47 protein-coding genes, 2 tRNA genes and 2 pseudogenes are annotated in these 50,981 nt (G+C 44.7%); 10 read left to right on the forward strand and 41 right to left on the reverse strand.

From position 1 onward, the window contains the following. Positions 1 to 29: 29 nt before the first annotated feature. The 17 genes from bamB to trmJ all read right to left on the reverse strand — a co-directional run bounded on the left by bamB (position 30) and on the right by trmJ (position 15,679). Positions 30 to 1,190 (reverse strand): outer membrane protein assembly factor BamB, encoded by a 1,161-nt coding sequence (gene bamB / locus R7Q46_RS22375; protein ID WP_005381696.1) that lies wholly within the window; start codon positions 1,188 to 1,190, stop codon positions 30 to 32. A 12-nt stretch (positions 1,191 to 1,202) separates the two neighbouring features. Then, on the reverse strand, positions 1,203 to 1,817 hold the full coding sequence (locus R7Q46_RS22380) for a YfgM family protein (RefSeq protein WP_005381697.1): 615 nt from the start codon (positions 1,815 to 1,817) through the stop codon (positions 1,203 to 1,205). 126 nt (positions 1,818 to 1,943) lie between these two features. Further along, the gene (gene hisS / locus R7Q46_RS22385; RefSeq protein ID WP_005381698.1) at positions 1,944 to 3,212 is read right to left on the reverse strand and encodes a histidine--tRNA ligase; all 1,269 of its coding nucleotides are present in this window, start codon (positions 3,210 to 3,212) and stop codon (positions 1,944 to 1,946) included. A 26-nt stretch (positions 3,213 to 3,238) separates the two neighbouring features. Then, complete coding sequence (gene ispG / locus R7Q46_RS22390; RefSeq protein ID WP_005383709.1) at positions 3,239 to 4,357, reverse strand: flavodoxin-dependent (E)-4-hydroxy-3-methylbut-2-enyl-diphosphate synthase; 1,119 nt, start codon at positions 4,355 to 4,357, stop codon at positions 3,239 to 3,241. Between the two features lie 6 nt (positions 4,358 to 4,363). Next, positions 4,364 to 5,314 carry a cytoskeleton protein RodZ gene (rodZ, locus tag R7Q46_RS22395; protein WP_005383707.1) on the reverse strand — a complete coding sequence of 317 codons (951 nt, stop codon included), beginning with the start codon at positions 5,312 to 5,314 and terminating at the stop codon, positions 4,364 to 4,366. A 435-nt stretch (positions 5,315 to 5,749) separates the two neighbouring features. Next, the gene (locus tag R7Q46_RS22400) at positions 5,750 to 6,877 is read right to left on the reverse strand and encodes a bifunctional tRNA (adenosine(37)-C2)-methyltransferase TrmG/ribosomal RNA large subunit methyltransferase RlmN (RefSeq protein ID WP_017633913.1); all 1,128 of its coding nucleotides are present in this window, start codon (positions 6,875 to 6,877) and stop codon (positions 5,750 to 5,752) included. Positions 6,878 to 7,250: 373 nt separating this feature from the next. Beyond that, a complete protein-coding gene (gene ndk, locus R7Q46_RS22405; RefSeq protein WP_005381702.1) occupies positions 7,251 to 7,676 on the reverse strand; it encodes a nucleoside-diphosphate kinase in 426 nt (141 codons plus the stop codon). A gap of 95 nt (positions 7,677 to 7,771) precedes the next feature. Beyond that, positions 7,772 to 9,070, reverse strand: a complete 1,299-nt coding sequence (pepB, locus tag R7Q46_RS22410) for an aminopeptidase PepB (protein WP_017633915.1) — start codon at positions 9,068 to 9,070, stop codon at positions 7,772 to 7,774. Between the two features lie 161 nt (positions 9,071 to 9,231). Next, complete coding sequence (gene iscX / locus R7Q46_RS22415) at positions 9,232 to 9,426, reverse strand: Fe-S cluster assembly protein IscX (RefSeq protein WP_005381711.1); 195 nt, start codon at positions 9,424 to 9,426, stop codon at positions 9,232 to 9,234. Between the two features lie 44 nt (positions 9,427 to 9,470). Then, positions 9,471 to 9,809 carry an ISC system 2Fe-2S type ferredoxin gene (gene fdx / locus R7Q46_RS22420; protein ID WP_005381713.1) on the reverse strand — a complete coding sequence of 113 codons (339 nt, stop codon included), beginning with the start codon at positions 9,807 to 9,809 and terminating at the stop codon, positions 9,471 to 9,473. 13 nt (positions 9,810 to 9,822) lie between these two features. After that, positions 9,823 to 11,676, reverse strand: a complete 1,854-nt coding sequence (hscA, locus tag R7Q46_RS22425; RefSeq protein WP_053302969.1) for a Fe-S protein assembly chaperone HscA — start codon at positions 11,674 to 11,676, stop codon at positions 9,823 to 9,825. A 21-nt stretch (positions 11,677 to 11,697) separates the two neighbouring features. Further along, positions 11,698 to 12,213: a co-chaperone HscB gene (gene hscB, locus R7Q46_RS22430; RefSeq protein WP_017820566.1), complete on the reverse strand. Its 516-nt coding sequence runs from the start codon at positions 12,211 to 12,213 to the stop codon at positions 11,698 to 11,700. A gap of 55 nt (positions 12,214 to 12,268) precedes the next feature. After that, positions 12,269 to 12,592 carry an iron-sulfur cluster assembly protein IscA gene (iscA, locus tag R7Q46_RS22435; RefSeq protein ID WP_005381717.1) on the reverse strand — a complete coding sequence of 108 codons (324 nt, stop codon included), beginning with the start codon at positions 12,590 to 12,592 and terminating at the stop codon, positions 12,269 to 12,271. A gap of 70 nt (positions 12,593 to 12,662) precedes the next feature. Further along, positions 12,663 to 13,046 carry a Fe-S cluster assembly scaffold IscU gene (iscU, locus tag R7Q46_RS22440; protein WP_005381718.1) on the reverse strand — a complete coding sequence of 128 codons (384 nt, stop codon included), beginning with the start codon at positions 13,044 to 13,046 and terminating at the stop codon, positions 12,663 to 12,665. 38 nt (positions 13,047 to 13,084) lie between these two features. Continuing rightward, positions 13,085 to 14,299, reverse strand: a complete 1,215-nt coding sequence (locus tag R7Q46_RS22445; RefSeq protein WP_005381719.1) for an IscS subfamily cysteine desulfurase — start codon at positions 14,297 to 14,299, stop codon at positions 13,085 to 13,087. 28 nt (positions 14,300 to 14,327) lie between these two features. Further along, positions 14,328 to 14,834: a Fe-S cluster assembly transcriptional regulator IscR gene (gene iscR, locus R7Q46_RS22450; protein WP_005381720.1), complete on the reverse strand. Its 507-nt coding sequence runs from the start codon at positions 14,832 to 14,834 to the stop codon at positions 14,328 to 14,330. Between the two features lie 125 nt (positions 14,835 to 14,959). Further along, positions 14,960 to 15,679 carry a tRNA (cytosine(32)/uridine(32)-2'-O)-methyltransferase TrmJ gene (gene trmJ / locus R7Q46_RS22455; RefSeq protein ID WP_017633919.1) on the reverse strand — a complete coding sequence of 240 codons (720 nt, stop codon included), beginning with the start codon at positions 15,677 to 15,679 and terminating at the stop codon, positions 14,960 to 14,962. 231 nt (positions 15,680 to 15,910) lie between these two features. Here trmJ and suhB point away from each other — a divergent pair, with 231 nt between their 5' ends. Continuing rightward, complete coding sequence (gene suhB / locus R7Q46_RS22460) at positions 15,911 to 16,714, forward strand: inositol-1-monophosphatase (RefSeq protein ID WP_005381722.1); 804 nt, start codon at positions 15,911 to 15,913, stop codon at positions 16,712 to 16,714. Positions 16,715 to 16,784: 70 nt separating this feature from the next. On the opposite strand, the gene R7Q46_RS22465 is transcribed toward suhB, so the two are convergent. The 8 genes from R7Q46_RS22465 to R7Q46_RS22500 all read right to left on the reverse strand — a co-directional run bounded on the left by R7Q46_RS22465 (position 16,785) and on the right by R7Q46_RS22500 (position 24,937). Next, the gene (locus R7Q46_RS22465) at positions 16,785 to 17,096 is read right to left on the reverse strand and encodes a hypothetical protein (protein WP_213871966.1); all 312 of its coding nucleotides are present in this window, start codon (positions 17,094 to 17,096) and stop codon (positions 16,785 to 16,787) included. Between the two features lie 141 nt (positions 17,097 to 17,237). Next, positions 17,238 to 17,654, reverse strand: coding sequence for a hypothetical protein (locus R7Q46_RS22470; protein WP_213871965.1), 417 nt, complete (start codon positions 17,652 to 17,654; stop codon positions 17,238 to 17,240). A gap of 164 nt (positions 17,655 to 17,818) precedes the next feature. Then, entirely contained in the window at positions 17,819 to 18,766 is a 948-nt protein-coding gene (secF, locus tag R7Q46_RS22475; protein WP_005383689.1) for a protein translocase subunit SecF, read from the reverse strand. Positions 18,767 to 18,780: 14 nt separating this feature from the next. After that, positions 18,781 to 20,637 (reverse strand): protein translocase subunit SecD, encoded by a 1,857-nt coding sequence (gene secD / locus R7Q46_RS22480; RefSeq protein WP_005381724.1) that lies wholly within the window; start codon positions 20,635 to 20,637, stop codon positions 18,781 to 18,783. Between the two features lie 21 nt (positions 20,638 to 20,658). Further along, positions 20,659 to 20,988, reverse strand: coding sequence for a preprotein translocase subunit YajC (gene yajC / locus R7Q46_RS22485; protein ID WP_005381725.1), 330 nt, complete (start codon positions 20,986 to 20,988; stop codon positions 20,659 to 20,661). A gap of 177 nt (positions 20,989 to 21,165) precedes the next feature. Then, positions 21,166 to 22,302 carry a tRNA guanosine(34) transglycosylase Tgt gene (gene tgt / locus R7Q46_RS22490; RefSeq protein WP_005381727.1) on the reverse strand — a complete coding sequence of 379 codons (1,137 nt, stop codon included), beginning with the start codon at positions 22,300 to 22,302 and terminating at the stop codon, positions 21,166 to 21,168. A gap of 147 nt (positions 22,303 to 22,449) precedes the next feature. Further along, positions 22,450 to 23,502 carry a tRNA preQ1(34) S-adenosylmethionine ribosyltransferase-isomerase QueA gene (queA, locus tag R7Q46_RS22495; protein WP_005381728.1) on the reverse strand — a complete coding sequence of 351 codons (1,053 nt, stop codon included), beginning with the start codon at positions 23,500 to 23,502 and terminating at the stop codon, positions 22,450 to 22,452. Between the two features lie 268 nt (positions 23,503 to 23,770). Next, entirely contained in the window at positions 23,771 to 24,937 is a 1,167-nt protein-coding gene (locus R7Q46_RS22500) for a trypsin-like serine protease (protein WP_213868841.1), read from the reverse strand. A gap of 312 nt (positions 24,938 to 25,249) precedes the next feature. Here R7Q46_RS22500 and R7Q46_RS22505 point away from each other — a divergent pair, with 312 nt between their 5' ends. Continuing rightward, on the forward strand, positions 25,250 to 25,699 hold the full coding sequence (locus R7Q46_RS22505) for a CBS domain-containing protein (RefSeq protein WP_017820562.1): 450 nt from the start codon (positions 25,250 to 25,252) through the stop codon (positions 25,697 to 25,699). A 123-nt stretch (positions 25,700 to 25,822) separates the two neighbouring features. Here R7Q46_RS22505 and aceA read toward each other — a convergent pair whose 3' ends face one another. The 3 genes from aceA to R7Q46_RS22520 form a co-directional block, all read right to left on the reverse strand. Continuing rightward, positions 25,823 to 27,136 carry an isocitrate lyase gene (aceA, locus tag R7Q46_RS22510; protein WP_005381733.1) on the reverse strand — a complete coding sequence of 438 codons (1,314 nt, stop codon included), beginning with the start codon at positions 27,134 to 27,136 and terminating at the stop codon, positions 25,823 to 25,825. A 120-nt stretch (positions 27,137 to 27,256) separates the two neighbouring features. Then, positions 27,257 to 28,885, reverse strand: coding sequence for a malate synthase A (aceB, locus tag R7Q46_RS22515; RefSeq protein WP_017820561.1), 1,629 nt, complete (start codon positions 28,883 to 28,885; stop codon positions 27,257 to 27,259). A 606-nt stretch (positions 28,886 to 29,491) separates the two neighbouring features. Beyond that, the gene (locus R7Q46_RS22520) at positions 29,492 to 30,397 is read right to left on the reverse strand and encodes a hydrogen peroxide-inducible genes activator (RefSeq protein WP_005383681.1); all 906 of its coding nucleotides are present in this window, start codon (positions 30,395 to 30,397) and stop codon (positions 29,492 to 29,494) included. A gap of 199 nt (positions 30,398 to 30,596) precedes the next feature. Between R7Q46_RS22520 and R7Q46_RS22525 the strand changes: the two genes are divergently transcribed. The 3 genes from R7Q46_RS22525 (at position 30,597) to ppk2 (ending at position 33,082) form a co-directional block, all read left to right on the forward strand. Then, positions 30,597 to 31,208, forward strand: coding sequence for a peroxiredoxin C (locus R7Q46_RS22525; RefSeq protein ID WP_005381738.1), 612 nt, complete (start codon positions 30,597 to 30,599; stop codon positions 31,206 to 31,208). Positions 31,209 to 31,491: 283 nt separating this feature from the next. Then, complete coding sequence (locus tag R7Q46_RS22530; RefSeq protein WP_238762455.1) at positions 31,492 to 32,235, forward strand: copper homeostasis protein CutC; 744 nt, start codon at positions 31,492 to 31,494, stop codon at positions 32,233 to 32,235. 70 nt (positions 32,236 to 32,305) lie between these two features. After that, positions 32,306 to 33,082 (forward strand): polyphosphate kinase 2, encoded by a 777-nt coding sequence (gene ppk2 / locus R7Q46_RS22535; protein WP_054575098.1) that lies wholly within the window; start codon positions 32,306 to 32,308, stop codon positions 33,080 to 33,082. Between the two features lie 62 nt (positions 33,083 to 33,144). Here the strand turns inward: ppk2 and phoU are convergent, their stop codons facing one another. From phoU to R7Q46_RS22555, 5 genes and pseudogenes are all read right to left on the reverse strand, one after another. Beyond that, complete coding sequence (gene phoU, locus R7Q46_RS22540; protein WP_005381744.1) at positions 33,145 to 33,843, reverse strand: phosphate signaling complex protein PhoU; 699 nt, start codon at positions 33,841 to 33,843, stop codon at positions 33,145 to 33,147. Positions 33,844 to 33,873: 30 nt separating this feature from the next. Further along, a complete protein-coding gene (gene pstB / locus R7Q46_RS22545) occupies positions 33,874 to 34,692 on the reverse strand; it encodes a phosphate ABC transporter ATP-binding protein PstB (RefSeq protein WP_005381745.1) in 819 nt (272 codons plus the stop codon). Between the two features lie 2 nt (positions 34,693 to 34,694). Further along, positions 34,695 to 36,071: pseudogene (pstA, locus tag R7Q46_RS22550) on the reverse strand (phosphate ABC transporter permease PstA); the annotation flags it as partial. 65 nt (positions 36,072 to 36,136) lie between these two features. Beyond that, a pseudogene (locus R7Q46_RS30830) lies at positions 36,137 to 36,368 on the reverse strand (phosphate ABC transporter, permease protein PstA); the annotation flags it as partial. A gap of 30 nt (positions 36,369 to 36,398) precedes the next feature. After that, positions 36,399 to 38,603, reverse strand: coding sequence for an ABC transporter permease subunit (locus R7Q46_RS22555; RefSeq protein WP_308387044.1), 2,205 nt, complete (start codon positions 38,601 to 38,603; stop codon positions 36,399 to 36,401). Positions 38,604 to 38,810: 207 nt separating this feature from the next. Here R7Q46_RS22555 and ppk1 point away from each other — a divergent pair, with 207 nt between their 5' ends. After that, positions 38,811 to 40,901, forward strand: coding sequence for a polyphosphate kinase 1 (ppk1, locus tag R7Q46_RS22560; protein WP_005381748.1), 2,091 nt, complete (start codon positions 38,811 to 38,813; stop codon positions 40,899 to 40,901). Next, a complete protein-coding gene (ppx, locus tag R7Q46_RS22565; RefSeq protein ID WP_318077798.1) occupies positions 40,885 to 42,390 on the forward strand; it encodes an exopolyphosphatase in 1,506 nt (501 codons plus the stop codon). Before ppk1 ends, ppx begins: the two co-directional genes overlap by 17 nt. 34 nt (positions 42,391 to 42,424) lie before the next feature. On the opposite strand, the gene R7Q46_RS22570 is transcribed toward ppx, so the two are convergent. The 3 genes from R7Q46_RS22570 to phoB are packed head-to-tail and all read right to left on the reverse strand — an operon-like array spanning position 42,425 to position 45,412. After that, complete coding sequence (locus R7Q46_RS22570) at positions 42,425 to 43,384, reverse strand: PstS family phosphate ABC transporter substrate-binding protein (protein WP_213867007.1); 960 nt, start codon at positions 43,382 to 43,384, stop codon at positions 42,425 to 42,427. Further along, positions 43,384 to 44,682 (reverse strand): phosphate regulon sensor histidine kinase PhoR, encoded by a 1,299-nt coding sequence (gene phoR, locus R7Q46_RS22575; protein ID WP_005383667.1) that lies wholly within the window; start codon positions 44,680 to 44,682, stop codon positions 43,384 to 43,386. The genes R7Q46_RS22570 and phoR overlap by 1 nt, the downstream gene beginning before the upstream one ends. A gap of 40 nt (positions 44,683 to 44,722) precedes the next feature. Then, positions 44,723 to 45,412 carry a phosphate regulon transcriptional regulator PhoB gene (gene phoB, locus R7Q46_RS22580; RefSeq protein WP_005381752.1) on the reverse strand — a complete coding sequence of 230 codons (690 nt, stop codon included), beginning with the start codon at positions 45,410 to 45,412 and terminating at the stop codon, positions 44,723 to 44,725. 224 nt (positions 45,413 to 45,636) lie between these two features. On the opposite strand from phoB, the gene rdgC reads away from it, so the two are divergent. From rdgC to R7Q46_RS22595, 3 genes are all read left to right on the forward strand, one after another. Then, entirely contained in the window at positions 45,637 to 46,551 is a 915-nt protein-coding gene (gene rdgC / locus R7Q46_RS22585) for a recombination-associated protein RdgC (RefSeq protein WP_005381753.1), read from the forward strand. A gap of 165 nt (positions 46,552 to 46,716) precedes the next feature. Continuing rightward, the gene (yegQ, locus tag R7Q46_RS22590; RefSeq protein WP_005381754.1) at positions 46,717 to 48,117 is read left to right on the forward strand and encodes a tRNA 5-hydroxyuridine modification protein YegQ; all 1,401 of its coding nucleotides are present in this window, start codon (positions 46,717 to 46,719) and stop codon (positions 48,115 to 48,117) included. A gap of 2 nt (positions 48,118 to 48,119) precedes the next feature. Next, a complete protein-coding gene (locus tag R7Q46_RS22595; RefSeq protein ID WP_005381763.1) occupies positions 48,120 to 48,374 on the forward strand; it encodes a YfhL family 4Fe-4S dicluster ferredoxin in 255 nt (84 codons plus the stop codon). A 42-nt stretch (positions 48,375 to 48,416) separates the two neighbouring features. Here the strand turns inward: R7Q46_RS22595 and R7Q46_RS22600 are convergent, their stop codons facing one another. The 5 genes from R7Q46_RS22600 to R7Q46_RS22620 form a co-directional block, all read right to left on the reverse strand. Continuing rightward, positions 48,417 to 48,725: a hypothetical protein gene (locus R7Q46_RS22600; protein WP_005381765.1), complete on the reverse strand. Its 309-nt coding sequence runs from the start codon at positions 48,723 to 48,725 to the stop codon at positions 48,417 to 48,419. A 323-nt stretch (positions 48,726 to 49,048) separates the two neighbouring features. Continuing rightward, entirely contained in the window at positions 49,049 to 49,885 is an 837-nt protein-coding gene (mepA, locus tag R7Q46_RS22605) for a penicillin-insensitive murein endopeptidase (RefSeq protein ID WP_005381766.1), read from the reverse strand. Positions 49,886 to 49,897: 12 nt separating this feature from the next. Beyond that, the gene (locus tag R7Q46_RS22610; protein WP_005381768.1) at positions 49,898 to 50,230 is read right to left on the reverse strand and encodes a DUF1904 domain-containing protein; all 333 of its coding nucleotides are present in this window, start codon (positions 50,228 to 50,230) and stop codon (positions 49,898 to 49,900) included. Between the two features lie 446 nt (positions 50,231 to 50,676). Continuing rightward, positions 50,677 to 50,753 (reverse strand) — tRNA-Trp (locus R7Q46_RS22615). A 35-nt stretch (positions 50,754 to 50,788) separates the two neighbouring features. Beyond that, positions 50,789 to 50,865 (reverse strand) — tRNA-Asp (locus R7Q46_RS22620). Between the last annotated feature and the right edge of the window lie 116 nt (positions 50,866 to 50,981).

A 50,981-nucleotide genomic window follows, 5' to 3' on the forward strand; every position in this document is an offset into this window, starting at 1 on the left:
AGGAGCCGAATGTGAATTATATCACGATATTATTCGTTAATGGTTAGTTTCTTTACATCGCCGTTGCGAGTTGTAATCACATAACCATCCGACAATAACGTCGGGCCAACAGCCAAGCCGCTATCATCGACAAACTGCTGCGCAACAAATTCGCCCGTTGAACGATCCATCCAGTGAAGGTAACCAAGCGTGTCACCGACAACGAGATAATTGCCAACAATAACTGGCGCTGTAAGTTGTCGGTGCTCAAGCAAGCTGTTTTCCCACAACTCAGTCCCGCTTCGTGAATCAACGGCAACAACATGATCTTTTTCCGTTATCACAAAGATGCGACTACCATCTGTAGAAATGTCTGTCGCAGATGAGTAATTACGCTTCCAAATCGGGTTCGCTGAACGCAAGTCAATGGCGATAAGTTGACCATTGTATCCAATGGTGAAAAGAGTACCGCCTAGCACAATTGGCGATGAATCAACGTCAACCAAACGATCAATTTCTGTCGCGCCTTTTGGCGTACCAACAGGCTGTTGCCAAATCAACTGACCACGCTCAACGATAGCAGCTGCGAGTCGGCCATTTGCCGTTCCCCAAAATACACCGCCGCCAATTGCAGTCGGAGTACTGTCGCCACGTAAAGTTAAGTTCGGCACTTCTGTGCTCAATGCCCAGCGTTGCTCACCTGTACTCTCATTAAGGGCAATCAACATGCCTCGGCTAGTATTGATGATAATAAGGCCTGAATCTGCAACTGGCTTCGCCAGTACCTCACCACCAACTTTTACACGCCAAACAATTTCACCTGTTTCTTGGTCAAGAGAGATGACTTCACCATTCTCAGAGCCAATGTAAAGGTTTCCGTATGCCGCTGTGATACCACCAGAGAGACGAGCAATGACATCTTCTTCTAGGTCCGTTTGCCAACGTTGTTTACCATTCTCAGGATCCAGCGCTTTTACTAAGCCATCACGACTTGCCACGAACAATGTATCATTCGCAAATACAGGGGATAGTTTTGAAAAGTAATGACCAACACCATCGCCAACCGATGTGCTCCACTCACTACTGGTTGTAAACTGACTGTCTACCTGAGGTAGTGGCGCCATTACAATGGTGTCTTTCTCACCTGCACAACCGGCAAGTACTCCCATTGTTAACGCCCCTAGCAAGGCTTTCTTAAAGACTCTTTTCATCCAATGCGGTCCTTATTTCGCCAGATCGTCCAATTTCATTTGTAGTGTCGGGCTTGCATCTGCCGCTTGCTGAGCTTCAGTATACGCAGCGTACGCAGCATCTTTGTCACCTTGGCGAATCGCAATATCGCCACGAAGTTCAGCAATACGACCTGTCCATGCTGTATCAGTGACGTTACTTAGCTCTGCCGTTGCAGCGTCGAAGTTACCCATTTCCGTCTCAATACGCGCAATGCGGTAACTAATCAATGGTAACAACGCAGCATCTTGAGTGTTGCTTTGCGCCCACTTCAGTTGCTCCAATGCAGCAGAAAGGTCTTGAGCTTCAACTTGTGCTTTAGCAAGTTGTAGCGCAGCCAATACTGAATATTCTTTTACTTCATTTGACTCAATGAAAGCTTTCACGTCAGCTTGAGCATCAGTGCCTTTGTCTTGCAAAGCATTCATTGCTGTCGTGTAGCTTTGAGAAGCTGCTTCACTCGCCTGAATCACAGAATCCTGGTAGTAACGCCAGCCGAATAGACCACCTAAACCAACAACCGCACCGATGATGACGGCTTTGCCGTTTTCCTTCCACCAGTCTTTAATGGCTTCAACTTGTTGTTCTTCAGTATCGTAAAGTTCCACTTCCTGTCCTCTTAAAACATGTAAATGGCAGCTTAGCTGCCATTGTTCCTATTTCGTTTAAAGGCTCCACATTTGGGAGCCTTAGCTTACGAACTAGGATGTAATTTTGTTAGATTACTAAAAGACTTAAATCAGTGCTGCGATCTTTTCTGCAACTTCTGCTTGGTTGTAAGTCTCTTGCTCACCACCAGCCAAGTCTTTCAGTACTACGGTATTATCCGCAACTTCGTTTTCACCCAGAACTAATGCTACAACAGCACCAACTTTGTCTGCGCGTTTAAACTGTTTCTTGAAGTTACCGCCACCGAAGTGATTCATCACACGAACGCCTGGAACAGACTCGCGAAGCTGTTCTGCTAGCTTCATTCCTGCCATCATGGTGCCTTCACCCGCTGTGACTACGTACACGTCAACACTGCGACGAACGTCTGTCAGTTCCAACGTTTCTAGCATCAGTACTAGACGCTCTAGGCCCATTGCAAAGCCAACCGCTGGTGTTGGTTTACCACCTAATTGCTCTACAAGGCCATCGTAACGACCACCACCACATACAGTGCCTTGAGCACCTAGGCTCTCAGTGATCCACTCAAATACCGTGCGATTGTAGTAATCCAGACCACGAACTAGACGTTCGTTAACTGTGTATTTGATACCTGCGGCGTCTAAAAGTTCACATAGACCTGCGAAGTGTGCTTTAGATTCTTCACCCAAGTAATCTGAAAGGCGAGGCGCATCACCTAAAATAGCTTGAACGTCTGGGTTCTTCGTATCCAGAACACGCAATGGGTTCGTGTGCATGCGACGCTTACAATCTTCGTCTAGCACATCAATATGTTGCTCAAGGAATGCAACCAGTGCAGTACGGTAGTCTGCGCGGTCTTCTTGAGAACCGATAGAGTTTAGCTCAAGACGGACATGTTCATTGATACCTAGCTCACGCCATAAACGCGCCGTCATCATGATAAGCTCTGCATCAACATCTGGACCATTTAGACCAAACACCTCAACACCACACTGGTGGAATTGACGGTAACGACCTTTCTGCGGACGTTCATGGCGGAACATAGGCCCCATGTACCACAGACGCTGTTCATCACGGTTGATCAGGCTGTTTTGGATACATGAACGTACACAACCCGCCGTACCTTCTGGGCGAAGTGTTAGGCTGTCGCCGTTACGGTCATCAAAAGTGTACATTTCTTTTGAAACGACGTCTGTCTCTTCACCAACAGCGCGGCTGAATAGGTTTGTTTCCTCAACGATTGGCATGCGCACTTCGTTATAACCGTATGCGCTAATTACATTTTTCACTGTGTTTTCTAGTTTTTGCCACAGTGGCGACTGAGTTGGGAGGCAATCGTTCATGCCTCGAATTGCTTGAATTGTTTTTGCCACAATACTTACCGTAATTCTCGTTGAGATTAATCTTGTACTTTAACTTCGATGCGGTTTTCGCCATTCATCATAGCTGCTTTCGCACGGATCTTAGCTTCTAGCTTATTCACAAGGTCATCGTTATTAAAGCGCTCTTTCTGGCGTTTACCATCTTCGTAGAATGCGCTCTTCTTGTTACTACCTGCTAGACCTAAGTGAGAAACTTCTGCTTCACCAGGGCCGTTTACCACACAACCGATGATAGACACATCCATTGGAGTGATGATGTCTTCTAAACGTTGCTCCAGTGCATTCACCGTACCAATCACATCGAATTCTTGGCGTGAGCAGCTTGGGCACGCAATAAAGTTGATGCCTCGAGAGCGAATGCGCAGAGATTTAAGGATGTCGAAACCGACTTTGATTTCTTCAACTGGATCGGCAGCCAAAGAGATACGCAGCGTATCGCCTATTCCTTCAGATAACAGCATACCTAAGCCAACAGATGACTTAACAGCGCCAGCTCGAGCACCACCCGCCTCTGTGATACCTAAATGAAGAGGCTGATCGATTTTCTTCGCCAGCAGACGATATGAATCCACCGCAAGAAAAACGTCTGAAGCTTTCACGCTAACTTTAAATTGGTCAAAGTTAAGACGATCGAGATGATCTACGTGACGCATCGCCGATTCAACCAAGGCTTCTGGCGTAGGCTCACCGTATTTCATCTGTAGATCTTTTTCCAAAGATCCACCATTGACACCAATACGGATCGGGATATTTTTATCGCGAGCGCAATCAACAACAGCGCGAATGCGCTCTTCATTGCCGATGTTACCTGGGTTGATACGTAAACAGTCAACTCCGTACTCCGCAACTTTCAGCGCGATACGATAGTCGAAATGAATATCAGCCACTAATGGTACAGAAACTTGCTGTTTAATCAGTTTGAAAGCTTCTGCTGCGTCCATCGTAGGTACAGAAACTCGAACGATATCTGCGCCGACTTTTTCTAGTGCTCGGATTTGAGCGACTGTCGCTTCTACGTCAGTCGTGCGAGTGTTAGTCATTGACTGTACTGCAATTGGCGCACCATCACCAATTGGCACATCACCCACATAAATACGCGTCGATTTACGACGAATAATTGGAGATTCGTGTTGCATAATTTTTTATAACGGTAGAGTGAATCTAGCTACTTTGCCTGAAGTATACCCAGAAAGGTCGACAGGTTCACTTGCAAATGTCATTGTAACCCCTTCCGGTGCGCCTAATATCACTTTAAATGGCGCTTTTCCGGTAAGTTCTACATCTTGTCCTGGCTTATGAGTACCACTTACCAGCGTTTTACCATTGGTGTCTTTTACTTGAATCCAACAGTCCGCTTTAAACTTCATAGTAAGAAGTGTCATGCCTTCAGGTACTACTGGCGCAGGCTGTTCCTCTTCCGCCGCTTCAATCACGGCAACAGGTTCTTCAGAATCTACGCTTGTTGTATTTTCAGTTTCAGTCAGCAAAGGATCCGCCCCTTGCTCAACGGGTGCTTCAGTCAATTCAGCAACACCTTCATTAGTTGAAGCAACTTCTTCAGGAGTGCTTGCGATTAACTCTTCAGCCGTCATCAAATCGATATCAGCTAATTCTTGAGCAGTGGGCTGCGGCGCTTCAACACTTGAATCCGTTACTTCCTTAGTTAGGCTATTCTCTTGTTGGTTTTGCCACCACCATGCAGCTGAAATGCCAATAATGACTAGCCCGATAACCCAAGTAAGGAGCATAATACGGCTATTGTGCTTCTCGTCTTTTGTTTTACGAGAGAAGCTTTGCATTTCAATTTCTTGCTCTTGAGGCTGAGCATCGGCAGTCTGCTCTAACGCCGTCAAAACCACCTTCTCATCAAGACCTACGAATTTAGCGTAAGAGCGTAAGTAACCACGCGTAAATGTCGCGACTTGTTGAGATTCAAATCGGTTATTTTCAATATCTTCAATCACAGAAATGCGAAGCCTCAGGCGGTCGGCAACTTGCTTTTGGCTCATTCCCAAGGATTCACGTTTGTTTTTCAGTAATGTGCCAGCTTCAATAGAGAGTGGCACTTCATTCGTATTTTCGTGTTCTGTCATAATGGCGGTATTTAATCTGTTTTAGTGGCTAACGTGGTCATGTATTTTCGTTATTGTTCTTAAGCCTCTTTAAAGATAGCTAGCCAAAACGCGTTAACCAAAAATAATAATTTTAAGAAACTCTCAGCGATCTGAGTGCGAATACCCGTTTTGCAAAAATCAGCAAAACGTATGTGAGAAAGTGCTGAGAATTATCGGTGTCATCGTTAGTGTTACATATCATGATAAGCGAATGCGCAACGAAGACAAAAACTCTTTACACTCAAACTAACAGATAGCTCAAGCTTTTGTCCAAACTTTGACAAAGGAATTCGAAATTATACCCAAATAACCTTAGGTTGAAGAGTGATAGTCCCAAATCTTGGCGAAAATGTCCTAAACAATAAACAAAATAGCCAGAGCGAATGGCTCTGGCTATTTTTGAATTCCGGTCGTTTATACAGCTTTCACTTCAATGGTATCGGCACCGCGTGACGCTTTCAGCATTGCCGTACGTTTAGTTCGGTCAATTACATCACCGACCAACTGACCACATGCGGCATCAATGTCATCACCACGTGTTTTACGAACCGTAACTGTGTGCTCGTATTGCATCAATGTTTTTTGGAAGCGATCAATACGTGAGTTACTTGGTTTCTTGTAAGGTGAACCTGGGTACGGGTTAAACGGAATCAAGTTAATCTTACATGGTGTGTCTTTCATCAATTCAGCCAGTTCACGAGCATGGTCCATGTCATCGTTCACATGATCAAGCAACACGTACTCGACTGTTACCTTGCCACGGTTTGCATTCGATGAAGCAATGTAACGACGAACGGATGCTAGGAAATCTTGAATATCCCAACGATCGTTAATTGGCATGATTTCACTACGCAGCTTATCGTTTGGCGCATGAAGAGAGATCGCCAACGCAACGTCGATTTTGCCCGTCATCTGATCAAGACCAGAAACCACACCTGATGTTGATACGGTTACGCGACGCTTCGACAAACCAAAGCCAAGGTCATCCAACATTAACTCCAGTGCTGGAATCAAGTTCTTCATATTAAGAAGCGGCTCACCCATACCCATCATCACGACGTTCGTAATTGGGCGACGGCCTGTTTCTTTCTCAAGACCAATTTCACGTGCAGCACGCCAAACCTGACCGATGATCTCTGAAACTTTCAAGTTACGGTTAAAACCCTGCTGTGCTGTTGAGCAGAACTTACATTCCAATGCACAACCTACTTGAGAAGATACACAAAGCGTTGCGCGATCATCTTCTGGAATGTAAACCGTTTCTACATCCTGATCACCAACCTTCATTGCCCACTTGATCGTGCCGTCTGAAGAATGCTGAGCTTCTGCTACAGTTGGTGCTTTAATTTCACACTTGTGTAAAAGCTTTTCGCGCAGCTTCTTGTTGATGTTTGTCATTTTTTCGAAGTCATCTACACCGAAATGGTAGATCCACTTCATAACCTGATCGGCACGAAACGCTTTCTCGCCAAGTTCTTCCGCGAAAAACTGACGCATGCCTTTGCGATCAAAGTCGAGTAGATTGATTTTTTCAGTGGTCATGTTGCCTCTCAATGACTGAAACAAGAATAAGGGCGCGAATTGTACAGCCTTTATGCAGCTACAACAAGGGGTGTAAGACCCTGAGTTTGCTAAGGCATTAAAATAAAAACGATTAAATTTTAATCAGACTTTACGGTGAGAATAATGATTAGACAACCGACAACAAAAGCGTAGAAGTGGTACAGAGAAAACAGTGAGAACAAACACACGTAACTAAGCTTTCACCTCTGTAAAATGCTCAGATTAGCCAATATCTTCGCGAATAATTACGAATGAACTCGCCGGTGAAATGGAGAATGCGGAATAAAAAACCTCGGACAATTCCGAGGTTATTACGAACTAGATCATCACGCAAAAGTGATGCATGAACGAGTTAGCGAGAGAAAACTTCTGATTCAGGGAAGAAAAACTCAATTTCACGAGCGGCAGACTCAGGGCTATCTGAACCATGAACTGAATTGTGACGCATGCTGAGTGCGTAATCAGCACGCAAAGTGCCACATGCCGCGTCCTCTGGGTTGGTTTTACCCATTAGCTCGCGGTAACGTGCAATCGCATTTTCGCCTTCCAATACCTGAACCATAATAGGACCAGATGTCATGAACTCTTTTAGAGGAGGGAAAAACTCTTTACCTTCATGCTCTGCATAAAAGCCGCTTGCCTGATCTTCTGTCAGGTGAACCATTTTGGCAGCGATGATACGTAGGCCAGCCTTTTCAATACGATTGTAGATTTCACCAATTAGGTTTCGCTCTACAGCATCAGGCTTAATGATTGAAAATGTTCTTTCTAGAGCCATAAAATTTCCTTTCTGTACTTGTAATAATAGTTGTGCTTTTAAAGTGACTTACTGGGTAAGAGCAGCACTCAAACAAGAGAGTGCTGCAATCAATCTTATTTTCCAGCTTGCTCATTGAGGAAACGAGCAAGTGTACGAACACCCATACCCGTTGCTCCCGCAGCCCATTTATCAGAAGCGGCTTTACGATACGTACCCGCACAGTCGAAATGTAACCAGCCTTTTTTGTAGTCCTCAACGAAGTAAGACAAGAATGCAGCTGCAGTACTTGCACCTGGAGAATAATCACCAGAGCTGATATTCGATAAATCGGCAAAATTAGATGGCAGCATTTCTCGATGGAAATCAGCAAGTGGTAGCGGCCACAAGCCTTCTTTTTCCTGGTTTGCCGCCGTAAGCGCTTGATGCGATAGCTCATCATCAAAGCTCATTAGCGCATGGTAATCGTTACCTAACGCATTCTTCGCTGCGCCTGTTAGTGTCGCGCAGTCAATGATTAACTCAGGCTTTTGCTCACTGGCGTAGATAAGACCGTCTGCAAGCACCAAGCGACCTTCCGCGTCGGTATTCATAATCTCAACGGTTTTGCCGTTTTTGTAAGTGATGATGTCGCCAAGCTTAAGGGCACGGCCAGAAACCATGTTCTCAGCACAACACAAGATCAGTTTTACGCGCTTGTTTAAACCGCGCAAGATAGCTAATCCTAGGCCACCAGTTATAGTACCCGAGCCACCCATATCTGCTTTCATTGCACTCATGAAGGTAGAAGGCTTCAAGCTGTAACCACCGGAATCAAAGGTGATGCCTTTACCCACAAGACATGCGAATACAGGTGCGTTTTCGTCACCAGTTGGGTTGTAGTCTAACTGAAGCATCGCAGAAGTACGCTCAGAACCACGGCCTACTGCGTAAATACCTTCCCAACCTTCTGCCAACAAGTCTTTGTCTTTGACGATACGAGCTGTCACCGTGCCTTTCGGCGCAACAGATTTGATGAATTCAGCAGCCATTGTCGCTAGCTGACGAGGAGCAACTTCTTCTGCCGTTTTGTTGATAATATCGCGGGTAAAATCAGTCGAAGTAATACGAGCTTGAAGCTCTGCTTGCTCTTCATCAGACAATGCTGCCCACTCAACTGAGCCATGTTTTTTAGGGTTACGGAACCCTTGGTGGAAAGCCCATACGCTCTCTAGATCCCAGTTATCACCAGAAAGAAAAATAGAACGAATTCCTTGGCCATCTAGCTGACGAGCTGCACGTTGAATTGCGCCGAGATCATGACCTTCACCTAAGTGAATAGTTGCGCCGTTTTCAGCGAATGAAAGCAGTGCTTTTTCACCCCAATGTGGTGCTGCCGACTCTTGACTTAAAAATACAGACATCTGTGTAGACATGGTTTCTCCTTGTCTTATAGCAGCGTTGCCTACGCTGCTTCTTTTTAATAACTCACGGATGTTAGCATTATGTAGGGCAAAAATGTCAATTGGATAAAAAAACGGACCTAAAGGTCCGCTTTTTTTAGTAAGAATTGTTAACTAGGCTGTGTTTTACAGACTTAGTCTGCTTCGTCCATCCAGCACATGATAACGGCTTCTAGAATCTTTTCATTAGAACGGTTTGGCTCATCGTCAAACTCATCTAACTCCATGATCCATTGATGAAGATCGGTAAAACGCACTGTTTTTGGATCGACATCTGGAAACTTGTCACAAAGTTCAATCGCGATATCGCGAGAATCTGTCCATTTCATTGCTCATCTTCCTTTTGCTTCTTCCCTATATTGGGAAGATAGTTTTAGTGATCTTCTGAAGCGTGGTTTAGTGTGTATTTAGGAATTTCTACCACCAAGTCTTCATCAGCAATTCTCGCCTGACACCCTAGGCGTGACTCAGGCTCTAGACCCCACGCTTTATCTAGCATGTCGTCTTCTAGTTCTTCACTTTCTTCTAGTGAATCAAAACCTTCACGGATGATTACGTGGCAGGTAGTACACGCACATGACTTCTCACACGCATGTTCAATACCGATACCGTTTTTTAGCGCTACGTCTAGAACGGTGTCACCAGAGTTTGCTTCCAACACTGCACCTTCTGGGCACAAATCGTCGTGTGGTAATACAATAATCTTAGGCATAACTACTTATCTCTTATATATCGTCTACTGATTGACCTGACAACGCAGCTCGAATCGATTTATCCATACGGCGTGATGCGAAATCTTGGCTCGCTTTATCGGTATCTTTAATGCCCTGCTCTATCGCATCTGCATCATCACCATTACGCAGCTCAATCAAGGCTTCGATGGCTTTAATCAAGTTTTGTTTCTCTTGTTCTGATAGTAAGTCATCACCATCAGCTTGCATCGCTGCAATCAAACCTTCTATCACTCGGTCGGCTTCAACACGCTGCTCAGCTAAGGCACGAGCTTGCATGTCTTCTTTTGCGTGCGTCATTGAATCACGCAACATATCCGCCACTTCATTGTCACTTAAGCCGTAAGAAGGTTTTACTTGAATCTCTGATTGAACACCAGTGCTCTTCTCCATTGCCGTAACAGAAAGAAGGCCATCTGCGTCAACTTGGTAAGTCACGCGAATATGTGCCGCACCCGCTGCCATCGGAGGAATACCTTTTAACGAGAAGCGAGCAAGTGAACGACAGTCATCAACCATTTCACGTTCACCTTGTACCACATGAACACTCATCGCCGTTTGGCCATCTTTGAATGTGGTAAATTCTTGCGCACGCGCAACGGGAATCGTAGTGTTGCGGGGGATGATCTTCTCGACCAAACCACCCATGGTTTCAATACCGAGCGACAGTGGAATCACATCAAGAAGCAACATTTCAGAGTCAGGTTTGTTACCCGCTAGGATATCAGCTTGAATACCCGCACCGATTGCGACGACTTCATCTGGGTTAATGCTTGTCAGTGGTGTACGGCCAAAGAATTCGCCAACCATTTCTCGTACAAGCAATGTGCGTGTTGAGCCACCGACCATGACTACTTCAAGTACATCTTCCGCATCTACATCCGCATCTTTCAGCGCACGGCGGCAAGACATCAGGGTTTTCTTCACTAGCGGACGAATCAGATCTTCGAACTGCTCGCGAGTCACGGTGCCTTTCCAACCAAAAACGTCAACGTCAACACTGTCTTGCTCAGAGAAAGCAATCTTAGCTTCAGTAGCAATGTTCAACAGTGTACGGTTCTTTTCTGCAGAAAGCGGAGCTTCTAGACCCGCTTGCTCCATTAAATAATCGGCAAATAGATGGTCGAAGTCGTCACCGCCTAATGCAGAATCGCCACCTGTTGCTAATACTTCAAATACGCCTTTCGATAAACGTAGGATAGAGATATCAAAAGTACCGCCACCTAGATCGTAAACCGCAATCACACCTTCTTGACCAGAGTCTAGGCCATAAGCAATTGCCGCAGCGGTTGGTTCATTAAGTAGACGGAGAACATGAAGACCAGCTAATTTCGCCGCATCTTTTGTACCTGCACGTTGCGCGTCATCAAAGTAAGCAGGAACGGTAATAACGACACCTGCTAACTCACCACCTAACGTATCTTCAGCTCGCTTACCCAATACTTTTAGGATGTCCGCAGATACTTCAATCGGGTTTTTGTCACCTTGAGGTGTTTGCAGAATTGGCAGGCCGTTTTCACTCTCTTTAAAACGATAAGGAAGTGAAGAGTAACGGGACTGAATGTCCTTTAATGAACGACCGATCAAACGTTTTACAGAGATAATCGTGTTCTCTGGTTCAAACTCTGCTTTGGCTTTGGCTTCGTGGCCGACCGTTAACGTTTCCTCAGCGTAATTAACGACTGAAGGTAAAATAGTACGGCCCTGCTCGTCCGCAAGTGGAGTTGCATCGCCGCTACGTACAGAAGCAACCAAAGAGTTGGTAGTACCTAAGTCGATACCCGCTGCTAACTTATGCTCATGAGGTGCCGAGCTTTGGCCCGGTTCTGCGATTTGAAGTAGTGCCATGATAGGTCCTTGTCACGCTTACTAGCCGAGGAGTTTGTCTTCGACTAGCTCAATTTCGTTCTTTAGTTTGGCAATGAATTTTAGCTTACGAACTCGGTCTGCGGCTTCAGCCCATAGACCATCATCAAGCTCTTGCTCGACGCTTGCCAGATGCTGTTTGTACATTTTGCTGACCTTAGAATCGAAGTCAAAAAGCGCCGATTCGGGATCGGAGCTGTCAGCAATCTCTTCCAGTTCTTCGCGCAGTTCCATTTGCTCCATTAAGAACATCGGATCTTGCATTGTTTGCTGTTCACCTCGGATCTCAACACCTTGCTCTGCGAGGATATACTCGGCGCGAGAAATAGGATTTTTCAGAACTTGATAGGCATCGTTGATTTGCGCCGCCTTTTGCACCGCCATCAAACGGTCACGTTCTGAGCCCGTTGCAAAGTTATCCGGGTGGAAGCGTTTTTGTAGTTCTCGGAACTGAGAAGAAAGAAGGCTACCATCCAGCTTAAACTGACTTGGTAGCCCAAATAATTCAAAGTGATTCATTAAGTTCGGGTCCTAGTAAAGCCTTCCGGACTCGTTTGCCCAGAAGGACAATCAATTAGACGTTGAAGCTTTCACCACAACCACATTCACTTTTCGCGTTAGGGTTGTTGAATTCAAAACCTTCATTCAACCCTTCTTTCACGTAATCCAATTCAGTACCATCTAGGTACACTAAGCTCTTTTGATCGATGATAATTTTCACTCCAGAGAGTTCAAATACTTCGTCTTCTTCATTGAGCTCATCAACAAACTCAAGTACGTATGCCATGCCGGAACAACCAGTCGTCTTCACTCCAAGACGTAAACCGATACCCTTGCCTCGGTTATCTAGGAATGCTCTTACGCGACTTGCCGCTGATTCTGTCATTGTGATGGCCATACTGCACCTTAGTCTGTCTAAATTTCGATTGGAATGGGAGCGTCAAAGCTCCCATTATATTACGGAATAATTATTCTTGGTGTTTTTTCTTGTAGTCAGCAACCGCTGCTTTGATTGCATCTTCAGCAAGAATAGAACAGTGAACTTTCACTGGTGGAAGCTCTAGCTCTTCAGCAATCTCAGAGTTTTTAATTGCTGCCGCTTCATCAACTGACTTACCTTTTACCCACTCAGTTACTAGTGAGCTTGATGCGATTGCACTACCACAACCGTATGTTTTGAACTTCGCATCTTCGATGATACCTTCAGGTGTCACTTTGATTTGAAGCTTCATTACGTCACCACACGCAGGAGCGCCAACCATGCCGCTACCTACTGATGGATCTTCTTTATCGAATGAACCAACGTTACGTGGGTTCTCGTAGTGATCAATTACTTTTTCGCTGTATGCCATGATAAATTACCTCGAATCCTCTATTTCAATCCCTGAGATTAATGGTGAGCCCATTCAACAGTGCTCAAATCAATCCCTTCTTTGTACATATCCCATAGAGGAGACATGTCGCGTAGCTTAGTCACTGCAACGCGGATTTGTTCAATTGCGTAATCAATTTCTTCTTCAGTCGTGAAACGACCAAACGAGAAACGAACCGAGCTGTGAGCCAATTCGTCATCCATGCCTAGGGCACGAAGAACGTAAGAAGGCTCAAGGCTTGCAGACGTACAAGCACTACCAGAAGATACCGCTAGATCTTTAAGCGACATTAGTAGTGATTCACCTTCTACGAATGCGAAACTGATGTTTAGGTTGTGTGGTACACGCTGCTCAAAGTCACCGTTTACCGTCACTGCTTCTAAGTCTTTCACGCCATCAAAAAGACGGTTACGAAGCGCTAAAGCATGATCGTAATCTTTTTGCATGTCTTCTTTTGCAATGCGGAATGCTTCACCCATACCTACGATTTGGTGAGTAGGAAGTGTACCAGAGCGGAAACCACGCTCATGACCGCCACCGTGCATTTGCGCTTCAAGACGAATACGAGGCTTACGACGTACGTAAAGTGCACCGATACCTTTAGGGCCGTATACTTTGTGAGCAGAAAGTGAAATTAGATCAACTTTCATCTCTTGAACGTCGATTGGTAATTTACCTGCAGATTGCGCAGCGTCCACGTGGAAAACAATTTTACGCTCACGGCACAGTTCGCCGATCGCTGTAATGTCTTGAACCACACCAATCTCGTTGTTTACATGCATAATAGACACAAGCACGGTGTCATCACGCATGGCTGCTCTAAGCTTCTCTAGATCGATCAAGCCATTTGATTCTGGCTCAAGGTAAGTCACTTCAAAGCCTTCACGCTCAAGTTGACGACATGGGTCAAGAACGGCTTTGTGCTCTGTTTTACAAGTGATTACGTGCTTGCCTTTCTTCGAGTAAAAGTGCGCTGCACCTTTAATCGCAAGGTTGTCTGATTCTGTCGCACCAGATGTAAATACGATTTCGCGAGGATCTGCATTTAGAAGGTCAGCAATTTGCTCACGAGCAGTATCGACCGCTTCTTCTGCCTGCCAGCCGTAACGGTGCGAACGTGACGCTGGGTTGCCAAATGTGCCATCCATTGTCATGTACTGAACCATTTTTTCAGCAACACGTGGATCAACTGGACATGTAGCGGAATAATCAAGATAAATCGGCAGTTTCATTCTCTACTCCAATGTAAAAAGCTGACCGCTAAGAGCGGACGTTTACACCGATGGGCGCGGCGGTTGTATTTTTGTTTGATAGCCCATGGGTTACCGCCAGATCAATGTCCTGACGATCAGAAATTTCGAGTACTTCATTGTCTGTCATCAACTCACCAAGAGTGATGTTATTCAAAAAGTCACTAATGCGAGAGCTTAGGTCACGCCACAGCGTGTGAGTAAGGCAACGTGTTCCACCTTGGCAATCTCCTTTACCTTGGCATTTGGTTGCATCTACTGACTCATCAACGGCAGCAATCACGGTACCAATAGCGATACTGTGAGCGTCGGCACCAAGTCGGTAACCACCACCAGGACCACGAACGCTGGCAACGAGACCTGCTTTACGCAATTTTGAAAATAGCTGCTCTAAGTAAGAGAGCGAGATCCCTTGACGCTCTGAAATATCAGCCAGAGGTACAGGGTTTTGTTGCGAATGCAGTGCCACATCCAGCATGGCTGTCACCGCATATCTTCCTTTAGATGTAAGTTTCATACCACACCGTATCCACATGGTTTGTAATGGTTAAGATTTTTCCATACCTGAGTAATTTGGTCAAGTATTTATTTGACCATTTTACTCAGGTATTCATCCTCACATCTAAAGTGGTTATTATTCACTCAGAACTTCTTTTCTATCGAAGTCAAAACGCCTCGTAGAATATTAAGTTCTTGGGTTTCTGGTCGAGCACGAGAGAACAAACGGCGCAACTTATTCATCACCTGTCCAGGTTGCTCTTTGTTAATAAACTGGGTCTCAACCATCACCTTTTCAAGATGCTCGAAGAACAATTCGAGTTCTCGATGACGCGGGTATTCTTCCGATTCATTTGGGGAAAACTGGCTTTGCTCTAAGTTCAAGTGTGCAACTCGCACTTCGTAACTGAGAGTTTGTACAGCCATCGCTAGGTTAAGCGAGCTGTACTCAGGATTAGCGGGAATACAAACATGGTAGTGGCACTTTTGTAGCTCTTCGTTTGTCAAACCAGTTCTTTCTCGGCCAAACACGAGCGCAACCGGATGCTTTCGGCCTTCAACTGCAAATTTCTCACCGCATTCACGTGGCTCGAGCATTGGCCATTCTAATGTACGAGAGCGGGCGCTAGAACCCACAACAAGGCCACAATCTTCAACCGCTTCTTCTAATGTGCCGACAATCTTTGCATTTTGAGCAATATCACCAGCACCCGCAGCTAAAGCAAGAGTTTGTTCATCCACTTCACATTGTGGATCGACTAATACTAGTTGGTTTAAACCCATCACTTTCATTGCTCGAGCTGCTGAGCCAATATTGCCTGAATGAGAGGTACCTACGAGTACAATTTTTACTTGATCCAACATCTGTGTTTGCTACCTAAATTAAAACCGCAGAATGTTATCATAGTTTTTTAAGACACCCTAGAGGCAAGCAGACCTCTCTTCTCATTCTTGGTTATTGTTCTCGTCCGCAGTATGATCTGTACACTCAGTCGGCCGCAATTAGAGTAAAAAATAATCACTTCCCTTTTTAATTATCTCTGGTATACTCGCCGCCGCTTTCATTTGTTCTTTAACATCCGTTGGGAAATTCGTATGCATCCAATGCTAAACATTGCTATTCGCGCTGCGCGAAAGGCAGGCAATCATATTGCTAAATCATTAGAAAACACTGATAAAGTAGAATCTACTCTTAAAGGCACTAATGACTTTGTCACTAACGTAGACAAAGAAGCAGAATACATCATCATCGATACTATCAAGCAGTCTTACCCTGAGCACTGTATCGTTGCTGAAGAACAAGGTCTTATCGAAGGTAAAGATAAAGACGTACAATGGATCATCGACCCACTGGATGGCACCACTAACTTTGTAAAAGGTTACCCAACTTTCGCGGTTTCTATCGCTGTTCGTATTAAGGGCAAAACTGAAGTTGCTTGTGTTTACGATCCAATGCAAAACGAGCTATTCACTGCGCAACGCGGTGCCGGCGCTCAACTAAACAGTGCACGTATTCGTGTTGCTCAACTAAAAGACCTTCAAGGTACTGTTCTAGCAACAGGCTTCCCATTCAAGCAGAAACAACACGCTGAGTCTTACATCAAGATCGTTGGTGCGCTATTCACTGAATGTGCTGATTTCCGTCGTAGCGGCTCTGCTGCTCTTGACCTTTGTTACGTGGCTGCTGGCCGTGTTGATGGTTACTTCGAGCTAGGCCTAAAACCTTGGGATATGGCAGCAGGTGAGCTTATTGCTCGTGAAGCTGGCGCAATCCTAACAGACTTTGCTGGCGGCACTGACTACATGAAGTCTGGTAACATCGTTGCTTCAAGCGCTCGTGGCGTAAAATCTATCCTTAAGCACATTCGCGAAAACGGTAACAGCGCGATCCTTAAGTAATATTTGAAAGTCATATATAGCCCGTCACGCTGATGACTTTAGAAAGCCCCGCTCAATGAGCGGGGCTTTTTTATTTCGAACAATCAGCCTGTTTGTAGAAACGGTCGTAGTCAGCTAAGTGGTCTATTTTTACGTGCTTAACCTTCCATACTTGTTCCTTCATTAAAAACTGCAGCGAAACCGTGACTGGCTGGTATACATCACCAAAGCCGTTTACAGAAAGACATCCAACTCCTCCATCCTCACTGTATTCTTCAAAGTAAGACAGCTCTGTAACCAAACTTGATGGGATAGATGATAAAAATGGAAATTGATGACCAAATTTTATTGGGTGAGACTTAATACTGTTCAGCTCTTCAATCGATAGATTTGGTCCTGCCATAGCTTCTACCACCTCTATATACTGCATCTTGTATAAATTATTACGTATATCAAGGTAAGTATCGTGGAGTGGACTTGCGATGCAGGGCGTTGAAACACATAGTAAAACCGGAATAGGTAGAATTCTATTTAGCATAACCAACTAAACCCCAGCTTCACGGAGCGCTTGATCAATTTTACTCGGCTTAAATCTGTACTTACAAAGCCCCCACTCGCACTGCTCTAAAAGCTCTCGGACATTTACCTGCCCAGTAACACCAAAGGAAACAACACCAAAAAGAGAAACACTCCTACTGTATGTCAAAACACCATCACGAGTAGTTTTAAAAGTAACAGAAACGGCTTTTAATTTTATGCCCAGCTCTTCAACCATTTCTTTTGAAACTTCAAACTTAGTAAATCCAAGCTCACCAGATAAAATTACTTTACCTGACTCATCAACTGCTAACTTGAACCTTTTCCCTCCAGTAACTAGCTTGGTGGTAACGCCTTTATTGTGCTTGTAAGAAATCTCTACAAACTTCAGTAACTGTACTTTTATTTCAGCTTGCCTTGACATTATTTCCTCCCGAAATTGTTGAACATACTTCCGATATTCAACTCAAGCAAAAAACTACAATTCAAGCTGGAAGTACCTCAAAAAAAAATGAAACTTTCAAATCTATCAGGCATAAAAAAACCGCTGATTGTTCAGCGGTTTTTGTTTTCGGTTCTCAATCTGCCTTATGGCATTTCGTCGAACTCTGCACCTTCTTTTTCTACTTGAGGTGGCATCAAGTGCTCTTTCTGGATACCCAGTTTTAGAGCCAGTGCTGATGCTACGTAGATAGAAGAGTAAGTACCTACAGTGATACCGAGTAAAAGTGCGGTTGCAAAGCCGTGAATCATAGCACCACCCTGCATGAACAGTGCAATTACCACGAACAGCGTCGTACCAGATGTAATCAATGTACGGCTCAACGTTTGAGTGATTGAGGCGTCCATAATGTCTGAAGGTTCACCCTTACGCATCTTACGGAAGTTTTCACGAATCCGGTCAAATACAACGATGGTATCGTTGAGTGAGTAGCCCACAACCGTCAGTAGCGCAGCTACGATGGTCAGGTCAACTTCAATTTGTAGAAACGAGAAGACACCTAGCGTGATAATAATATCGTGAGCCAATGCCATTACCGCACCAGCCGCTAGACGCCATTCAAATCGCATCGATACATAAAGCAGGATACAGATCAGCGATACCAAGATCGCTAGACCACCAGCTTCTGTTAGCTCATCACCAACGTTGGGACCTACGAACTCAATACGACGCATTTCTACGCTTTCGCCAGTACCATCTTTGATAGCACCAATGATTTGGTTACCTAGCGTTTCACCAGAAACGTCATCACGTGGACGAAGACGGACCATGACTTCACGAGCACTACCGAAGTTTTGTACTGTCGCATCGCCAAAGCCTTTTGAATCTAGTGCTGCACGAATCTCTTCAAGGTTTGCTGGCTGTTCAAAACCGACCTCGATAAGAGTACCGCCAGTGAAATCTAGACCCCAATTAAGCCACTTGGTTGACAAAGTGAAGATAGAAGCAGCAATCATTATAATTGAAAAAACGAATGCTACTTTCGACCAACGCATAAAGCCGATCGTCTTCTCTGCTTTTAGAATTTGAAACATATTAATTCCCAGCCTTAGATCGACAATTTATCAACGCGTTTGCCACCGTAGATCAGGTTCACGATACAACGTGTACCAATAATGGCGGTGAACATTGAAGTTAAGATACCGATAGATAGAGTAACTGCGAAACCTTTCACCGCACCTGTACCGACCGCAAATAGAATGATTGCAGTAATTAGTGTTGTGATGTTCGCATCAGCAATCGTGCTGAATGCATTCGCGTAACCTTGGTGAATCGCTTGTTGTGGACTACGTCCATCACGAATTTCTTCACGGATACGCTCGAAGATCAGTACGTTCGCATCAACCGCCATACCGACTGTTAACACGATACCGGCTATCCCTGGAAGCGTCATGGTAGCGCCTGGAATCATCGACATAACACCAATGATAAGCACCAAGTTTGCCATTAGAGCGATGTTTGCAATCAAACCAAAGCCGCGGTAGTAAAGCAGCGTAAATAGCATTACGGCAACCATACCCCAGATACATGCTTGGATACCCATATCGATGTTTTGCTGGCCCATTGATGGACCAATGGTACGTTCTTCAACGATAGAGATAGGTGCAATCAGTGCACCAGCACGTAGTAAAAGTGCTAGGTTGTGTGCTTCTGCAGCAGAGTCGATACCTGTGATACGGAAGTTACGACCAAGAGCCGATTGAATCGTTGCTTGGTTGATGACTTCTTCATGCTTATCCAGAATAACTTTGCCTTCAGGCGTACGACGGCCACTGTCTTTGTATTCTGCAAACACGGTAGCCATTAGCTTACCAATGTTCTTCTTAGAGAACGCAGACATCTTATTACCACCTTCGCTGTCTAGCGAGATGTTAACTTGTGGACGACCATATTCATCAACACTTGAGCTTGCATCTGTGATGCTTTGACCGCCAAGAATAACGCGCTTCTTAAGCACAACTGGGCGACCATCACGGTCCATCTTGATTTCACTACCTGCTGGCGCACGACCATTTGCCGCTGCCGATAGGTCAGCTTTATCATCAACTTCACGGAATTCAAGCGTCGCCGTAGCTCCGAGAATTTCTTTTGCACGAGCAGTGTCTTGAACACCAGGCAGTTCAACCACAATGCGACTAGCACCTTGACGTTGAACCAATGGTTCCGCAACACCTAGTTCGTTGACACGATTACGCAAAATCGTAATGTTTTGCTCAACAGCATAGTTACGGATCTCTTGTAAACGTTGCTCAGTAAAAGTGGCAGTAAGAGCGTAACGGCCATTTGAATCAGAATCGACAAAAATCATGTCCGGGTGATTCTTTTCTAGCGTTGCTTTCGCTTCTGCTAATTGCTCTTCGTTACGCAACAACACTTCTACCGCTTCTTTTCCAGAAGGGCGGATTGCACGGTAACGAATCTTGGCGTCACGAAGTTCGCTACGGAAAGCTTCTTCTTGTTGACCAACAAGCTTTTCCATCGCTGCATCCATATCCACTTCCATTAAGAAGTGAACACCACCGCGAAGGTCAAGACCTAGCTTCAATGGTGACGCGCCAATCGCTTCTAGCCAATCGGGTGTAGAAGGTGCAAGGTTAAGTGCAACAATTGTGTCTTTGCCTAGCGCTTCGCTGATGACATCACGAGCACTGATTTGTGTGTCAGTGTCGTTAAAACGAACAAGAATTGATCCATCTTCGAGAGCAATGGATTTATGAGAAAGTTGCTCTTTGTTAAGAGCAGTAGTGACAGCATCCAGCGTTGACATATCTACAGAGGCGCCACGCGCCCCTGTAACTTGAATAGCCGGATCTTCACCGTAGATATTTGGAAGTGCGTATAACGCAGCGGTGATGATGGCAAAAAGCACCATCAAGTACTTCCATAATGGATAACGGTTTAGCACAGCGAGGATCCTTTAGCTGTTTTATAGAGACTTAAGCGTACCTTTTGGTAGCACTGCAGTGATGAAGTCTTTCTTGATTACTACTTCATTGTTCGCGTTAAGCTCAATTGAAATGTAGTCATTGTCTTCAGCAATCTTAGTGATTTTACCCACTAGGCCACCGCTAGTTAAAACTTCGTCGCCTTTGCCCATAGAAGCCATTAGGTTTTTGTGTTCTTTTACGCGTTTCGCTTGTGGGCGATAAATCATGAAGTAAAAGATCACTGCGAACATGCCAAGCATGATTAGCATTTCAAAACCACCGCCTGCTGGCGCGCCTTCTGCTGCTGCGTGAGCCTGAGAAATAAACATTAAAACATCCTCATTATATTTTATTGATAATCAAACAAATTGGGCTTTCGCATTTTAGATTCAAGTCTGAGAGTAACTAATAGAGATCGCTCTCTCAAAAATAACGTGCGTTAGCCTACTTTATTAGCAAAAGCCTCTGGCGACATGCCAAAGGCTTTAATTCTTTTAGTTTTTCAATTACTGCTCTTTTGCTAGTGGTGGCACTTCACGGCCACGACGCTCATAGAACTCAGTAACAAATTCATCGAAGCGATCTTCATCAATTGCTTTACGAATGCTTTCCATCAGACGTTGGTAGTAACGCAGGTTATGGATTGTATTCAAGCGAGCGCCTAAGATTTCATTACAACGCTCTAAATGGTGAAGGTACGACTTGCTGTAGTTTTGACAAGTGTAACAGTCACAATGCGGATCCAATGGTGTTGTATCCGTTTTATGTTTCGCATTACGGATCTTGATCACACCACCAGTCACAAATAAGTGACCATTACGTGCGTTACGCGTTGGCATTACACAGTCAAACATGTCGATACCACGACGAACACCTTCAACCAAGTCTTCTGGCTTACCTACGCCCATCAAGTAGCGAGGTTTGTCTTCAGGAAGTTGAGGACAAGTATGCTCAAGAATACGGTGCATGTCTTCTTTAGGCTCACCTACTGCCAAACCACCAACCGCGTAACCGTCAAAACCGATTTCCGTTAGACCTTTTACCGACACATCACGTAAATCTTCGTAAACACCACCTTGGACAATACCAAATAGGTTGTTCGGGTTTTCTAGCTTCTCGAAGTGGTCACGTGAACGCTGTGCCCAGCGTAATGACATTTCCATCGATTTCTTCGCTTCATCGTGTGTCGCTGGGTAAGGCGTACACTCGTCAAAAATCATAACGATGTCAGAGCCCAGGTCTTTTTGAATTTCCATCGACTTTTCTGCGTCCATGAAAATCTTGTCACCGTTTACTGGGTTACGAAAGTGAACACCTTCTTCAGTGATCGTACGCATCTTACCAAGGCTGAATACTTGAAAGCCGCCTGAATCAGTAAGAATAGGACCGTGCCAGTTCATAAAATCGTGCAGGTCACCGTGCATTTTCATCACTTCTTGACCAGGACGTAGCCACAGGTGGAACGTATTACCTAGCAGAATTTCTGCACCAGTACCTTTTACTTCTTCTGGTGTCATACCTTTAACGGTACCGTAAGTACCTACTGGCATGAACGCAGGAGTTTGAACAGTGCCGCGTTCGAAAGTCAGTTGACCACGACGTGCATTGCCGTTTTTCTTCTTAAGATCGAATTTTAATTTCACGATGCCTCCGGGTGTCAGAGAAACAGTCTGACTGAGTGTTTAGGGCTCTACCCTACTTTAAGGAGCGGTCGCTTTTCCTTGCGAGAGACAAAGCAATGGATGCTTTATTTCCTAGCTTACTGCTAGCACTCGTAAATCTATTTTTAACTACGCCGTTTTCTTCTTGATGAACATTGAATCGCCATACGAGAAGAAACGGTATTTGTTTTCCACCGCATGTTTGTAAGCATTCATGGTGTTCTCGTATCCAGCAAATGCACTCACCAACATGATCAGTGTTGATTCAGGCAAGTGGAAGTTTGTGATCAAGCAATCCACTAGCTGATATTCGTAACCAGGGAAAATAAAGATTTCAGTATCGCCAAAGAATGGGGCCAGCTCAGTCCCTTTTTGCAATGCGTCTTGCGCTGCACTTTCAAGTGAACGCACAGATGTGGTACCAACAGCAATAATTCGTCCGCCACGCGCTTTCGTCGCTTTAATTGCTTCGACGACTTCTTGTGGTACTTCTACGTACTCGGCATGCATGTGGTGATCGTTGATATTTTCCACTTTTACCGGCTGGAATGTACCCGCCCCAACGTGCAAAGTAACGTAAGCAAACTCTGCACCTTTCGCTTTGATTTTCTCCAAGAGAACATCATCAAAGTGAAGGCCCGCTGTAGGTGCCGCAACCGCACCTGGCTTTTGATTATATACCGTTTGGTAACGCTCTTTATCTGCATCTTCGTCTGGACGGTCGATGTAAGGAGGAAGCGGCATATGGCCGATTTCTTCCAGAATTTCTAGTACCGTCTTATCAGAACTAAATTTCAGTTCAAATAAAGCATCATGGCGTGCAACCATCTCTGCTGAATATTCATCATTCTCGCCAACAATAATGGTTGTACCTGGTTTTGGTGATTTAGAGCAACGAACGTGCGCGAGGATGCTTTTCTCATCCAACATGCGCTCCACTAGCACTTCTAATTTACCGCCCGATTCCTTGCGGCCAAAAAGACGAGCAGGAATAACACGAGTATTATTAAACACCACTAAGTCACCGGGTTGAACTTGGCCCAATACATCAGTAAATGTGCCATCAATGAGCTCTCCGGTATTGCCGTCCATTTGCAGCAGTCGGCTAGCGGTACGCTCTGGTTGAGGGTAGCGAGCGATGAGTTCATCTGGAAGGTCGAAATGGAAATCTGATACTTGCATGTTACTTGTCTTATCTATTGGTCAAATCACGTCTAGGCGACGATAAAATTGCGACGAGTTTTTCGCAGCAGACTAGTATATGTTTACATGCTGCAATAGCAAGCAAATCACCAGAATATAGCAGTAAAAGCCATGGTGAAGAGTGTAATAAAACGTGAAAAGCCTCGATGACTTGGCACTATTTTTAATTTGAGCCCCAAAGAGAGAACATGAAAAAAGCAAAGCAACGTATACCGCTGCTTATTAGTTTGGCATTCCAATCGCCCTATCAAACCTCACGCTTTCGCCACAAGAATAACGGCACGAATAAACCCAATAACCAAAACCCTAGACTGCCACCTTCATCATCTGAGCCTTTGAAATCACAGTTATTGGTCGCAATGCCATCGTGACACTCTTTATTGTCACCACTTTCATTGTTAGCACTTTTGATAAAATTCGGCGCAATGATGTAACGACTTGGTGGCGCATCGGCAGTGATGTAAGACTGTACCCAGTCGTAATAGTGGCTCACCTTGGTATAGAAACTTGGGATCGTCAAAGAGCCACACGTTGGTAGAATAAGAGGGCCGCCACTAACAATACCAATTTGTTTGCCGGTCGCCACATCGACCAACGGGCCACCACTGTCACCTTTACATGCAGAGTTGCCATATTGGGTATGGCTATCCGGCTCCAATACATGGTTTTGTGTTGGTAGCGTACAGATTTTGGTTTGGTTTTCTCTTGAGTCGATAATCCCCGGAAAACTGCTGCCAATTTCTAAACGCTCATAACATTTGTCGATGGGTAAAAATGTACTAATGGTGGTTTTGAGCGTATTGGAAGGTTCAGAAGCATCCGGCTGAGTGGTCCCCCACCCAAACACTTGCACATTTTCGACACGTTGATTGGTCAGGTAATTATCGTTCCAATCCGCCACCAAACGTGCTTCGATACTCTCCATGTCAACTTTACTCGCTAGGTCAGCAAAGCTCGCGTTTGCCACTGGGCGCGTGAGATACAGCAACGCGATGTCTGAATCTAAACCGGTTTGGATAGGTTTCACGTTGCCATTACTGTCGGTCTCAGCTTTTGAAATCCGGGTGTAATCCGGATGAACCACAACGTGAGACACCGGATAGAAGTTATCAAGCCCTGAAGAATTAAGTTCATACACATTCGCATTCACCGACAGCTCACCCGGCGGGGTCACATAGTAGCTTGCTTCATTGGTTCCTTGTCCCATCACCACACAGTGCGCCGCAGTCAGTACCCATTGCTCTGTCAGCATCGTTCCACCACACAGCGGAAACTCTGCCATATTACTTGCTCGCAAAGTAACGCGGTCAACAGGATCGGTTTGTTCATCTCCTAACACAATCGCCTGTGTTGATGGCACACTGAATGCCGCCACTGCCAGCGCAATAAGTTTGTTACACGTTGTTCGTTTCATCTAGGTTGCTGTCTTCAATTTGGTAAGCCTGGACGTATCTTCTTCGAGAGAAGAATCTTGGAAAATCCAGCGAATAAAAATGTGCGATTCAATTCATTGGATTACCTTGGGAACACATTCAATATCAACTAAAAATGCCAACTGACTCGCACACAAACCGACTTATTCAAATTAATAAAAACACCAATAAAACACAGATTACGCAGCCCATCAGCATTGTGCTATTTAATTGATGAAAAACGAGTTAGCTCCCAGATATACAGAAAAATATTCTCTATATTTAAGAGAAGGACAATGCCGCTGGAGGTCTCTATGATCAAGGTTGAAGACATGATGACTCGTAATCCTCATACCTTACTGCGCACGCACACCTTGCGTGATGCAAAAAGCATGATGGATGCGCTTGATATTCGACACATTCCGGTTGTTGATGCCAATAACCACTTACAAGGCTTGGTGACTCAACGCGACATTCTTGCTGCTCAAGAATCGAGCTTGCACCCAGATGAGGCTGAACAATCTTTTACTTTAGACACACCGCTCTACGAAATGATGCACACCAATATCATGACGGCAGAGCCTATCGCGGGGCTCAAAGAGAGCGCTATCTATATGCAAAAGCATAAAGTTGGCTGTCTACCTGTTGTCACCAAAGGTCGATTGGTCGGCATCATTACTGACAGTGACTTTGTGACCATTGCGATTAACTTATTGGAACTGCAAGAAGAAGTGGAACCCGAAGAAATCGAGCAGGAAGAGTAGTACGCAAGCGTATTCTCTTTGTTGTAAGTTTCGTTTTTACACCGGTTAAACGAAAAAAGAGCGGCAGGGTTGCCGCTCAAAATGCCATTACTGACGCTGATTAAGGAAGTGTTTCTCTGCCAATTAGAATTGGTCTTCTTCGGTCGAACCTGTCAATGCTGTCACTGAAGAGTTACCACCTTGGATAGTATTGGTCATTCTATCGAAGTAACCTGTACCTACTTCTTGTTGGTGCGCAACAAACGTATAGCCTTTTTCAGCTGCTTGGAATTCAGGACGCTGAACTTTCTCAACATAATGACGCATACCTTCACCTTGAGCGTAAGCGTGCGCCAGTTCAAACATGTTGAACCACATGTTGTGAATGCCTGCTAGCGTGATGAATTGGTACTTGTAGCCCATGTCTGCAAGCTCTTGTTGGAACTTAGCAATGGTTTCTGCATCTAGGTTTTTCTCCCAGTTGAATGAAGGCGAGCAGTTGTACGCCAACAATTGATCTGGGTATTCAGCGTGAATTGCTTCTGCAAACTTACGTGCTTCTTCCAAACATGGCGTAGCCGTTTCACACCAAATCAAGTCTGCATATGGTGCGTAAGCCAGGCCGCGAGAGATAGCTTGGTCGATACCCGCGCGAACGCGGTAGAAACCTTCTTGAGTACGCTCACCTTCGATGAAGTCTTTATCATATGGATCGCAATCTGAAGTAATGAGATCCGCCGCATTCGCATCAGTACGAGCAATAACTAATGTTGTTGTACCCGCTACGTCAGCAGCCAAACGAGCTGCAACGAGCTTTTGTACCGCTTCTTGCGTAGGAACTAATACCTTACCACCCATATGGCCACACTTTTTCACCGATGCTAACTGGTCTTCAAAGTGAACGCCCGCGGCACCGGCTTCGATCATCGATTTCATTAGTTCGTAAGCGTTAAGCACACCACCAAAGCCCGCTTCAGCATCCGCTACGATAGGTAGGAAGTAATCAATACCACCTTCATCTTCAGGCGTCTTACCAGCAGCCCACTGAATTTGGTCTGCACGACGGAATGAGTTGTTGATGCGTTTTACTACTGACGGTACAGAATCTACTGGGTAAAGAGATTGGTCTGGATACATCGTCGAAGCGGTGTTGTTATCCGCCGCTACCTGCCAGCCTGACAAGTAAATCGCTTCAATACCTGCTTTAGCTTGTTGAACCGCTTGACCACCCGTTAGCGCACCAAGACAGTTTACGTAACCTTTTTTCGCACTACCGTTGACCAGTGACCAAAGTTTGTCTGCACCACGTTGTGCAATTGTATTTGCAGGCACCATAGAGCCACGCAGTTCCACCACTTCCTCGGCAGTGTAAGTACGCTTCACATTTTTCCAGCGTGGATTAGTTGCCCAGTCTTTTTCCAGAGCTTCAATTTGTTGGCGGCGAGTTAAGTTAGTCATTGGTCTATCCCTCTTTATAATTTGCACTTTATGCGTGTGCGTTGAGTTTCCGTTCTCAGGCAGTACTTCCCTATCTGCCTTGAAAATCCTTCACGTTATTGGTGTTACAGTTATTCTTTATTAATCCAGGTAGTCATAACCAGGAACTGTCAAAAAGTTGGTCAGTTCATCGCTCGTCGTGAGCCTTGCCATTAAGTCTGCTGCTTCTTCAAATCGACCCGCATGGTAGCGCTGCTCGCCAATTTCTTGCTTCACGACTTCAATCTCCTCTTTGAGATAGAGCTCGAACAGCTCTTTAGTGACCTTTAATCCGTTGTCTAGCGACTTGCCGTGTTGAATCCATTGCCAGATAGAGGCGCGTGAGATTTCTGCCGTTGCTGCGTCTTCCATCAGTCCGTAAATCGGCACACAACCATTGCCAGAAATCCAAGCTTCGATGTATTGCAGCGCAACGCGAATATTGTGGCGCATTCCGCCTTCAGTGCGCTCGCCTTCACAAGGCTCAAGCAGTTCAGCTGCTGTAATAGGCGCATCCTCTGCACGGCTCACATCCAACTGGTTGGTGCGTTCACCCAGCACAGCACTAAAGACTTCCATAGCAGTGTCAGCCAAACCTGGATGAGCCACCCAAGTACCGTCGTGGCCGTTGTTAGCTTCTAACGATTTGTCAGTCTGGATCTTGTCTAATACTTTTTGATTCTCTTTCGGGTCTTTAGCTGGGATAAATGCGGCCATTCCTCCCATCGCGAAAGCACCTCGTTTATGGCAAGTACGTACCAATAATCGCGAGTAAGCGTTTAAGAATGGCTTGTCCATCGTTACCACTTGGCGATCTGGCAGTACTCGGTCTGAGTGTTTTTTCAATGTTTTGATATAGCTAAAGATGTAATCCCAGCGACCACAGTTCAAACCAACGATGTGTTCTTTAAGCGAGAACAGAATCTCGTCCATTTCAAATACCGCTGGTAAGGTTTCAATCAGCACAGTCGCTTTGATGGTGCCTGTATCCAAACCGAAATAGTCTTCCGTGAAATGGAACACTTCGCTCCACCACTTCGCTTCGTGATGCGATTGCAGTTTTGGAAGGTAGAAATAAGGGCCACTGCCTTTTTGAAGTAACGCTTTGTAGTTGTTATAGAAATACAGAGCGAAATCGAATAGCGCACCTGGAATGATCTGACCGTGCCACGTAACGTGTTTTTCTTTTAAATGAAGGCCGCGAACACGGCAGATCAACACCGCTGGGTCATCTTCCAGCTGATAATGTTTGCCATTGCCAGGATTGGTGTAACTGATGGTGCCATTAACAGCATCGCGCAAGTTAATTTGACCATCCAGCACTTTACTCCATGCAGGAGACATTGAATCTTCGAAGTCTGCCATGAACACTTTTACATTCGCATTCAGTGCGTTAATCACCATCTTGCGGTCAGTAGGTCCGGTAATCTCCACACGGCGATCTTGCAGATCTTGTGGGATTCCTAGGATCTTCCAACTTCCTTCACGGATGTCTTGTGTCTCTGGTAGAAAATCTGGTAGCTCACCAGCATCAATACGTGCTTGCTTCTCTTCTCTTGCTTCCAGCAACTGTTCAACACGTCCGGCAAATTTTTCACACAGTAGAGATAAAAAGGTTTGGGCTTCAACAGGGAAAATTGCTTGATGTTCTGGAGCAACGACTCCATTCACCTCAAGCATGCCTTGGGTTTGCTTTAGTTGTTGTGTTTTTTGTTCTGTCTGAGCAAGCATAATCATTCATCCTTAACGTGCTTTATCAATCTTGGGCAGTCAGCGTAAAGCTACATTTGTAAGTTATGAACAACAAATTACATCCTTTGACTTTGTGTTCAACTCGTCTAGCCATGCCGATAGATTGCGTAATGCTACGTGTATTTTCAATCTAGACATAAGTCGTATCGGCCTTTAAATAAGCTATATCAACAAAGGGTTTAGTGAAACCCCCAATATAAACAAAACAGAAAATTCAAAGTTTTATTCCGCAAGGTAAAAACCATCTATCAAGCGCCTTATTTTGTAAGTTATTACGTAATAAAATTACATTAAATTTAAAGTCGTTTTATCATTTCAAACAAGCGTATGAATATAGACTGGTAAACAAACACCTTGTATTCACAAGGGCTGAAGAGATGGATTTAAACAGGGGTCAAACAAGGTATGCAGGGCTTTGTGTAAAATTAACATTGTGAAATTTCACTATTTTATGAAAGCTTCATCAAAGAAGAGCTGTAAAATTTTACAAGTCAAAGTTTACCAACAGAATAAAATACTAGAAAGCGCACTGTTTCCAGTGCGCTTTTAGATAAATAATGGAGAAGTAAGGGCTAATACTAATAGCTAAAGCAGCTCTGAAACGACTTCTGCAAGTTGATTAAATGTTTTCGTTCTTGACGAGCTCGGACGCCAAACTAAGCCGATTTCGCGATAAGCTTGTTTACCAGGAGGATCGATCACGACTAAATTCTGGTTATGCAGCAAGCCATGGTCGATAGCCATTTGAGGAATGAACGTTGTTCCCAAACCATTCGCAACCATTTGCACCAGTGTATGGAGGCTGGTTGCCGTAAACGGATTGATTTTTTCTTTGTCTGTTAATTTACACGCTGATACCGCATGTTCCGTTAAGCAATGTTCTTTCTCTAGTAGAAAGACGGATTCGTCAGGTAAATCCGCGTAACGAATCGGCACAGGGACCGATTGGGCTTGATTAGCGCTTATAACCATTCGAAACGGATCCTTACCCACTACTCGGCTTTCCATGCCATCAATTTCGACTGGTAACGCTAAAATAAGCACATCCAGCTCACCATGTCTGAGCGCTTGAAGTAAGTTTGTCGTCGTGTCTTCTCTTAATAAAAGATTCAGTTGTGGAAAACGGTAGTTCACCTCTTGTACCAAATCACACAGTAAAAACGGAGCAATTGTTGGTATACATCCTACTTTTAGCTGGCCTTGCATATCGTCGCCTTGGCACATACGTCCAAGTTCGACCAAATCTTGCCCTTTTGCTAACAGCTCTCGCCCCTGCTTTACTACCATTTCTCCTGTTTGAGTAAAAACCAGTGGACTTTTCTTATCTTTCTTTTCATATAAGGGACAACCTATCAATTCCTCTAAGTTTTGAATACCCTTACTTAAAGTCGACTGACTGACAAAACAACGCTCTGCAGCGTCACTAAAATGTCTTGTTTCATGCAGTGTGACTAAATAGTGTAACTGCTTCAAACTGGGCCATTTATTCATAATTGTATTTGTATCTACCGCCGTTCCAGTGATCGAGTTAAGAGTTTTGTTATTATCGTTTTTTTCGATTAACTCAATCTATTTATTTCGCTTTTTTCAATACTACAATCTGTACTATAGTTTGTCTCGTACAAACACGAACCAAACCGACACAACTGAATTCGGTTTGGAGCTAACCATACTTTTTAGGAGCAAAAAAATGGTACTAGTAGGTCGTCAAGCCCCTGATTTTACTGCAGCAGCTGTTCTAGGTAACGGTGAAATCGTTGAAAACTTCAACTTTGCAGAGTTCACTAAAGGTAAGAAAGCAGTAGTATTCTTCTACCCACTAGATTTCACTTTCGTTTGCCCATCTGAGCTAATCGCATTCGACAACCGTCTAGCTGACTTCCAAGCTAAAGGTGTTGAAGTAATCGGTGTTTCTATCGATTCTCAGTTCTCTCACAACGCATGGCGTAACACTGCTATCGAAGATGGCGGTATCGGTCAAGTTAAGTACCCACTAGTTGCTGACGTTAAGCACGAAATCTGTAAAGCTTACGACGTTGAGCACCCAGAAGCAGGCGTTGCTTTCCGTGGTTCTTTCCTAATCGACGAAGAAGGCGTTGTACGTCACCAAGTAGTTAACGACCTACCACTAGGCCGTAACATCGACGAAATGCTACGCATGGTTGACGCTCTTAACTTCCACCAGAAGCACGGCGAAGTATGTCCTGCACAATGGGAAGAAGGTAAAGCAGGTATGGACGCATCTCCAAAAGGTGTTGCAGCGTTCCTATCTGAGCACGCAGCTGACCTAGGCAAAAAATAATAGACCTTCACCCTAGCTCAACGGGTGTGATGGTTGGATGTATATAAAGCAATAAGCTAATGCGGAAAACCGCAAACGCCAATCAGTCTAAGTAAAGTCCTATCAAAGCCCAGAGCCTCTGCTCTGGGCTTTCTTTTTCCTTCAGATAAACCGCCAAAATGAGGTAACGCTTTAGCGTAAACTTTACCTCTATTTATCATCCCCTCCATACAGATTCTGCTTACTGGCCCTGTTAATATCTTAGCCACAACACTTATTTGTAACGTTAGCAGGATGAATGAACGTGGTTACTCACCTAGAAGTCTGTATTGATAATATTGAATCTCTGCACTACGCCATTGCTGGCGGCGCCACTCGGATTGAACTTTGCTCCTCTTTGGCTTTAGGCGGACTAACACCCAGTTATGGCTTTATGCAGCAAGCGGCTAAGCTTTCTAGTGTTCCAGTTTATGCCATGATCCGCCCACGCCAAGGTGACTTCTTCTACAATGAAGAAGAGATCGAAATGATGCGTTGGGATATTGAAGCAGCTCACCAATCAGGCTTGAGCGGTGTCGTGTTCGGCGTGCTCACTCAAGACGGTGATATTCATATGCCTTACGCGGCTGCGCTGTGTGAATTTGCTCAAGCGCTTGGCTTAGGCGTGACCTTCCATCGTTCCTTTGACCAGTGTCGTGACGCTGAAAAAGCTTTGGAAGAAGTGATCAGCTTAGGTTGTGAACGTATTTTAACCTCCGGTCTTGCGCCTTCAGCACCACAAGGGATCGATGTGCTTAGAGCTTTGGTTAAGCAAGCCCAAGGACGCATAGCAATCATGGCGGGTGCTGGCGTTAATGCGAGTAACGTACGTGCGTTAGTAGAAGACACTCAAGTTCCTGAAATCCATCTGTCAGGCAAAACCACACGCCCTAGCCAAATGACCTTTGTTGCTGAACAAAGCAAAATGGGCGCATCCGATGTCGATGATTTTTTAATCCCCATCACAAGTACACAAGCCATTACCAATGTCGTAGCAGCTCTCAAATAGACGACCGTAACCTCACGCGCATAGCTTTTGAGTGCTAACATATTGTTTATCAAGGAGTGAGGAAAGGTGTATGTCTAAATTGAAGAAAAAGGAATACGAAAAGGAGCTCAAAAACCTTCAAGTTGAGCTCGTAAAACTTCAAGAGTGGGTCAAACACAAAGGGTTAAAAGTGGTGGTTCTGTTTGAAGGACGTGATGCTGCGGGCAAAGGCGGAGTGATAAAGCGAATTACAGAAAAGCTAAACCCGCGTGTTTGTCGCGTAGTGGCTCTGCCTGCACCGACAGAAAAAGAAAAAACGCAATGGTACTTCCAACGTTACGTCGCTCATTTACCATCTGCTGGTGAAATCGTTTTATTTGACCGAAGTTGGTATAACCGAGCAGGTGTCGAAAAAGTCATGGGGTTCTGTACTCCAGACGAATACGAGGAGTTTTTACGCTCTTGCCCTGAATTCGAGAGAATGTTGCAACGCTCTGGGATTATTCTGATTAAGTATTGGTTTTCGGTTTCAGACGAAGAGCAGGAAAAACGTTTTCTAGGTCGAATTAATACGCCGATCAAACGTTGGAAATTCAGCCCAATGGATTTAGAGTCACGTCATCGCTGGGCGGAGTATTCGGAAGCAAAAGATAAGATGTTTGCCTATACAGACACGAAAAACTGCCCTTGGTGGGTCGTCCCTTCTAATGACAAAAAGAAAGCGCGCTTGAACTGTATCAGTCATTTACTAAGCCAGATTGATTACAAAGCACTTGAGTACTCACCCATCGAATTACCTGAACTCAATAAAGAAGGTTACGTCAGAGCGCCCATTGATGATCAGACCTTCGTTCCTGATAAATATTAACGTGCTTTCCTTCTCTCTAATAAATAGGCCAGCCTAAAAGCTGGTCTATTTGTTGAAGTCAGTTACTTCAGTACGTCATCAATACTTTGATCACCTAGGTGGCGTACATCTTTCCCTTTCACAAAGTAAATAATGTATTCACAGATGTTCTGGCAGCGGTCCCCCACGCGTTCAATCGCGCGTGCCGACCACATCACTTGCAGAATATTAGGGATATTTTTTGGATCTTCCATCATGTAAGTCATCAACTGACGAATCACCGCTTCATACTCGGCGTCTAGTTTGTCATCTTGTTTATGCACCTCTGCTGCCGCTTCTACATCCATGCGGGCAAACGCATCTAAAACCTGATGCAGCATATTAATTGCCTGACGGCAGAGAGGCTCTAACGACACTTGGAATTGTCGTTCTTTTGATGATGGGCTTTCGATAGCAACGTAAGCAATGCGTGTCGCCACATCACCGATACGTTCTAAATCAGTGATCGTTTTGATGATAGCCATGATTAAGCGCAAGTCTTTTGCCGTTGGCTGACGCTTAGCAATAATGCGTGTACAGGCGTCATCGATCGAGACTTCCATCGCATTCACTTTATGATCGTCACGCACAACCTTACGCGCCAGTTCGATGTCTTCTTTATGCAAGGCTTGAATAGCATACGAAAGCTGCTGCTCTACCAAGCCTCCCATGGTTAATACATGAGTACGAATCGATTCTAGCTCTACGTTAAATTGTCCTGAAATATGACGTCCAAAGTGCATGATGTTCCTTATTCCGTATAGAGTCGCGACTTAACCGTAGCGACCCGTAATGTAATCTTCGGTCTGTTTCTTCATTGGCGAGGTGAAAATCGAGTCCGCGTCAGAGTATTCAATTAACTTACCCATATGAATGAATGCAGTATGATCGCTCACTCTCGCCGCTTGTTGCATGTTATGGGTAACGATAACGACAGTATATTGAGTCTTCAGCTCATTGATAAGCTCTTCAATAGTTAAAGTTGAGATTGGATCCAACGCTGATGTTGGCTCGTCCAATAACAGGACTTCCGGCTCAATCGCCACCGCGCGCGCAATGACCAAGCGCTGTTGCTGACCACCAGATAAGCCAAATGCGTTCTCATGCAAGCGGTCTTTTACCTCATCCCACAACGCCGCCGAGCGCAAGGATCGCTCCACTGCGTCATCTAAACTGCGGCTGTTTTTTACACCTTGTAAGCGTAAGCCATAAACTACGTTTTCATAAATAGACTTAGGAAATGGATTGGGTCTTTGAAACACCATTCCCACTCTGCGTCGAAGTGTCGCAACATCGACATTAGGATGATAAACATTCTTGCCATGGAGACGCACTTTACCTGTGACTCGACACCCTTCCACTAAGTCGTTCATGCGATTGATGCAACGTAATAACGTCGACTTTCCACACCCTGAAGGACCGATAAAAGCGGTGACTCGCCCTTTGGGAATTCGCATCGAAATATCATGCAGCGCCTGAGTTTGACCATAGAACAGATTAAGGTTCTCGATTGAGATGGCTGTTTGTTCATCCGTTAAATTATGAACATCCAATGGTGGCTCATAACCTAATGTACTATCAAAATTAAACATACTTAATCTTGTCCTAACGTTCTGTATTTTTCTCGTAAATTATTGCGAATACTGATTGCTGTTAAGTTTAGCCCGACAATCACTGTCACGAGTAAGAAAGAGGTAGCATAAACTAATGGTCGCGCCGCTTCGATGTTGGAGGTTTGAAAGCCAACATCGTAAATGTGAAAACCTAAATGCATGAACTTTCTATCCAAATGCACATAAGGGAATTGTCCGTCAACCGGTAAACTGGATGCCAATTTCACGACCCCCACCAGCATCAGTGGCGCTACTTCGCCAGCTGCACGTGCAATCGCAAGGATCAAACCTGTGATAATAGCTGGCGTCGCCATAGGTAAAACCACACGCCATAGTGTTTCGAACTGAGTTGCACCAAGCGCCAGAGAACCATGTCGTACTGAGCTCGGAATACGAGTTAAACCTTCTTCAGTAGTCACAATCACAACTGGAAGCGTCAGCACGGCAAGAGTTAGTGCAGACCATAACAAACCCGGCGTACCAAAGGTTGGTGCCGGTAGCTTCTCCGCATAGAATACGTTGTCGATAGAGGCACCAATCGTATAAACGAAGAAACCTAAACCAAACACGCCATAAACAATCGATGGAACACCCGCTAGGTTTATAACCGCAATACGAATAACTCTGGTTAGAGCGTTATTCTTAGCGTATTCATGTAGATAGATAGCGGCGATCACCCCGAGTGGCATCACAATGATCGACATAATGAGTACTAAGAAAACCGTACCAAATATCGCAGGGAACACGCCTCCTTCGGAGTTAGACTCTCTTGGATCTTCAGATAAAAACTTCCAAACCTGTTTTCCCCAATGCATGACTTTATCAGGCAGTGACATTTGGTTTGGATACCAGTAGTCCAAAATATCTTCGAGCGGAATCGATACTTGTGACCCCGTCATATCCTCGACAATCAAGGCATAGTCAGAGAGCTGAAGTCGTAAACCATCAAGTTGCAAATCTAACGTCGCAAGCGCTTTTTCTATCTGCTCTTTTTTCGTCTGATTTTCCTTTAAGAAGCTTTCTGTCAGCGTGTCATTCAATTCATGCTTGCGCTTTTCTAATCGCAACTGCTCTAGCTTCCAACCAAGCTCTTTAAGCTGATCGACCACCAAAGAATCAATCTCATGGCGCAGAGTTTCTGCATCATCAAGCTTTTTATTTAGTATCGATTGAATATCACTGGTGTATATATTATCGCCATCTTGAAACGCCACCAGCTTACCAAAGAAATAACCACCGCTACTGCGCTCTATCACCGCCCACTCTTTTGGCGTCGTGGGCTCATCCAACTGCATTTGCAATACGGAGATAAAATCGGCAGGATACAACTCTCGGTTAGCGATTTTGATACTGAGTCGAGTGGCAAAATCTTCATCGTCTTCTAACTGTTGTGCTGCGCTTTCAGGCAAATAACTCTTCGGTACAAAGCTGCGCTCATACACTTGACCAATCAGAATAGTATTTTCATGTAGCACTTCGCCTTGTACAGGTGTCAGCGCTGCAACATTCCACTGATACAAGGGCGCTGGCCAAAAGTAAGTCAGGCCTTTCCAGCCGATAAGGAGTAACAACCCTAATACCGACAACAAACTGATGCTGACTGCACCGCCTGTTAGCCATATCCACGGTGCGCCAGAACGAATCCAATTTAACACGTTATTACTCGCTCTTTATTCAAACCATTATTACAACGCACGGTACTTATCTCTCAGTCTCTGACGAACCCACTCCGCAAGCGCGTTTACTGCAAACGTAAACACAAACAAAATCAATGCAGCTAGGAACAGCAGGCGATAATGCGAACTTCCAACTTCCGACTCTGGCAACTCAACGGCGATGGTCGCCGACAGGCTGCGCAATCCTTCCAAAATATTCCAATCCATTAATGGCGTATTGCCCGTTGCCATTAACACAATCATGGTTTCGCCAACAGCGCGTCCCAGGCCCATCATAATGGCAGAAAAAATACCTGGGCTTGCAGTAAGCAAGACAACATAGATTAAAGTTTGCCAAGGCGTGGCCCCTAATGCCAAAGAGCCATCCGATAAATGCTTCGGTACAGAGAAAATGGCATCTTCGGCAATGGTAAAAATCGTCGGGATAACAGCAAACCCCATCGCTAACCCCACCACCAATGCATTGCGTTGATCGTAACCAATACCATGCTCGGTTAAGAATAAGCGCATATCGCCACCAAAGAACGTCTGCTCAATCGTAGGCGAAATCCACACTCCAAGCCCAATCAGTACCAATATGACAGGCATGAGCACTAAAGCATGCCAACCATTAGGCAGACGATTCCGCAAAGGTTGCGGTATTAATGCCCATAGCCCGCCCATAATCATGGTGCTCAAGGGCAAAACAAACAGCATAACGACGATCGTAATCAGGTGATCTTCGACAATAGGCGCGAACCACAATCCCGCGAGGAAACCTATGATCACCGTCGGCAGTGCTTCCATTAGCTCAATCGACGGTTTTACGACACGACGCATGCGTGGCGACATAAAGTAAGCCGTATAAATAGCACCTAGCACTGCGAGCGGTACTGAAAACAGCATCGCAAACATCGCCGCTTTTATCGTTCCAAACGCAATAGGTACTAGGCTGAACTTAGCCTCAAAGTTATCGCTCGCCGAAGTCGATTGCCACACAAATTCAGGCTCAGGATACCCTTCGTACCACACTTCTTGCCATAATGAAGACAATGAAATTTCCGGATAGGCATTGTCCACTTCCGCAACATTTAACGCATTATTTTGCCAAGTGATTAAGTAGCGTTCATTGTTAGACATTGCTGCGATTGCGGGCGCTTGATTGTACGCACGCTTAAACAACACCAGTTTTTCACTGGTTGTATAATGGCTTTGCAACGTGCCGTTGGTGTAAAAGCTATAAAATCCTTTTCGATGAGAATCCGGCAACAAATACTTAAGCTCTGATGCCAATTTAAAATCACGAATATGCGTTAACGTGCGTTTTTCTTCTTGCAGCGTATCAAACCATTGCGACACCCGACCATCGTTGTGCGTCACCAAAAGCGAGTAAGCACCAGCCAATAAGTCTATCGTACGAACGGAATGCTTCTTATCACCTTGAGTGAGATCGACCACCTCTCGCACAGCAAATTTACGTGCGGTTTTCTTTAACACGATCAACTCAGAGCCATCGCGCAAATAAAGCGTTTCACCGTCAGGTGTCAACAACATTTGCTGAGGCGTATTAAAGCCTGAAGAGAACGTAAAATCGATCGTTGTAGGAGGCGTACCCAAAGACGAAGCCACTTGCCAGCGAGCTTTCACTTCACCGCTTTGCGTCTGCCAAACAACCGTTGGTAAGGGCGTCGAAGCTGCAAATACAAACTGAGTCACAGGATCTTGAGGCGTACTTAGTGTCAGATCCATGCTGGTGTCTAGCTCAATCACTTCCGGAGGACGTGTATTTTCTCTCAATGTGGCATTAAATTCTGGCTTGAAAAGGTTCGCTTTACCCTGCCCATCAACAAATCCATACCAACCTAGCCCAGGAGCAGATTGAGAGAAAGCGACGGGTTTCTGGACGATTTGCTGTTTATACACCGCAGGTTTCGTAGGATCGTCCATCGACAAATATTGAATCTCACCACTTTGGGTTAGAACGAACGCGAGCTGAGCGTAATCATCCACTGAAATCGCAAGTGGTGTTTCAATATGAGTGGCTCGAATGGCTTGGTTGGTTTTGATCTCCGCATCAGAAAAAAGCGGAATGATCACCATGGCGAGGTAGACAAAGATCAAAATAAGCGCCGCGAGTACGCCGACACCACCGGATGTCACTGCAAGTCGAACTAAACGATCTTTTATCAGTCGTTTCTTATCTTTTTCCTGCAATGAAAACTCGGCTTGTGCCATTTAAATCTCTACCTTTTTTGACTTAGTACTAGAATATGTCGTTAAGATGACAATTATATTACAGATCACATTAAACACCTGAAAAGAATACAACTCTTATGCAATGCGTGGTATGAAATAAATCTGTAATGAAAATCTCATAATGTTCTCACTCATCCATTTTTCCAAGATGAGTACGTATTACTTCACTTTTGGCTAGGTAAGGTTATGAGCGCAGAAAAACTCTATATAGAAAAAGAACTGAGTTGGTTGTCTTTCAACGAACGAGTATTACAAGAAGCTGCCGATAAAACCGTCCCTTTGATCGAACGTATTCGCTTTCTTGGGATCTTTTCCAACAATTTAGATGAATTTTACAAAGTACGCTTTGCGGACGTGAAGCGCAGAATCCTAATCAGCCAAGAGCGCGGTGGCAGTGATAGCCCTAAACGACTGTTGACCAAAATGCAGTCGAAAGCACTAAAGCTTAACGAACAATTTGATGAGCTTTACAGCGAATTGATTCGAGAAATGGCGCGACGTCGCATTTTCTTGGTCAATGAACAACAACTGGATGAATCGCAACAAAAGTGGATCGCAAAATACTTCCGTAGAGAGGTAATGCCGCATATCACTCCCCTCCTAATGAAAGACGAGATCGATGTTCTGCAATTTCTCAAAGACGAGTACGCTTACATCGCCGTAGAACTGCGTAAAGAAGAACATTACCAGTACGCTCTGATCGAAATTCCGACCGATCACCTTCCCCGCTTTGTGATGGTACCAGAACAGAAAGGAAAGCGTCGAAAAACCATCATCTTACTTGATAATATTATTCGCCACTGTTTGGACGAGCTGTTCAAAGGCTTTTTTGATTATGATGAGCTTAGCGGCTATGCGATGAAAATGACGCGTGACGCTGAATACGATTTACGCAACGAAATCGAGTACAGCTTGCTTGAACAAATGTCAGAGGGTGTCAATCAGCGACTGACAGCAAAGCCCGTTCGCTTCGTCTACGAACGTGATATGCCGCCTCAAATGTTAGAGTTTCTGTGTAACAAACTTAATATCTCTAACTACGATAACCTTATCCCCGGCGGACGCTATCACAACTTTAAAGACTTCATCGGCTTTCCAAATGTTGGACGAGAATATCTTGAAAATAAACCTCTCCCGCCAATGAAATGTGCCGATTTCGAAGGTTATGCCAACAGCTTTGACGCGATTAAAGCGAAAGATATTCTGCTCTATTATCCCTACCACACTTTTGACCACATTAGTGAGTTAGTGCGCCAAGCCTCCTTCGATCCCAAAGTACTTAGTATCAAGATTAACATTTATCGCGTCGCGAAAGATTCTCGCTTGATGAACTCTTTAATTGATGCGGTGCACAACGGCAAAAATGTCACTGTGGTCGTCGAACTGCAAGCTCGCTTTGATGAAGAAGCCAATATCGAATGGTCAAAAGTATTAACCGAAGCGGGTGTGCACGTCATCTTTGGTGCGCCTGGTCTTAAGATTCACTCAAAGCTACTGATGATTAGCCGCCGCGAAGGTGAAGAAATTATTCGCTACGCACACATCGGCACAGGCAACTTCCATGAGAAGACGGCACGAATTTATACCGACTTCTCCCTGCTTACGGCAGATCAAGAAATCACTAATGAAGTCCGTAATGTCTTCGGTTACATTGAGAATCCATACCGACCAGTGAAGTTCAATCACCTTATGGTATCTCCTCGTAATTCTCGAACCCAAATCTACCGCTTAATCGATAATGAAATTGCGAATGCCAAGCTAGGGAAAAAAGCCGCTCTTACGATCAAGGTCAATAACCTAGTCGATAAAGGCATCGTCAATAAGCTTTATGGAGCAAGTACTTCCGGTGTAAAAATAAACATGATCATTCGAGGCATGTGCTCATTAGTACCGGGCATTGAGGGGATCAGCGACAATATTCGCATCATCAGTATTGTTGACCGCTTTCTTGAGCACCCTCGCGTGGTGATCACCCACAATGATGGCGATCCGCAAGTTTATATCTCCTCCGCAGACTGGATGACAAGAAATATTGATCACCGTATCGAGGTAGCAGTACCAGTCCGTGATCCACGTTTGAAACAGAGAATTATTGATATAACGAATATCCATTTTACCGATACAGTAAAGGCTCGTTTAATAGATAAAGAAATGAGTAACGCTTACGTACCACGAGGTAATCGCAAAAAAGTTCGCTCTCAAATCGCTATCTATGACTATCTTAAAAATATAGAAAAGCAAACTAGAAAACAAAATTCAGATGCCTCAAATACTTGAACAAGATACTCGCTACATTGCCGCGATAGACCTCGGCTCAAACAGTTTCCATATGGTGGTGGCCAAAGTTGTCGGCAGTGACCTACAACTGGTTAGTCGTCATAAACAACGTGTTCGCTTAGCATCAGGACTCGACAGTGAATTGAACTTAAGTCACGCCGCAATGGGGCGTGCGCTAGAATGCTTAGCCATGTTCGCTGAAAGGTTGCAAGGGCTTGATGAGTCAAATGTACGTATCGCCGCCACACACACACTAAGACGCGCTAAAAATGCCCACCTTTTCATCGAGCGTGCGAAAGAAGTGATGCCTTTCCCAATAGAAATTATCCCCGGAGAAGAAGAAGCCCGCCTGATTTACTTAGGCGTCGCGCACACTCAAGTAGAATCCAACTCCAAACTAGTCATCGATATCGGAGGCGGCAGTACCGAGATGATTATTGGACAAGAATTTGAGCCTGAGCTTCTCAACAGTAAACAGATGGGATGCGTCAGTTTTACAGAGCAATACTTTAAAAACGGCAAACTGTCAGGAAAAAACTTCAGCAAGGCGATGTTAGCGGCCGAACAAAAACTCGAGTCCATCGCTTCAACATATCGTAAAAAGGGCTGGGATATTGCTCTCGGCTCATCAGGAACCATCAAAGCGATTCAAGAAGTGCTAGTAGGATTAGGTTTTGAAGATGGCCTGATCACAGCGAGTCGACTGGATACACTTATCGAAACTCTGTGTAAATTTGATTCAATTGAAGATATTGAGCTGGCGGGTCTAACAGAAGAACGTAAACCCGTATTCGCAGCAGGCGTAGCGATTTTGTCCGCGATTTTCAAAGCGCTTCGTATTGAGCAAATGTTTTTCTCCGATGGTGCTCTACGCGAAGGCCTGTTGTACGAAATGGAAGAACGTTTTGCACGCTCCGATATTCGCATGCGCACCACAGAAAATTTAGCCAACAAGCACCGAGTCGACTTAGAGCATGCCGCTCGTGTGAAGGGTCATGCACGTGAGATGTTATGTCAGGTACGCTCTGAACTAGGCATTAAGAAAAAGAGTGAATTATTTGACTTACTAGAGTGGGCAGCGTTGCTTCATGAAGTCGGATTAAGTATCAACTTGCGTAGTTTCCATCGCCACTCTTTTTATATTCTGTTGCACTCCACCCTACAAGGCTTCAACCGTGAGCAGCAATTAGTGCTTGCAACATTGGCTCGCTTCCAGCGTAAAGCGCTCAAATTGCAAGAACTACCAGATTTCAACCTCTATAAACAGAGTGACGTTATAAGCCTCATCAAAATATTACGACTTTCTATCGTATTAAATGGGCAGCGTAATGAAGATCCATTGCCTGATATCACCTTATCTATCAAAAATGACGAATGGATTCTCACATGCACAGATGAAGCATGGCTAGAAAACAATAAATTACTTCACGCGGATTTACAGGAAGAACAAGAACGTTGGGACAGCGCGAAGTGGACACTCACTTTCTGATCTCGTACTGTCCATACCTAAATAAAAAGTCGGCTTACAGGCCGACTTTTTTTAACTCTTCTTCTGCAAAATCTGCCGTAATGGGCACATAACCATCTTTCTCAACCAACGCTTGTCCCTGAGCAGAAAAGATAAAGCGAATAAATTCAGCTTCAATTGGTGTTAATGGGTAATCAGGGTGCTTATTCACGTAAACATATAAGTAACGTGATAGTGGGTACTTACCACTAACAATATGTTCTCGCGTTGGAGTCACGTAGTCATTTCCCATTTTAGCCACAGGGACTAAGCGCACGCCTGCCACTCGATAACCGACACCGGAATAACCAATTCCACTGATGGTTGACGCTACAGCTTGCACAACTGACGCGGAGCCTGGCTGCTCGTTAACTCGGGTCTTGAAATCGCCGCCACACAAGGCATTGCTTTTGAAGTAACCATAAGTTCCAGAAACGGAGTTACGACCAAACAACTGTACGTTTCGCTTTGCCCACTGTGATTCAAGACCGAGTTGCTGCCAGTTTGTTACAAATTGACTTTCGCCACAGCGTAGCGTGGCGGAAAACAAAGCATCTAATTGACTAAAGTTAAGACCTTGAATTGGATTATCTTGATGAACAAAAATACCGATTGCATCGATGGCTACCCTAAGCGCCGTTGGCTTGTAGCCATGTTCACGTTCAAACGCTTCTATCTCTCTTAAACGCATAGGGCGACTCATGGGACCAAACTGAGCTGTTTGTTCGGTCAATGCTGGAGGGGCAGTAGAAGAGCCAGACGCTTGGACTTGCGCATTAATATTCGGGTAAATGGATTTAAACTCTTCAACCCAAAGCGTTGTCATACCCGCAAGTGTATCGGAGCCAACAGAGAGCAAGTTCCCTACAATCCCCGTCGTTTTATGATAAGTCGGCAATGGTTTATCTTGAGCGGCAGCCATACAAGAACCAACAAGCGCGAATAAACTGAATGTTTTTGCCAATCGTAAAGCCATTATTTCACCACCAAACGCTCAGGCAATACGAAAGAAAACTTACTGCCCACGCCTACTTCACTGTGAATTTCTAAATGAGAGTCATGGTGACTCAGCGCGTGTTTTACAATGGCAAGCCCTAAACCACTTCCACCAGTATCACGTGATCTTGCTTTATCCACTCGATAAAAACGCTCAGTAAGTCGGTGTAGGTGCTGAGGTTCAATACCATCACCACTATCTTCCACCTCTAAGCATGCGCCTTGAGAGGTCTGGAACCAACGAACATTAATGTTCGCACCAGGCGGTGTGTATTTGACGGCATTATAAACGAGGTTAGAGATAGCACTACGTAACTGGTCATCATCGCCCAGCACGCGTAGGCTAGCATCAACATCAAATTTCAATTTATGTTGGTTGTCCCCACTAAGGCTAACCGCCTCTTTTTCTAACACTTCAAGCATCGCGGGCACATTCACGACTTCCTCAAGCTCATGCATAGGTGCCGCTTCAATTTTAGATAGTGTCAGTAGTTGGTTCACCAAACTGTTCATGCGGTTAAGCTGCTCCGTCATGACACCATGAGCTTTGCTCCACATTGGACCCACGACCATATCAGGGTCTTCAGTCATCTCCAAATAACCTTGTAGCACCGTCATTGGTGTACGCAGTTCATGAGATACGTTGGCAAAGAAGTTGCGACGCATTCCCTCAAGTTGTTTTAACTGGCTCACATCACGCACTACCATCAAGTGCTCACCCTCGGTATACGGTACGATACGTAATTCCAGCATGCGTTCGACGTTGAGTGGTGAACGCATTTCTAATGGCTCTGAGAAGTCTTTCTTGTTGAGGTACTTGATAAAATCAGGTGTACGAATGAGATTCGAGATAGGTTGACCTGAATCTTCTGGCCAATGGAAGCCCAGTAAGTGCTGAGCCAGCTTGTTGCACCAAACAATATTGCCTTCAGCACGGAATACCACTACCGCATCGGGTAGCGATTCTGCACCATTTCTGAATCGACGAATAAGATTAGTAAGCTCTTTTCGTTTGCGGCGTTGGCGCTGTTGTAAGCGATACAACCCATTGAACAAAGATTCCCAGTTACCACTACCAGATGGTGGCGTGAGGCGTTTTTCATCCCATAACCAAGAAGATAAACGTACTTGGTTATGCAAATGCCACACAAGCTGCAATGCCGTAGCAGCCAAAAGCAACCACGGCATATAACCGAATATCCAACCTACTATCACCCATGGGGTGTAAAAAAAAGCCAGCTCCCAGGCCAGCTTTTTCCACGTTAATCTTTCAACCACTCATAACTCCAGAAATGGTACCGATAAGCTGCGTGTTAATTTATGCCTTCGTCGAGAAGCGGTATCCAGCACCACGAACAGTTTGGATCAGCTTATCATGCCCTGCAGCTTCCAATGCTTTACGCAGACGGCGAATATGGACATCGACCGTACGGTCTTCGACATACACGTTAGTGCCCCAAACATTGTTTAATAGCTGCTCACGGCTGTATACGCGTTCTTGATGCGTCATGAAAAAATGAAGCATCTTAAATTCTGTTGGGCCCATGTCTAATGGCGCATCATTAGCCGTAACACGGTGCGATACAGGGTCAAGCTTCAATCCCTGTACATCAATTACATCTTCTAGTGCAGTCGGAGTAACGCGACGAATGACCGCTTTTAAGCGTGCAACCAACTCTTTAGGAGAGAATGGCTTAGTAATGTAGTCATCCGCACCGACTTCTAAACCGCGCACTTTATCTTCTTCTTCACCACGAGCGGTAAGCATCACAACTGGAATGTTGCGCGTTAATTCCTCTCGCTTCATATGTTTGATGAAGTTAATGCCACTACCGCCTGGTAACATCCAATCCAGTAAAACTAAATCAGGGAAGGGTTCAGCCAGTTTGGTTACTGCAGTATCGTAATCTTCCGCTTCTACCGCTTGGTAACCTTTCTGCTCAAGTACGAAGCACAGCATTTCGCGAATAGGAGCTTCGTCTTCAACAACCAGAATCCTTCTAGACATAATTGAGTAACCTTATGTTCGTTGAGCTAATGAATTTAAGAGACAAAGCGCCTCTCTTTGCATAAGCATTATCACTACCAATTATGACACTTTTGTGACCTTTGAAAACAAATTTTCATATAACTTTCTTTTGAGGTTCATTCAGATATTTTTCATTTCTATTAAGACATCAGCACAAAAATTCCCTATGATTAGTCCCTTGTCATCAAGCCTAGAGAAGATTTATGTGGTTTAAAAACTGTCTGGTATACCGCGTTAACCGCGAGGTTACTTTTAACGCAGAACAACTAGAAACTCAGCTGTCTGAATTCCGATTCACCCCGTGTGGCAGTCAAGACAAACAGAAATTTGGCTGGGTCAGTGCAATGGGTAGACATGGCGATATGATGACTCACGTGTCAGAAAACCGCATTCTGATTTGCGCCAAGAAAGAAGAGAAAATGCTACCTGCCTCTGTGATCAAAGAATCATTGAATGCAAAAGTAGAAGCAATGGAAGCGCAAGAAGGTCGTCCTCTGAAGAAGAAAGAGAAAGACAACCTGAAAGATGACATCGTAATGGATTTACTGCCGCGCGCATTCAGCCGCAGCAGCCACACTCACGTGCTCATCATGCCAAAAGAAGGTTTTATCCTTGTTGATGCAAGCAGCTATAAAAAAGCAGAAGATGTATTAGCATTGCTTCGTAAAACCATGGGTAGTTTACCTGTTGTTCCTGCTATTCCAGAAGTGGCGATTGAAACTACGCTAACCGAGTGGGTGAAAAGCGGTGACACACCTCAAGGTATCAGCATGATGGACGAAGCTGAGCTAAAATCCGTACTTGAAGAAGGTGGTGTGATTCGCTGTAAGAAGCAAGAGCTAACCACTGATGAAATCCGCAACCACATCGCTGCGGATAAAGTCGTGACAAAACTTGCGCTTAATTGGCAAGATCGTATTGAGTTCATTATGACGGAAGATGCAGGCATCAAACGTCTAAAATTCTCTGATGAATTGAAAGATCAAAACGATGATATTCCACGTGAAGATCAAGCAGCTCGATTTGATGCAGACTTCTCTCTAATGTGTGGAGAGTTCAGTGCTTTCCTTCCCAACTTATACGATGCGCTAGGCGGCTTACCGAATCCTAACGCATAATATTGTATAAAGGTTAACCATAACGCCCTCACTTTTTTTGAGGGCGTTTTTCTATCTGAAGCACAATTACCCTAGTCACAGTTCACATTTTGACGTAAAATTTGCGCCCCATTTCCATTAGGTGGAATTGGCCTGACTTGTGATCAGATAAAAGAGAATTGAGCAATGACAACTGAGAAAGCATTCGTGCCTGAGCTACTATCTCCAGCGGGCAGCCTGAAAAACATGCGTTACGCATTCGCCTACGGGGCAGATGCAGTTTACGCTGGCCAACCTCGCTACAGCCTTCGCGTACGTAACAACGAGTTTAACCACGAGAACCTAAAAATCGGTATCGATGAAGCCCACGCCCTAGGCAAAAAGCTTTATGTGGTATGTAACATTCAACCACACAACTCGAAGCTAAAAACGTTCATCCGTGATCTTAAGCCAATCGTAGAGATGGGTCCTGACGCATTGATCATGTCAGATCCAGGCCTAATTATGATGGTTCGTGAAGCTTTCCCAGAAATGCCAATTCACCTTTCTGTACAAGCAAACGCTGTAAACTGGGCGACCGTTAAGTTCTGGGCAGCGAATGGCGTGGAACGTGTGATCGTTTCTCGCGAGCTGTCTCTAGAAGAAATCGAAGAAATTCGTGAGCATTGCCCTGAAACTGAGCTTGAAGTATTCGTTCACGGTGCATTATGCATGGCTTACTCAGGTCGTTGCCTACTTTCTGGCTATATCAACAAACGTGACCCTAACCAAGGCACTTGCACTAACGCATGCCGCTGGGAATACAAAGTTGAAGAGGGTAAAGAAAACGACGCTGGTGATATCGTAGAGAAATTCGACCCGACTGAAGCACAGCCTGTCGAAGTACAAGACGAGCGCCCTGAAACCACAATTGGTCGCGGCAAACCAACAGATGAAGTCGTTCTGCTTTCTGAAGCGCACCGTCCAGAAGAAAAAATGGCGGCCTACGAAGATGAGCATGGTACTTACATCATGAACTCTAAAGACCTACGAGCGGTTCAGCACGTTGAACGCTTAACTAAGATGGGTGTTCACTCATTGAAAATTGAAGGTCGTACTAAATCGTTCTACTACTGCGCACGTACCGCTCAAGTTTATCGTAAAGCAATTGATGATGCTGTAGCAGGTCGACCATTCGATGAAAGCCTAATGGGTACACTAGAAAGCCTAGCTCACCGTGGCTACACTGAAGGCTTCCTACGCCGTCATACACACGATACTTACCAAAACTACGATTACGGTTACTCAGTCTCTGATGCTCAACAGTTTGTTGGTGAATTCACTGGCAAACGTCGTGGTGACATGGCTGAAGTAGAAGTAAAAAATAAGTTTCTTGTCGGTGATAGCCTTGAACTAATGACGCCAAAAGGCAATATTGTTTTCACGCTAGAGGCAATGGAAAACCGCAAATCAGAGTCTATTGAAGACGCGAAAGGAAACGGTCACTTTGTATTCATTCCAGTACCAGCAGAGCTAGATTTAGAATATGGCCTATTAATGCGTAATCTAAACTCAGGGCAGGACACCCGCAACCCGACTGGTAAGTAACCATGGCCTTGCTCATTACTGACAAATGCATTAACTGCGACATGTGTGATCCCGAATGCCCCAATGGGGCAATCAGTATGGGAGAGAGCATTTTCGAAATTGATCCAGCGCTATGTACAGAGTGTAAGGGGCATTACGAAAAGCCGACCTGTCAGTCAGTGTGTCCAATTACAAAATGCATAATCACTGATCCGAACCATGTCGAAACTGAAGAGCAGTTGCTTGAAAAATTCGTGATTATTCAAGGGTTAGCATAAGAGCAATTAGGTTCAACTTTGGCATCAAAGTTGAACCTTTTCTCAACCTGATTTTTCAATAGGGATAATATTGCAGAACAGCTCTTTTTCAAAATGATACTCTAGTCTCTCACGCCAATTTTCCGCTTGAGAAACAGGTATTAAATAAAAGTTTTCTCGGCTCGTATCAGTAACGAAAGCCATTCCATATTGCATCAGCTCATAATGCACATCATTAACAAAACCCGGATCAAGGCGTTGACGCCCAGTCAGGTGATTCACATCCTCTCGAGTCAAAGAGACTCCTTTAGTATCACTGCTAAATCTGTGTCTTAACCACTCTGCAAATTCTTTTGCACAAATCATAGTCATGGTTTTGTCCTTGATTTACTCTTCTAACAGGAAAAGGGTATATCCCTGCCTTACACACTTGTCTGCGTTGTTATCGCTTTTTAGCCAACTGACAGACATATTGCTAAGAAACCAGAGTATCGTGACGAAAGATCTTTTTCTAAACAGAGAAGTTACAACTTACCCCTACTACAACTCTTTGTTTAATTTAGATTTCTATAATATGTCCCCAAAACTGATTGGGTTAGTTTTTGTATTGGTACTATTCAATGTAGACAAAAGTATGATGTTTCTCCAGTTTCATAAAAGAGATCACCAAGTACAGATAAACCTGAAGAGTAACACTAATTAGGATTGATAAGCGGCAAGCATTGAGGTGGAACGACTTTTTTTCGTTTGGGCTTAGAGGTTGTTTTTACCCGTTGAGGGGTATCAGTAGGTTTTGCTTTTGGGGCCCAACTTGCAAGCTCAGCACCGCAACCATCACCTACTGGAGGTGGTGCTTGATCAACACAATAGTCGCTCGAATCAGGACAAGATAACCTGACGTGAAAGTGGTAATGATGCCCCCACCATGGACGTACTTTACGTAACCAAGAACGATCTTTGCCGTTTTCTTGCAAGCAAAGTTGCTCCTTAATAACAGGATGTACAAAAATTCGTGCAACATCCTTACTTTTTGAAGCGTACCGAATTAGCTTAAAGTGCCGTTCTTCCCAGCGATGATTAAGTATGGAATAACCTTTTAAATCCACCACACTCATGGGTTTAGGAAGTTGTAATTCGTTATAAGAAAGCGGTTGGTCAGCAAGTCTTAACCAGATATCGATATCTAACCCGGTTTGATGACTAGAATGACCAGAGGAGAACCTTCCACCTCTAGGTAAAGACAAATCACCAATTAGCAGAGTGGTGTTGAGATTTTGATGAGCTTTAAGCGCCAGATTTTCAATAAACTCTATCGTTTTAGGGTGCCCATAGTAGCGCTTCGTTTTACTACGTAAGACTTGATAACCAACGCCATCGAGAGGCAAGGGTAATGCACCATCTAAACAACCGTTAGCATAACTACCAATAGAGGAGGAAGAGTTTCGGGTAGGATTAACCGCAGACTCCCAAGGAGTAGAACATACTGAAGCTGAGAAACATAAACCCAAAGTTACAATGAAACTCAGCCTCATAGCCTTTAACCTTTAGTAGTGTTCGCCATTATCGTAATAAGCTTTAGGAGATAAGGCGGAAAAGATAACTGCAACATCAATATCGGCACCAGCGATACCGCGCACTTGTTGCGTAATAAGCTTGGCAACTTCATCTTGCACTTCCTGGCCACGGTCGAACCAAAGCACTTCGACAAAAGGATATGCAGCACTCACCTCACCCTCATTGAAAAACGTAGTGTAGATATACTCAAAAGTAAAATCCTCACGCGGACAGTCCATTAGAGGCTGAAGTTCATCCGTAAGGGGTTTTGATAATGCCTGAACAGCTTGTGGCTCTACAGCACGGAATCGAAAATGTGGCATAAACTTACTTCCTAATTATTAGCATTAATGCATGATGATAACAGGAACCAAGTCAGTAATCATCCAAGCCAATGTAACCACTGACCTTTCAATAGATTGTGAATCAGATGTGCTCGATAACGAAGAAAAAGTGTTATGAAATTCGAAGGTAAAACAGAAAGAGCAAAGCGATACATCAACATTTAGTAATTACATTATACATTACTAGAAAATAAAACTATCTGAAGCAAAGATATGCCATATTCGTTAGAAATAAAAGAGTCCCTGACCTAAGCCAGAGCTTATGAGCATGGGGGATAGGTGAAGTGGACCAATACCCCGGAGATATGAGCTTTCAATCCCCCGATACTTTGGTATCAGAGGAATCGACAACTCTTCCAACTAGTCAGCTTCTCTTTTCTTCAAATGCAAAAAAGCCCCAGCATTACTGCTGAGGCTTTAGAGTATGGCAGGGGTGGAGAGATTCGAACTCCCAACACGCGGATTTGGAATCCGCTGCTCTGCCAATTGGAGCTACACCCCTGTAATTCGTGTTTATTGAGACGACGCTCAAATAAGTGGCGGAGTGGACGGGACTCGAACCCGCGACCCCCGGCGTGACAGGCCGGTATTCTAACCAACTGAACTACCACTCCGCAGTGGTATCACTCGCTTTGATAAGCAAGCGCCCAAAATTTAAAGCCTGGCGATGTTCTACTCTCACATGGGGAAGCCCCACACTACCATCGACGCTATTTCGTTTCACTTCTGA

Source organism: Vibrio sp. 811 (assembly GCF_033339195.1).

Excerpts from the sequence above, each read along its gene's own strand:
- R7Q46_RS22610 (WP_005381768.1), bottom strand. The coding sequence starts at position 50,230 with ATGCCACATTTTCGATTCCGTGCTGTAGAGCCACAAGCTGTTCAGGCA.
- aceB (WP_017820561.1), bottom strand. The coding sequence starts at position 28,885 with ATGCTTGCTCAGACAGAACAAAAAACACAACAACTAAAGCAAACCCAA.
- ppk2 (WP_054575098.1), top strand. The coding sequence starts at position 32,306 with ATGTCTAAATTGAAGAAAAAGGAATACGAAAAGGAGCTCAAAAACCTT.
- R7Q46_RS22595 (WP_005381763.1), top strand. The coding sequence starts at position 48,120 with ATGGCCTTGCTCATTACTGACAAATGCATTAACTGCGACATGTGTGAT.
- bamB (WP_005381696.1), bottom strand. The coding sequence starts at position 1,190 with ATGAAAAGAGTCTTTAAGAAAGCCTTGCTAGGGGCGTTAACAATGGGA.
- R7Q46_RS22445 (WP_005381719.1), bottom strand. The coding sequence starts at position 14,299 with ATGAAACTGCCGATTTATCTTGATTATTCCGCTACATGTCCAGTTGAT.
- iscU (WP_005381718.1), bottom strand. The coding sequence starts at position 13,046 with ATGGCATACAGCGAAAAAGTAATTGATCACTACGAGAACCCACGTAAC.
- yegQ (WP_005381754.1), top strand. The coding sequence starts at position 46,717 with ATGACAACTGAGAAAGCATTCGTGCCTGAGCTACTATCTCCAGCGGGC.
- iscA (WP_005381717.1), bottom strand. The coding sequence starts at position 12,592 with ATGGCCATCACAATGACAGAATCAGCGGCAAGTCGCGTAAGAGCATTC.
- ndk (WP_005381702.1), bottom strand. The coding sequence starts at position 7,676 with ATGGCTCTAGAAAGAACATTTTCAATCATTAAGCCTGATGCTGTAGAG.
- fdx (WP_005381713.1), bottom strand. The coding sequence starts at position 9,809 with ATGCCTAAGATTATTGTATTACCACACGACGATTTGTGCCCAGAAGGT.
- queA (WP_005381728.1), bottom strand. The coding sequence starts at position 23,502 with ATGCAAGTATCAGATTTCCATTTCGACCTTCCAGATGAACTCATCGCT.
- secF (WP_005383689.1), bottom strand. The coding sequence starts at position 18,766 with ATGTTTCAAATTCTAAAAGCAGAGAAGACGATCGGCTTTATGCGTTGG.
- R7Q46_RS22520 (WP_005383681.1), bottom strand. The coding sequence starts at position 30,397 with ATGAATAAATGGCCCAGTTTGAAGCAGTTACACTATTTAGTCACACTG.
- ispG (WP_005383709.1), bottom strand. The coding sequence starts at position 4,357 with ATGCAACACGAATCTCCAATTATTCGTCGTAAATCGACGCGTATTTAT.
- rodZ (WP_005383707.1), bottom strand. The coding sequence starts at position 5,314 with ATGACAGAACACGAAAATACGAATGAAGTGCCACTCTCTATTGAAGCT.
- ppx (WP_318077798.1), top strand. The coding sequence starts at position 40,885 with ATGCCTCAAATACTTGAACAAGATACTCGCTACATTGCCGCGATAGAC.
- R7Q46_RS22465 (WP_213871966.1), bottom strand. The coding sequence starts at position 17,096 with ATGGCAGGACCAAATCTATCGATTGAAGAGCTGAACAGTATTAAGTCT.
- iscX (WP_005381711.1), bottom strand. The coding sequence starts at position 9,426 with ATGAAATGGACAGATTCTCGCGATATCGCGATTGAACTTTGTGACAAG.
- pstB (WP_005381745.1), bottom strand. The coding sequence starts at position 34,692 with ATGTTTAATTTTGATAGTACATTAGGTTATGAGCCACCATTGGATGTT.
- phoU (WP_005381744.1), bottom strand. The coding sequence starts at position 33,843 with ATGCACTTTGGACGTCATATTTCAGGACAATTTAACGTAGAGCTAGAA.
- R7Q46_RS22570 (WP_213867007.1), bottom strand. The coding sequence starts at position 43,384 with ATGGCTTTACGATTGGCAAAAACATTCAGTTTATTCGCGCTTGTTGGT.
- ppk1 (WP_005381748.1), top strand. The coding sequence starts at position 38,811 with ATGAGCGCAGAAAAACTCTATATAGAAAAAGAACTGAGTTGGTTGTCT.
- R7Q46_RS22555 (WP_308387044.1), bottom strand. The coding sequence starts at position 38,603 with ATGGCACAAGCCGAGTTTTCATTGCAGGAAAAAGATAAGAAACGACTG.
- trmJ (WP_017633919.1), bottom strand. The coding sequence starts at position 15,679 with ATGTTGGATCAAGTAAAAATTGTACTCGTAGGTACCTCTCATTCAGGC.
- R7Q46_RS22500 (WP_213868841.1), bottom strand. The coding sequence starts at position 24,937 with ATGAAACGAACAACGTGTAACAAACTTATTGCGCTGGCAGTGGCGGCA.
- iscR (WP_005381720.1), bottom strand. The coding sequence starts at position 14,834 with ATGAAACTTACATCTAAAGGAAGATATGCGGTGACAGCCATGCTGGAT.
- hscB (WP_017820566.1), bottom strand. The coding sequence starts at position 12,213 with ATGAATCACTTTGAATTATTTGGGCTACCAAGTCAGTTTAAGCTGGAT.
- phoB (WP_005381752.1), bottom strand. The coding sequence starts at position 45,412 with ATGTCTAGAAGGATTCTGGTTGTTGAAGACGAAGCTCCTATTCGCGAA.
- R7Q46_RS22525 (WP_005381738.1), top strand. The coding sequence starts at position 30,597 with ATGGTACTAGTAGGTCGTCAAGCCCCTGATTTTACTGCAGCAGCTGTT.
- R7Q46_RS22400 (WP_017633913.1), bottom strand. The coding sequence starts at position 6,877 with ATGACCACTGAAAAAATCAATCTACTCGACTTTGATCGCAAAGGCATG.
- yajC (WP_005381725.1), bottom strand. The coding sequence starts at position 20,988 with ATGTTTATTTCTCAGGCTCACGCAGCAGCAGAAGGCGCGCCAGCAGGC.
- R7Q46_RS22470 (WP_213871965.1), bottom strand. The coding sequence starts at position 17,654 with ATGTCAAGGCAAGCTGAAATAAAAGTACAGTTACTGAAGTTTGTAGAG.
- aceA (WP_005381733.1), bottom strand. The coding sequence starts at position 27,136 with ATGACTAACTTAACTCGCCGCCAACAAATTGAAGCTCTGGAAAAAGAC.
- mepA (WP_005381766.1), bottom strand. The coding sequence starts at position 49,885 with ATGAGGCTGAGTTTCATTGTAACTTTGGGTTTATGTTTCTCAGCTTCA.
- pepB (WP_017633915.1), bottom strand. The coding sequence starts at position 9,070 with ATGTCTACACAGATGTCTGTATTTTTAAGTCAAGAGTCGGCAGCACCA.
- rdgC (WP_005381753.1), top strand. The coding sequence starts at position 45,637 with ATGTGGTTTAAAAACTGTCTGGTATACCGCGTTAACCGCGAGGTTACT.
- R7Q46_RS22600 (WP_005381765.1), bottom strand. The coding sequence starts at position 48,725 with ATGACTATGATTTGTGCAAAAGAATTTGCAGAGTGGTTAAGACACAGA.
- R7Q46_RS22505 (WP_017820562.1), top strand. The coding sequence starts at position 25,250 with ATGATCAAGGTTGAAGACATGATGACTCGTAATCCTCATACCTTACTG.
- suhB (WP_005381722.1), top strand. The coding sequence starts at position 15,911 with ATGCATCCAATGCTAAACATTGCTATTCGCGCTGCGCGAAAGGCAGGC.
- hscA (WP_053302969.1), bottom strand. The coding sequence starts at position 11,676 with ATGGCACTACTTCAAATCGCAGAACCGGGCCAAAGCTCGGCACCTCAT.